We start from the raw sequence: 51,834 nt of genomic DNA, 5'->3' as shown, positions 1-51,834 counted from the left end.
TAAATAATACAAAAAATCCTCACAAACATGAGGATTTTCTTATTTCAAATTGTTTAATGCTGTAATCAGATAGTGACCATCACGGATGCCTTTACCAACACACTTAGCATTTTCAACCAAATCTTGATAGTTAGTGTCTGAAAGATTGTCGATTGTCGCCTTCAAATCATGAAGTGACTCTACTGCAATCCCACAGCCGTTCTCAAGAACAAAGTGAGACAAGGCAGACTGTTTCCAAACCACAAGCGGAAAACCAGAGGCCAAGTATAGTGACGCCTTGTGAGAGTTGTTATAGCGTAGGTACTCACCAAATACACCACTACATGTCTCAGCGCTATCACCATCCCAGACAAGCCCAAAACCACCCTCAAGAGCTGATGGTAGCTCGTCAGGTAGGAATGACCCAAAGTAAGTCTCATTCGTAAGAGCTCTGCTCTCGTCGAAACCAACACCATAAAGGTTGTAAGCAGGTTCTTCAGGAATGGAGTAAAGATAACCAGCTTTTTCCTGAGCCAAATTACCAGCTACAATAATTGGCTGATTCTTAGTAAGCCCCGTCTTATCTTGGAAATTTGGAATCAAATAGTCGAAAATGCCAAGGCTAATAATCTTATCTGCATCAACCCCTTTATCCACCAAAACAGATTTCATAATTGGATTGTGGGCAATAATGCCATCAGCTACACCTAAAAGACCTGACTCCTGGATTTTCATTCGAACTCTCTGTTTTAACGGAGCAGCTTGACTATTCATAAAACGAAGGGCATCCAAATCATGGATGATAAACTGAATTTTCACACCTCTTTTTCTTGCTTTTTTAACAAGTAAAGTAGTGAAAAAACTATGATGAAGCATTGGAAATTGAATTAGAAGTTCATCCCCTTTATTCAAACGATTTAAAGACTGGCTGAATGATTTAGCCTTATGTATTTGAGCCTTTATTATACTCATATTGTACCAATTATCAACCGAAAGAACCAAGGACTGATACCCTTCTCTCTTTACAATTTCTTCAACATCATTCCGTGCCTTATTACCTGCATTTTTAACATTGTTATCGTGTAAAAATTCTTCTTTTAAATAGTATTTCATCTCTTATTTCTCATTTTTCAAAAGCTGATTTCTCAGGATAGCGCTCTTTCAAGATTTCCTTAAAACGAATGATATTCTCCTCTTTAAAGTCAACATCGTCATTCACACAAAGTAGATTTTTATGTTTATCTTTAAAGATACTCTCTAACCTATCAACTTGATTTACACCTATCGACTCTCCAAAATTCTTTGATACAGGATAAAACTGATTACTTTCAATTTGCCAATGCTGACAGATGTATTGATTAACATCCACTCCATAGTCTCTAATTTTATTTCGTGACGTTTTATCTAACGTTTCTGCTTCAATTTCCCATAAATGCGCCAAGGTACTCTTTTTCATAGGAACAGGTAAATGCTGGTTCACATAGCCTGTTGGCCCCCATGGCAAAAGTAGCAAGTTTTTAATAACTAAATGCCCATAGCGGTAGTTAAAAAATTTCCAGGGCGAAGACTTTAGGGCCTTCTTATTAGGAAAATGGCGATAGATTAACTCAACATTATTGTGATAAGTATTCGTAAAAGGTGACCAAGGAACCAAAGCATCATATACAGCTAAAAGCTTGGGTTGTCCATTCTTATAAAAACCTGAAGGCTGACTGTCTCTGATTAAGTACATATCATCATTGAAATACAAATAATTCTCCGACAATCCTTCAATCCGATGGAAGTTAAGCTCAATAGCAGCAGAATTATAGGTAGGCAGATACTCTTCTGGAATGAATTCCTTATGAGTAATCCATCTGAGTTTTGGATGTTCCAAATTCAACCAGTCTGGCTTTTGCCCATTGGTAATCAAATAGACATTATTTACCCAAGGAGCATGTTTTTCAATCATTCGAAACCAGTAATTTAAAATACCATAATCACGGTAACGCTGCTCTCCATCAATCTCTTCGCCCAAATCAGCAAAATGACCAGTCACAGCTTGTTTCTCACGGATAAACTCTGGATCACTACCATCGACCCAGGGAACAACGATATCAATCTTTTCTTGTGTCATTTAGTAAATTCTTTCTCAACGACTTCCAAGGCACGCTCAATGACCACGTGCATGTCGTAGTATTTATAATCTGCAAGACGTCCACAGAAGATAACCTTGTCATTTTTCTCAGCTTCTTCTTGATACTTAGCAAACATGGCATTGTTCTTTTCATCATTGATTGGGTAGTATGGCTCATCCCCACGTTTCCAGTCAGCTGGGTATTCGCGCGTGATGACAGTCTTTGGTTGGGTTCCATACTCGAAGTGCTTATGCTCAATGATACGAGTATAAGGAATCTTACGCTCTGTGTAGTTGACTACAGCATTACCTTGATGATTTTCCTCATCCAAGATTTCGTGTTCAAAACGCAGGCTGCGGTACTCCAACTCCCCATGCTTGTAGTCAAAGTACTGATCAATCATCCCTGTAAAGACCACTTTATCAGCTGATCTTTCTAGCTCTTCACGATTGGCAAAGAAGTCAACTCCAAGTTCTACTTCTACATCACCAAGCATGTTTTCAATGATGACGTTGTAACCACCGATTGGAATTCCTTGGTAACGGTCATTAAAGTAGTTATTATCAAAAGTCAAACGAACCGGAAGACGTTTGATGATAAATGGCGGAAGGTCTGTTGCAGAACGTCCCCATTGTTTTTCTGTATATCCCTTGATCAACTTTTCGTAGATATCTGGACCAATCAACTTGATAGCTTGTTCTTCCAAGTTTTTAGGCTCAACATCTTTCATATCCGCCGTTTGCTCAGCAATCTTGTCCTTGACTTCTTGAGGAGTCTTAGTGCCCCACATGGCATAGAAGGTATTCATGTTGAAGGGAAGATTGTAGAGGTTCCCCTTGTAGTTAGCCACCGGTGAGTTGATATAGTTGTTGAATTCAGCGAACTGGTTGACATAGTCCCAGACTTTTTTGTTGGACGTATGGAAAATGTGGGCACCGTACTTGTGGACGTTGATGCCTTCAATCTCCTCGCAGTAGATATTTCCACCGATGTGATCTCTCTTGTCAATCACTTTTACTTTTTTACCACGTTTTGTTGCTTCGTGTGCGAAAATGGCTCCAGACAAACCAGCACCAACAATTAGATAATCGTACATCAAAAACTCCTTTTTATAACTTAACTATTCGATTGATATAAGGGATTTTCATTAATATCATAGTTATTAGAAAACTAATCATTAATGTGAATACAGGGAAAAATAAGTATACACCTACTATGTTAAATCCTATCAACTTTTGCCATATTTTCATAATATAGGTATGTATAATAAATACCCCCATCGTTTGGACTGATAACAAGTAGATCATTCTATATTTAGAAGCATCAATAGTTAGCGTCAATAAAGTAAGAAATAGTCCTAAACTAATTACTTTCACCAAAAGATTGTCATAAAAATATTCAGCAAAAAGATTATGATAAGTATTTTTTGCTATGAAAAATAATATTATCGGTGAAATCAATAACAAAAGTATGCTAACAATTTTCATCCATCCCTTAAAGATTGATTTTAAATTATCTATATCGAATTGTGCTACAAAGCCACCTAAAATATAGTAAAAGAACCAAGTCCATAATCTAAACGTCTGTATAACATAAATTTGCACTGGCATTTGAAGCAAAAAATTTATCAATTCAAAAATCAAACCAATAATTGTTAATACAGATAGAAAGTATAAATAACTTCTTTTTGAATGTAAATACTTCTTCAATATCGGCAAACATAAATAAACTAGTATTAATGAGCCGAAAAACCAAAATTGGAAGAAATAACCCTTTTGTAGCAAAGAAGCCAAAATTTTTTTAATTGGATTAATTGTGAAGTCTCTTTTAAGTAACCAGATGATAACAGTCCATGACGACACTGTTATTAGAACCCATTTTATTTTATGTAGTATATAGGGATATGTTATCTTGCTTTTGCCCAATAATAAATAACCATTCACCATAAAAAACAAGGGAATTGAATAAGTACCTAGATAATATAAATAAGATGAGTAATTCCATTGCCCTGTTTCCTTAAACCCTGGCATCGTAGTGTGAAGCAAAACAACTCCGATACAAGCAATTATTTTAATCAAGTCTAAGTTTATATTCCGTATTTTCTTCATTTCTAATTTTTCCCTATTATTTGTTTTAATTCTTTTACATCTACCACTTTCAGAACTAGAATAGCAAGCAGGTAAATGATCCCACCAAGCACCGCATATACGAGTACATTTAGGGTAGGGGTGAAATGTAGGAACGGTCTTACAAGTTGCAAGAGGCCATACATCAGAGCAGATGCGAACATAATTTTTGTCATCGCACCGATAATTGGAACTTCCTTGAGGTAATGACGGGTATAGTACAATTGAATCAGCCATACCAAAGATTCTGTTAAGACGGATACAATGGCTGCACCGATAAAACCAAAACGAGGCAAGAAGAGCAGGTTCAACCCGACACTGACGATAGCAGGAATGGTGGTGGATAGCATAAATTCTTTGTTCTTATCATGCGGGATAAGAATTTGAATCCCCATAATATTGGTCCATCCGATAAAGAACATACGGAAGATCATGATAGCGATGGCATAGCGAGCATCTTGGAAATCTTTTCCCAAGAAAAATTGAACAAAGTCATCGTTAACAATCAGCATGCCTGCAATGATTGGGAAAATCACCAAATTATAAACCAAAAAGGACATTTGGTGCATCTTATTGACAGCCTTGTGGTCTCCCGACGACAAGAGGCTCGATACACGGGGCAACATAACGCTTCCCAGTGAGGTAACTAAGGTCAACAAAATATTTACGAGTTTTAAGGCTTGGTCGTAAATCCCTACATCCTTTGTAGAAGCAAGTGCCCCCAGCATGGTCCGATCCAAGGTGACATAGAGGGAAATGGCAATCTGCGGTAAAAAGAGCAGAATGACTGGCTTCAAATGCACCCGTGCATAGGCCATATCAAAACGGGCTTTCCCAATAAATTCACGGGCAGGTAGCCACATACTAAGCTGACCTAAGAGCTCAAAGATGGTGAGCAAGAATACATAGAGATAAAGATCATTGGCAGATTTGACAAACAAGAAGATGGAGATGACTCCAACCAGTTTGACCGTGATATTTCGAACAGTAATTTTACGAAAATCTTCCAATCCCTGAAAAAGCCAGGAGATGTCCAGTCCTTTTGAAACTAAACTGAGCCCCAAAATATAGGCCACAGGATTTTGCATTGAAGGAAGCGACAAGCACAGCAAGACATAGAGCAGGATGGAAACAAAGGTCGCACCTAACTGGAGGGTATAAATCCCCCAAAAATTCTTTCGGATCTCTTGCAGGTGCCCTGAAATCTCCTTAGTACCATAATTTGCTACCCCTAAAGTCGCTAAAAGGATAAAGTAGGTAACAATGGAGTTGAAATAGCCGTAAGTTCCTAAATCTTCAGAGCTAAATACCCGAGTGACATATGGGGTAGTGATAATCGGTAGGATAATCACCAGTAGCTGGTAGGAAAGATTATAGGCGTAATTTTTAAGAACCTTCATAAGTACAATAACTTGTTTTAGCCTTCCTTTAGATTTAACGAATGCTCTTCTTTATTCAATGTTCGTATCCTCATTCAGAATAAACAGGCGACTGATAAACAAGATTAATGGAGAATAACGAAGAACTAACATCTGAGGATCAAACATGCCATGGATAATCATAATCCCTAAGCAAGCCAGTACGATATCTTTTTGAATGGACACAAAATAACGCATCACTTTTGTCAATGCAAACAACATAAATACACTGACAATCAAGCCATCAATAACCAATAATTGAACAAAAGAGCTATCAATATAATTGTAATTACTAGTGAAATTTCCAAATATATCAAGAGTTGTAAAGGAAATTGGTTGCCCTAACCAAGATACACCAAAATTTTGAAAACCATTGACACTGAGACGCAAGCGATTATGCGTAAATTGATCGACTAAGTGAAATAAATTCCCAGATGAATAAAAACAAAAATACAAGATAATCACTAAAGCTAAAATAAAACCGTACTGCACAAGTGTCTTTGTCCAGAAATTTCCAATGATAAACTCTTTTTTAAAAATTTTAACACTCAACAAAGCATAGGTTAGTATCAAGATACTTAAGTAAAATGGACTAGATGTCGAAGTTTGTTGGTACATATAAATCGTAGCCAAGAGTAAAGCCATCAATTCAATGTATGTAATTTTTTTACCTCGAAACATTAGATAACTACACAAGGCAAAAAACATTCTCTGGGAAGCAAATGAAACGTAGTTAAATCCCAAACTAAAGCGATAACCACCATCTGCATTCATAAACATATTGGCAATAATACCTTTTTGACTGGCATAAATTGTCAAACAAAGTACCAAGAATGTCGCTAAAGAAAAAGTTCCTAATAATTTTCTAAAATCAATATCTCTAGCAGAGAAAACAAGGAGTAGCACATTTATATCCAACATCCCATCGCGATTTTTTGCAACTATAAACATCGCAAGAAAAAATACCGTTACTGTTAATAATTGTTTCCAATGGAATCTAAAGTAATTTAGAGTATTCGACAAGTTCAGTAACTCTTTTATCAATAATGCGAAAATCGTAAGATAAAGTAATGATCGATAAAGCGATAAAAAGCCATCTAACCGAATAAAATAAGTGGTTGTGACTAATGAAGCGACAACAACCCATACAAACAAGGTACATAAATAAATTTTTTCTGAGATAAAACGATTGTTCGTCACAATAGTCATCCAAACCTTTCAATCATGATTATAAAATCTTATTACTAGTATCCATAAAAACCTCTCACAACTAAATAGCGAATATCCCTATTTTATCAAGGTTTGTAGTTTTTTTAAAAAAATTACTGTCAGATACATTCTGAAATGTAATAACCGTCTAACGAGAGGGTGAAGCGGAGAAGTCGCTTTTTTTAGCAATGCAATCATCTCTTGATTTCTACACAGCACCTCAACATAGTGTCGTTTTTTAGAAAGAGACATCTTTTGATTTGATATGTTCTGTATATTACTCATCAAAATACGAGCCTTTATTTGATCAATAAATTGATCATCATGGATGTCCCAGCCTGTCATCAACTGATCAACTTTTTCTAGTTCTTCCAATTGATAGCTCATCCGATAGGGATTATACTGCCCCATCGCAGAATCTGTTCTACCCGAGACATAAACATAATAACAAGTTTTTGAAAATGAAATTGTATGAACACATTCAAATACATTTAGATTGAATCGAACATCTTCTCCTAATTCATACTGCTCAAACATTATTCGATGCTCTTCCAAGAACTCTCTACGATAAATTTTATTCCAAACAGTATACATCATGTCTGATAAAAATAATTCCGTAAAGAGAGCAATGAACTGATTCCTATCTTTTTTCCTTCAATAGGAAGAATTTTTGCTGATCTAGTCGTTTCTGATAGGTTCTTTTCAAGAGAGTTATAGTAACTAAATACCAATAAATCTAATCCAGAATCCAACTGATTTTCCATATCAGAAAACAAGTTTCCTACTAGATAATCATCCGCGTCTACAAAACAAATAAATTCACCTTGAGCTTTTGCTAAACCAAAGTTTCGAGCTGAACCGACACCATGGTTTTCAATATGATAGGCCGAGATATTTGAGTACTCACTAGCATAAGTATCGCAAATACTGCCACTACTATCAGTAGATCCATTGTCTATCAATAAAATTTCTAAATCAGTATATTCTTGGACAAGTATACTATTGATGCAACGATGAAGATAGTTCTCTACATTGTACACCGGTATAATGACTGAGTACTTCAACATAATCCCCTAAATCTCTTACTTCATTCCTTGTATAGTAAAAGCCATCTTCAACAAGTTCAAACGGTATAACAAATATTTCATCCTATTTGGTAGGTATTTTATTTCACTATACATTATTTTATTTTTTCTTAATTCCTGATTGACATCATTTCTTATTTCAGCATATTGACGATCTAGCTTAGCTTTATACAAGCTAGCTAAAATATGAGTCAATCCATTTACATAATACAGTTGTGAGATATGCAACTCTTCTTGATTTAATTGCGAACGTACAAAATCAGAATAAAACATTTCTTTATAAAACCCAAACATATCTCTAAACTTTTTTTCATTCCAAGACTGTGTAATAGAATCTGGATTGTCGATTAAGTAGTGATAGTATTTTTGATTAGTTGCATAGACCTTCTTAGCCGCAAGAAACAGTTTGTAATTAGTGCCAAGATCCTCATAGTATTTCCCAATTGGAAACTGAATGTTATGATCAGTGAATAATGATTTTCGATAGATTTTATCATTAGCAAACCCAGTAATATAACTATGCTTCAGCATTTGCACAAAAGCATCTTTACCTTCAAATACTTGAGTCACTACTGGATCCGAAACGATAACATCCTCTTCACCCTTCACAAACTCACGATTAAAAGAAATAATATCAAACTCTTGAGATTCTAGCGCTTCTACTAACGCTATAAAGGTATCTGGTTCAATCCAATCATCTGAATCAGGAAAATAAACATATTCTCCTTTGGCATGAGAAATACCTGTGTTCCGTGCTTCAGAAAGTCCACCATTTTCTTTATGAATAACTGAGATAAAGTCATAAGCCTTAACATAGTCATCACAGATTTGAGGAGAATGATCAGTACTCCCGTCATCAACAAGTAGAATCTCATAGTCCTTCCATTCTTGGGCAAGAACACTTTCAATGCAACGTTTTAAATATCTTTCAACATTATATACTGGAATGACGACAGTTAATAGTGGTTTCATAGATTATTTACCTAAATTTTTATTCTACTCTAATTCTTCTCCTCTCTGATCTAACTGACTTACAACATTCAATGATATATGGTAAATCTTTAAACCAGCTCGGATATAATCCTTTTTTCAGCGAATTTGATTATTTAATATTTCTTATACAAGTCCGAAAAATTCCGAATATAACTTTGTAATGAGAAGAGTTCTTTTTGGCGTTTAACAGATGCCTTTCCAAATTGTTCTCTCTTCTCAGTGTTCTCAGCCAATTCTTGAATAGCCTTGGATAATTCAGAAGGTTGATTTGGTGTGGCAAGAAGGCCGTTTTCGCCTTCCTTAACCATTTCACAGACACCACCATGACGGTAACCGACTACAGGTTTACCACAAGCCATCGCTTCTAGTACGACTGTTGGTAGTGGATCTGGATTGGTACTTGGCAAGACAAAGATATCAAACATATTATAGAGTTCTGTTGTCTTGCTATAATAGTCAATTCGCTTGATTTGTCCAGATACTAGTGAGTCTGATATAGCCTTCTCCAACTCCTCCACGCGCCACTCTTCACCTTCAAATGCACTTCCTGCCAAAAAGGCTACTGCTTTTGGATTAGACTTTAAGATTGGAGTCACAGCTTCTAAAAAGTCGCCTTGCCCTTTCCAGGCATTCACTCGACCAACCATTCCGATCACCAAAGCATCCTGGGCGATACCAAACTGATCACGGACCGCACTAGCATCCATCACCTGATAAACAGCATTGTCAACACCATTATAGATGACTTGAACTTGGTCATCTTTTACAAAACGAGACTGCTTGACATGATTAGCAACAGCATTTGAAACTGTCACAATCGTATCCGCATAGCGCCCCATCAAAAAGTTGATGAAATCAGAGATTGCTTTTGGTTTTACGATAATTTCATGTACATGCCAAATCAAAGGTAATTTCAACTTCCGTTTAAGATAAATCCCCTCAAGTACCGCAGTCGTATTATTGTGAATAAGAGTAATGCCATTCTCCTTAGCATACTGAGCAATTTGTTTGGAGTAACGGTTATAGGAGCCAAAGTACTCAAGAATCCCTTTTGGATTAAAATATTTACGGCGCAAGATTGGGTAATCAATAACTTTAACCTTTGCACCGACCTCTTCTAAAGCACCCACTAAGACACCGTCGTTGGGTAAAATAACGTGTGCTTCAAATTCGTCTTTATTCAAACCTTTAATAAGCTCCAACAAAACCTTATCAGCACCATACATTTCAGCACCAGCGTGGAGATATAAAATTTTCTGCATTTCTATCCTTTAAATACTTTTTCGTAATCTGTAACAATTTTTTCCCAAGTAAAGGCTTCAGAGATACGTTTACTTGATTTTTGATTGAGATCTTCTATAGCTTGTTCATCCAATTGCTCAGCTTGATCAATGACACTTGCTAATTGTTCTTTCTTCCAATAGAGAGCACCATCTTCTCCAACTTCGCGGTTAAAGCCAACATCCAACAAGAGATTGAGCTTAGTAGACTCAAGAGCCTCAAGAAGGGATGGATTGGTACCACCTACTTCATGACCATGGAAGTAAGCAAAGGCATTCTCACGAATGTATTTGAGCAATTCTTGATCATAGACAGTCCCGACAAATTTAACTCGAGGGTCCTTGTCAAAACCTGTTTCCTGTCGCAACTTGTCGTAAAATTTATTTTCTTCAACATTGGTAATGAGAACAAAGTCCTTGTCAGAGTTAGATGCCATAAAGCCACGAATCATAGCCTCATAGTTATTTTCAGGCACAAAACGTCCTACAACAAGATAATAATTGTTTTCAATGACACCCTTTTCAAAATACCATGTGCGTACCTTATCATCAACTTTAGTCAATCGAGATTTAGTAGTATCTGTTCCATAGGCAATGTAGGTTGTTTGAGGACGATACTTGGCATAATCCTTCTGAATATATGATTCAATGTTTTTACTATCACAAATCAGAAGGTCTGCATGCTTAACCATAAGTTGTTCTGAAATCTTCCAATATTTACGGACAGGAAGACTCCATTTAGCACGAAGCCATTCATGACCGTCCGGGTTAACCATAAGGGTACCACCGATATCCCTGATTTTCTTTTTAATACTTGAGATAAATGGACCAATTCGGCAGGCCAAAACATAAAAGATTGGTGCTTGGTCTTTATTTTCCTTGGCAATTTCAATGGCCTTATTGAGAGCTGCGATGTCATAAGCGATGGCACGTGCAGGCCCGATATTTGGGACGTCGATATTGTAGCATTTAGCACCGTTATGTTCGAAAGTGTCTGCTGTAATACCTGATTTAGCAGAGTTTTCACGCATACAAGCTACATAATACTGAATATCTTTATCTTGTTGGAACTCTGTTAACTTCTCAACAAAGGTTTCAAATCCCCCATATTTTGCTGGAATTCCCTTAGAACCAACGATATAAACTGTTTTTGTCATTTAATCACCATCAAAAGAAATGGAGAAAGCTATCACTTTGCTCCATCCTTCTTTACTACTACTTTAATTGTCTTTAATAAGATTCTTATATCACGCCAGATTGTCCAATCGTCCATATAAGCAACATCTAGTTTGACAACTTCATCAAAATCAGTAATTTCACTACGACCACTTACTTGCCAAAGACCAGTGATTCCTGGTCTAAAGCTTAACCGACGTTTTTGTTCTGGCGTATACGATTCGTATTCGTCCAATGTTGGAGGGCGTGTTCCAACTAAACTCATATCACCTTTTAGAACATTCCAAAATTGTGGAAGTTCATCAAGACTCGTTTTACGAATAAAATGTCCAATCTTGGTAATCCGTGGATCATTATCCATCTTAAACATACCACCAGACATCTTATTTTGAGACATCAAATTCTTCTTAATTTCTTCGGCATCTACACGCATCGAACGGAATTTATAAAACTTGAAGATACGTCCATTTTCACCTACGCGATCTTGAACAAAAATTGCTGGTCCACCATCCCTACGGATAAGAGGGTAAAGAAAGATTCCGACTAAACCACATAGGAGCAAACCAAATAAGGCCCCACAGATATCAAGAAAACGTTTAGCTACGATATCACCGTAACTATAAAACTGCGTTGAAAATGTAACAACATTAAAAGGACCCAACTGTTGGATACGTTTTTTACCTTGACTCATAAATTCAAGGGAATTTAAATTAATGGATACTGGAATTCCCATAAGCTCAAAAGGCGAGGCATAGTCCCAAATTTTGTACTGTTCACTAGGTAGATTAATTAGCACTTGATCAACAACCGAGTGTGTAGCATATTCAACAAGATTTTCAGGTTTCACACTCTTAATAAAAGGACTTGTAAAATAAGGATTATCCAAAACACAGACCGCAGTAATCCTACCATCCATATTGTCTTTCATACGAATCAAAACATCTTCCAGACGTGCTTGATCAGAAATTAAGAGGATATTTTTATTTCCTTTACGGCGCGTATAAATGGATGAGCGGAAGTACCTTAGAAGAGTATTTGTCAGATATAACAAAGTACATGTGATTAGAGTGACGTATAGAAGACCTCGTCGTGAAATCGAAAAATCACCATCTGCAAAAAATGATAGGAAGGTTACAACTAGAGCAAATATAAAACCATACTTAACAGTTGCAATAAGCTCATCTAAATAGCCCCTATATTTAAGATTTTCATAATAACTACTGATATAGTATGTGACAACATGGACCACGCCTAGAATGACCATACTTCCTTTGGTTATCTCAGTGTAAGGTAATTTACTAGCTAACCAGGCTGCAAACACAACCACAACTAACTGTACAACTCCAATTTCAATGCGACGAATTTCTTGTTTTTCTTTCACTCTTAACTCCTCTTTAAATATTAATGCATAAGGAGCCGCATTATCACCATTAACGCTATCCTTTTCTACGACGATGTGCTCTTGAATGACTTTCTTTTTGTTTTCCTTTTTTTCCGTACTCACCATATGATCCATACGAACCGTACGAACCGTATGACCCATATTTATCAACTGTCATATCAACTTTATTAAGAACGACACCTAAAAATTGAGAACTACTTTGTTCCAATTGTTCAACAGCTTTGGCTACAAAGCGACGTTTAATTTTTCCAGCTGCTGTAACTAAGATACTTGCGTCAGCCTGATGGGCAATAATAGCGGCATCAATTACCAAACCAATTGGTGGCGTATCGATGATGACGTAATCATAACGACTGCGAGCAACATCCATCAAATGTCTAAAATTATCATTTTGCAAAAGACTTGTTGGATTAGGTGGAACAGGGCCAGATGCAATGACATCCAAACCGGAAATATTAGTTTGACAAATTGTTTCATTTAAATCAGCATTTCCTGAAAGAAAATTTGAAAGACCTTTATACGGCGCATTTGATTTAAAGGTCCCTGACAAAACAGAGTTACGAGTATCTGCATCAATGAAAAGTGTTCGAAGCCCAACACTAGCAAATGAAATCGCTAAGTTAACAGATGTCGTTGATTTTCCTTCACCAGCTTCAACAGAGCTAATAGAAATCACTTTCATCTGAGCACCAGAAAATTGAATATTTGTGCGAATGGCATTGTAATATTCTTCTGTTTGTTTGGCAAACTGTACTTTAGATTTTACTAACTTTAATAGAGGCATTTCTTCTCCTTAAATTTTATCTGTATCAGGGACAATTCCAAGAAGTGTCATTCCAAGAGTCTCTTCAATATCCTCTGGACGGCGAATGCGATCATCTAAGATTTCACGACCTAATACACCAACCACTGCAAGGAATACCCCAAACACTGCTCCAATAAGTACATTACGTTTAATGTTTGGTGAAGATGGTGATTCCGGTAATTTAGCGTCTTCAAGTGTTGTAACATCTTCAACTTTTGTCACGTTCTTGATTTTTTCTGAAGCAACTTCACGTACCTTATTAGCAAGGAGTTGAGCGTCTTGACCTGTTTTAGCACTTACAGAAATCGAAATAAGACGTGTATCAGTAGGGATATTAACCGAAATCTTTTTAGCAAGCTCAGCTTCAGTCATCTTCAATTTTTCATCCTTGATAACTTCAGATAAGACATCATTAGATGTAATAATTTCTTTATAGTCTTTTGTCAAAAATGTACCAGCCTGCAAATCTTGAGCTGAAATATTTTTACTGTCATTGGTTTGATTAGCCACATATATGCGTGTAGATGACGTATATGTAGGCTGAATTAGGAAGTAAGTTCCCAAGAAAGCAAAGACAGCTACATAAAAGGCCGTGAAAAGGATGAACACCTTTTTACTCCAAAGTTTATGTAATAGTGCAAGCACATCGATTTCAACACGTTTCGTGTTTTCCTGAGTCATAGTTTCTCCTATATGTATTGATTTTCAAGTAGTGTTTGGGGGTTATCGATAAAGAGATTACGTGCGCGTCTAGTCCCATATGTTTTTTTAATAATAGCATATGCATCCTTCATAAATGGTGGTCTTGGACCAAGATTATGCATATCACTAGCAACAATATGAACTAAATTATTTTCCAAGAAAAAGCGTACACGTTTCTTTCTCACTTTTTCTTTATCGCCAAATAGCTTTGTTTTTAAGACATGAGAGCTATTAACTTGTGTGTAGCAACCCATATTGATAATTTCACGAACTCGATCAGCGTTTTCTTCGAGGGCGTCATAGCGTTCAATGTGAGCAACAATCGGTGTTACCCCTGCTCGTATAACATTACTCAGCCCGTCATGAATTTCCTTCCAAGATGTTCTGGCACTAAACTCAATCAAAGCAAATTGCGTGTTGTGCATACGCGGAATAAGATTCTTTTCAAGTTTCTCCACAATGTCTGAGGTGTAATAAAGTTCACCACCATAATAAATAGTTAAGTCTGGATAAAGTGCTTCTGCTTTTTCTTTAACTTTTGAAAAATTTGCAAAGATTTTATCCTCTGGGGTTTCAAACATCCCCTTACGACGGTGGGAGGTAGAAACAATCGTACGCACACCCTGAGCGTAACTTTCTCCAATGAGTTCCAAACTTTCCTCTAAAGTTTTAGGACCATCATCGACATCAAAAACAATATGTGAGTGAACATCAATCACTTATTTTTCCTCCATCATATTTTTGATAGCTTGAGCAGCACTTTCCACACTAGAATCATCTAGCTTCATCATGTAGAGACTAGAATTTGGCATAGCATATGAAGTCAATTGTCCTGTTGAGCCTGTACCTGTCACTGCTTGAGATGTAACTGTAAATTTAGTTCCTGAATCCAGTTGTGTATTAGCCAAGGCATTAATGGTATCCAAAGACATGTTAGTTTGAACAGAATCTTGAAGATTGTTAACAATTGACGTAAAGTTTGATACTGAATGAAGTGAAGCTATTTTGTTAACAATCGCTGAAATAACTTTTTCTTGATTTTTACCACGATCATTATCACCACCATCCAAGCTATAACGCTCACGAACAAAACCAAGTGCTTGTTCTGAGTTCATTTGAATATCTCCAACTGGGAAATCAAACTTCCCATGAAGACTTTTGAAGGCTTGATCATTATGAACGGTCACACCACCAAGTTGGTCAATCAATTTAAGGAATGACGTGAAATTTATACGTGCATAATAATCAATATTAATACCATAAAGATTTTCCAAAGTTTGCTCTGATGTTTCAACACCATAGATACCTGCGTGAGTTAGCTTATCATACTGGTTCGCTCCACCACCAGGAATCTTAACATATGCGTCACGAGGTGTTGTTGTCAAAAGAATCTTATGCGTATTCATATTAATAGTCATAATGATATTAACGTCTGAACGTGATACTGTCGAAATCGAACCATAGGTATCAATACCACTAATATAAATATTGAAAACTTTTGAGTCCACCTGTTTCGCAGAACCGTTATTCTTCCTTTTAATTTTGTAGGTATAAATAGTTTTTAGATTTGAAGCGTAGTCACTATCAACTGATTCTAATAGGCTAGCATAAGAACCACTCAAGACCATTGCTTGAGAATTTCCAGACTTAAGATTGTCATAAGCTTCTTGATAGGAAGCGACATCATCGACTTTGACATCAACCTTTTTGTCATCCTTTAAAGCTGACATCAAAGTATCGATATTTTTCTTATCAATTTTAATCGGTGCCTGAACGCTAGTAATCCGACTCACATCTTTGATATCACTATCCTTCGGAACCACAATGCTCATTTCTACCTCTGAAAAAGCTGCAGTCTGATTCATACGATTAGTGATATCAATCAGTTGTTTAAATCCAAAAATACCAACCAAAGAAGATAGTGAAAAGATTACTAATACAACCGTTGTCACTAGTGGTGATTTTTTGGTTTTCTGAAAGAAGATACTAACCGCAAGAACCAGTAACAAACCAAAGGTAATAATTATGTTCAAAAACCTAAAAGATAGGAAGTTATAATTGAACATAGTGAATAATAAGACCGCTGCCAAAATAGCATACAGAATGGTCAATCCAAAGTTGACCATTACCCACGATCTATTGTTCGTCCATTTTTGCTTACGCTTCGTACGCGAACTCATATAAAATTCTCCTGAATATTAAAATTAGACATTTTCCATCATCATTATAACATTAGTATAACTTCATTTCAATTGTCATTATTTTTAAAAAAGAAGAAACCGTTTTTCATAAGCCTATCAAGTATCTATTTTTTATCACTATCTCTAATATTGTAAGTATTATATCACATTTTCAAGATATTTCATGAGATTATCAGTTATTTATCTAATCATTAAAGACAAATTCCTTAAAATACTTTTAGAGTATTCTTGTAGTTTGAAAACTTTTAACTTTTCTAGCTATCGAAATAATATAATCTTTCGGCTAATCAAAAAAGATAGCTACAGACATCCTTTTCATAATCTAGTCTGCAATAAGAGTTTCAAGACCTACTTTCATCATGTCAGTAAAGGTATTTTGACGTTCTTCAGCAGTTGTATCCTCATCTGGATTTACCAAACTATCAGAAATAGTCATAATAGCCAGAGCATCTACTTGGTGTTGGGCTGCAAGGTAGTAAAGTGCTGCTGCTTCCATTTCGACAGCCTTCACGCCCCATTTCCCAAGCTCAATATTTTTTTCAAAATAATTTGAGTAAAAAACATCAGAAGATAGAACATTACCAACATGTGTTGTCATACCAAAATTTTTGGCGATGTGATAAGCCTTATCCAAGAGATTGAAACTTGCAATTTGAGGAAAGTCGTATTGAGGCCAGTCATTACGAATAATGTTAGAGTTAGTTGCTGCTGCTTGTGCTAGAACTAACTCACGAACGTGAACATTCTTATTCAAAGAACCGGCAGTTCCTACGCGAATTAATTTTTTGACACCGTAGTCAACAATGAGCTCACGTGCATAGATAGAGATAGATGGCATCCCCATCCCAGTCCCCATTACTGAGATACGTTCACCCTTGTATGTTCCTGTGTAACCAAACATGTTACGTACTTCGTTGAAACACACAGCATCTTCAAGGAAATTTTCGGCAATAAATTTTGCACGTAAAGGATCCCCAGGAAGAAGAATCTTATCAGCAATATCTCCTTGTTTGGCAGAAATATGAATTGACATAATTAATCTATAAAGGGCGACAGAGACGAAGTAAAAATAGGAAACTGACGAAGCATTGCAAATGCTATCCATTCTATCTTTTTCACTGTTCTCCGCCCGTATTCAGTTCAGTGAATACAGTTAACCCATCCTTTCTATTATTTATTAAGGTAAAAGAGCAACTAGAAAGTGACTGAAAATTAGGAAGGCTGACATAGCTCTACGCATCTAAGAAGGTTAGCTATTTTCTAAACTCTCCACTCGTTTTCAAATATGAATACCTGCTGCACCATCCTTAAGTTATATTTTTTTAAAGTTTTCTACTATTATATAAATAGTATATGAGCTACTTAAATGTTTAGATCTGGATTAGTGAATCTAGAAAAGCAAATAACTTTTTGTTCATTTCAGAATAATCGTTTTTACGTAATTGATCTGGCGTTTGAACAAAAGGTAACTGTTTATTTTGCTGGCACAAGTGCTCTTCACCATCAGCAGCTATCAGTAAATCAATCGCTTCAAGGTCAAACTCTAAATGTGCTTGGAAGGCATAATGTTTAGGGCTAAAGCGAACTATTTGGCGTGGACAGCCCTGACTGGTCGCAAGAACAACTGCCTTGTCGGTCAAACCAGGCATATCTCCATGCCAGTGACCCGTGTTTAAAGTAGAACCAAAATCTTTAATGTGCTCATCAGCTAATCCTTCCTCTGTTAAGGTCAAAGGGAAAACGCCAATCTCGCGTTCTGGACTATGTTCATATTTCCCACCATAAGCTCCAGCTAACAGTTGAGCCCCTAAGCATACCCCGACAATATAGATATCAGCATCAATAGCTTTTTGAATTAATGTAATTTCAGCCTTTGGATCATAGTATGGAAAGACTTGACGATCTTCATCAGGTGACTGAGGTCCGCCCATTACTATAAGGAAATCAATATCATCAACAGTTTCTGGAAGTTTCTCTTTCTCATAAACCTTTGTTGACGAAATATGGTGTCCACGCTTTTGAGCCCATTTCAAATAAGCTCCTGGAACCTCAAATTTTTCGTGTAAAATAAAATGAATATTCATAATCTTTTCTTCCATTTATTGTTTATTATCCTTGATAGGATACTCGCTAGTATAAGAGGGAATACGATAACACCTCCAGTACCTGTAAAACCAACAACTAAGGCTATTCCTGTTAGAGGGGCATCAAGCGTTGTTCCTAAAAATACGGTTGCCCCTAGTAACATTCCTAAACTAAGACTATGAGAAAATCCAAAATTTCCAAGAAGTACCGTTATCAGATAACCCGTACCTACACCTAAAGCAAACGATGGCGTCAGAGTTCCACCATAAGCACCACTCCTTAAAAGTAGACAGACCAATAGACATTTGATGATGAGAATGACAGGAAGATATGCTGAAGAGTTCCCAGAAAAAATCCATTGAGCTAGAACCTGTCCATTTCCCATAAAGATAGGAAGGTTAGCTGATAGTCCACCAAGAATTAGAAAGGCAAAGGGCAACGTCCAAAGAATTTCTTTACCTGTAATACGATGGCTACTGGCCTTCTTTGCAAAATATCCAAATATTATGGCAAATGGTGTTACAAATAACGCTAAGATGATTGCCTGTATGAAACTGGAAGAATCAATAGTCACTGTATCGACTATATATAAGGCGTGTCCACCAACAATTGGTTTAGCACAATAAGCAGATACATAAGTAGTCGCAAAAATAATGATAATATTCTTTAGTGTCCAAGAGACTCCTAATGTTTCCAAAACAAATAAAGCGCTAGCAAAAGGCACTTGGTAAACAGAGGCTAGCCCTGCACCAGCACCACAAGCAATTAATAATTGTCTATCGGAAATGTCTAAATGCAATCCTTTAGAAAGACTACCACCAAAGAGAGCACCCAATTCTCGAGGTGCTCCTTCTTTGCCTATTGAGGCCCCAGCAGCAACGATTGCCACCTGGATTAATGCATGTAGAGACTGACCTAGAAAATTTGGACTCCTTTTACCAACGAGTTTTTTAGCTTTGCTAATAGAAAGTAAGGTGACACGCCGTTGAAGAAAATACCAAAATAAACTAGATAAGACCCCAACAACAAGTAAGACTGAGAGCCTTCGAAAAGCACTCACTGATTGAAACTGTAACAAGAGGTTCCCTTTATCTTTACCAAACGCAAGAACTTGTATAAATTCTAGAAGATAGTGGCAAAAAATTCCAACAACCCCTGAAGCAACGCCAGTCCCAATAACAGCTAAACTCAGCTTAAGGAATTTTAGTAACAACCTTAAACGTCTCCTTACCTGAGAAATCATTTCTTAGAGTTCCGCCAAAATAGCTTTAAGCAATCCTTTGAAGTCCCCCTTGATACGTTCAGTCACTTCTACAACTTCTTCGTGGTTGAGTTCTTCTTGGAAACCAGCAGCATGGTTAGTGATACATGAAATTCCTAGAACTTTCAAGCCTGAGTGAGCTGCCACAATAACTTCAGGAACAGTGGACATACCAACTGCATCTGCCCCCAATGTCTTATAGGCACGAATCTCTGCAGGTGTTTCATAAGTCGGACCAGTTACACCGATATAGACACCTTCATCAAGCTTGATACCAAGTTTCTTAGCCACTTCATGGGCAGTAGCACGGTATTCTGGTGTGTAGGCTTTAGACATATCAGGGAAACGTGGGCCAAAGTCATCCAAGTTTTCACCGATCAATGGGTTTTGACCAGTCATATTGATATGGTCAGTAATAGTCATCAAAGTACCAGGACCGAAGCCAATACCACCAGCAGCATTCGTTACAATAACACCTTCACAACCAAGAGCTTTCATAACACGTACAGGGAAAGTTACCACTTCAAGAGGATTTCCTTCATAAAAATGGAAACGTCCTTGAAGAGCCAATACCTTACGTCCAGACAAAGTACCATATACAAGTTTACCTGCATGACCGACTACTGTTGATTGTCCCCAGTTTGGAATATCTGCGTAATCGATTACAATAGCATCTTGGACCTCTTCAGCCAATTCTCCAAGTCCAGAACCCAAAATCAAACCAAACTCAGGTTTTTCAATTCCTTTGCTTTCCAAAAAGGCTTGCGTAACTCTAATTTTTTCAAGTAGTGACATCTAAATCTCCTTTAGTTCCTTATTTTTTTAAATAATGACCAATGTTTGAAAAAGTTCTTGCATTTCGAATCGTAATATAAGGATAAAATGATGACTTTAATAGATTTTTATGATAAGCCGTTTGATTGTAGCTTGTCTTATCATATTTCCCCCAGTAAATTCCTAATTCCCCAAAATGAAGAGTCTCATCTGCCAAATCAAAAGAATTTATTACTCTCTTTAATTGATCCTTGTCTAATTGTACTGTATAAAAGAGGACATCTTTTCTGTACAAATCATTTTCCCACCATTTTGGTAGAGATTTACACTCATTTTGGTATTCCTCTAGTGTGAAAAGGGAAAAGACGGTAATAAATGAGTAAGACTTATTCAAAAATTCTTCTATTACTAAAAGTAATTCTTCTTTCATCATGGGTGAATCAAAGAAAAAATTTCCACTATTAATATAGGAGGAAACATTCTTAAAACCAAGTTTATCAAGGTCATGTCGGAATTTTTCCATGACTACCTTATTACGACCGCCGACATTTATCCCACGAACCAGAAGTGCATAACGTTTCATTTTAGACAAGTTTATCCAAGAAACTTTCACCAATCATGGCTTTCTCAACACCGAAGTTATCCGCAATTGTTGCTGAGATGTCGGCGAAGTGTCCAACTGGAATCAAGCCACTACCTTTGAAGGCTGGACTGTAAGCCAAAAATGGGATGTATTCACGCGTATGGTCTGTACCAGCATAAGTTGGGTCATTACCATGGTCTGCAGTAATCATCAAGAGATCATCTTCTTTCATAGCAGCGATAATTTCAGGCAAGCGCTCATCAAATTCATGCAAGCAATCGCGATAGCCATGTGGATTACGACGGTGTCCGTAAAGGGCATCAAAGTCTACTAAGTTTGTGAAAGAGAAACCATGTTTAAACTCTTCTGATGTCATAGCCTTAATCAAATTGTCTACACCGTGGCTATTTGATTTGTTGTGGCCCATATCGTGGTTGATACCTTCACCATTGAAGATGTCACTAATCTTACCAACTGAGTAAGTATCGATACCAGCCTCATTCAATTTGTCCAAAACAGTTGGAGCAAATGGTGAAACAGCCAAGTCACGACGGTTAGATGTACGAGTAAAGTTTCCAGGCTCACCAACGTAAGGACGAGCAATGATACGACCAAGAAGAGCTGGACGTTCCAAAGTGATAGAACGAGCAAATTCACAAATACGATACAATTCTTCAACAGGAATAATATCTTCGTGAGCTGCGATTTGAAGAACCGGATCAGCTGATGTATAAATAATCAATTCGCCTGTTTCCATTTGGCGTGGTCCAAAATCATCGATAACTGCTGTACCAGAATAAGGTTTGTTGGCCTCGCGGATGACCTTGCGTCCTGAAAATTCTTCGATTTGAGTAAGAATTTCCTCTGGGAAGCCATTCCAGAAAGTATCGAAAGGCTCTGTAATATTAAGTCCCATGATTTCCCAGTGACCTGTCATGGTATCTTTTCCAAGAGAGACTTCTTCTAACTTAGTTGCGTAACCAGTTGGATTGCTCTCAGCTGGAACAGTTTTCAAGGCTTGTTCGCGAGGAATATTTCCAAGACCAAGTTTAGCCATGTTTGGCACATTCAAACCAACAGTTTTAGAAATATGTCCAAGGGTATCTGAAGCTCCATCAGGAACACCAGCATTGACAAAGTTATTGGCATCTGGAGCTGCACCAATACCTACTGAGTCAAGAACGATTAAATGCATTCGATTAAATTTGGACATAACAACACCACAAAGAGCTAAAATCTTTCGAAATTACCTCTTTCCTTTCTACATAATAATCTAGTAATAACATAACTATTAAGTTACTTTATTCATTTACAATTTAAAAGAAAATTAAACAGGACTAATCCTTAGCATCAACAATCTTAACACCGTCTTTTCCAGCAACGATAACCTTGTTAACCATTCCATTGAATAAACCATGATCAACAACACCAGTCATAGCTTTTAGTTCGTCACCTAAAGCAACTGGATTATTAATTTTGCCGAGATCCAAATCAATAATGAAATTCTTCATATCTGTAACAAAGCGATCACCTTGTTCAGTTACTCGGAATGATGGCTTATAACCCTTAGATTCAAAGACGCGATATAATCGATCAGCACCGTATTGAACAACTTCGACTGGTAATTTAAAAGCACCAAGTTGTTCAACCATCTTAGACTCATCAACTACCCAGATGTACTCTTTAGTAGGTGTAGCAACGATTTTTTCCATCAAGAGGGCACCACCGCCACCTTTAATACCGTTGAGTTGAGGATCTACTTCGTCGGCGCCATCAACGGTAACATCAATACTATCAATATCATCCACTGATTTCAAAGGAATACCTAGACCTTCAGCTTGCTTCGTTGTTTGACTAGATGTCGTTACACCTACTACACTGAGACCTTCCTCCTTTATTCGACGACCAATCTCCTCTACAAAGAAATAAGCTGTTGAACCAGTACCTAGTCCAACAACCATGCCATCTCCAACAAAACTGGCAGCGCTTACGCCAGCGAGCTTTTTCAATTCTTCCATGCACATCTCCTTGCATCTTTCTATACATTTAGTTAGATTCATTATAACATGAGTCTTCTTTAAATTGCAACGATAAGTATGAAAAGGCTATCAAAAACTTTAAAACAATAAAACTAGACCCTAAAATTAGAATCTAGTTTGGACGGAGAAATAATATAATAGCACCACTTAGTCTTCTTTACGACATTTGAAGAATTCTACGAAAGCTGAAAAAAATCATTGCGCTGTTGTAAAATGAAGTGCAACAGGGCAATTTCTTTAGTCTAAAAAATAGTTATTTTAATTTTATATGTTGCTCTTATTGAAATTAAAATTATATTGCAATTAATGCGTTTGGTATTGAAGTTTTTATTAATTATATTTTTCAAATAATTTTGTTAGAAGATCAAAAAAAGCCCCAAAGGGCCAAAATCTTTACAATATTTGGGTATGCTCTGATAGTTGCTTCATTGATTTGAAACAATACCTAGTGACAATCCAAGTTCAGATATCTGAATTCATTGACTCAAGATTTTTTGAACCAATGCTTTTAAATCTGGAACCACTTCTTTCATAAACCATGGATTTTTCGCTTGCCAGATATTATTTCGTGGTGACGGATGCACTAAAGGAAAATAGTCTGGAAGATAATCTTTGTAATGCTTAACTGTATCTGTTAACTTAGCTGATGACTTTTGATGCAAATAGTAACGCTGAGCATAGTTTCCTACTAGTATGGTTAATTGAATATTTGGAGCTAAATCTAAAACTCTCTCATGCCATTTATCTGCAAAACCTTTGCGAGGCGGTAAATCTCCCGATTTTCCGTGACCCGGGAAATAAAAATCCATTGGTACAATGGCAAACATACCCGATTCATAAAAATCTTCTCTCGAAACACCCATCCAATCCCGTAGATTATCCCCACTAGGATCATTCCAATAAAGCCCAGACTCTTGAGCACGGATACCAGGAGCTTGTCCGACGATATTAATCCGTGCCGTTTTTGGAATACTAAACAAGGGTTTGATACCTTGTTCAGTATAAGTTTTATTTTGTTCATCATCCATAATTGCTTGTGTCAATTCTTCAAGTGTTTCCATATTTTCCTCCAAAAAAAGAGACAAAATGTCTCTTCTTTTTTATTTGATCAACTCATAGATAGCTTCTGCATAAATAGCAGCTGCACGGTACAAGTCCTCAACTTCAGTAAACTCATTTGCTTGATGCATGGTATTGACATACCCTGGGAACATAGCACCATAAGCAACACCACGTTTAAGCAGACGCCCAAAGGTTCCGCCACCAATGATTTGTTCATGACCTTTAAGGCCTGTCTGTTTCTCATAAACAGAAAGAAGTGTCTGTACCATAGGATCACTAACTGGTACATAGTGCGGTACGTGACCATGTTCTGAGAGACTGACTGCCTTAGGCTCTTCAAGTTTTTCAAGACAAGTCTTAATATCATCCGTATCAACCCCTTGAGGGTAGCGGAAATTCAAAGCAATTGTATTATCTTCAGATTCCTTGTTGAAGGTAAAGACACCGGCATTCATAGTTAACTCACCCATTTTAGAATCTGTATAGGCAAGACCTGTCTTTTCAGCAAAGAAATCTTGATGAAGTGTTTCAGCAACTAAATTCAAATAAGTCTTAGCATTAGCCTGAAAATCAAATTGGCTAAAGAAGAGTGCTAAGTATGTTGCCCCATTGATACCATTTTGAGGCATCATACCATGAGCTGATTTCCCATGAATAGTCACATGGAAAGCACCTGCTTCTTCAGTCACTTGACCAGTTACTTCTTGATCAGCAACAAAGTCATTAAGTTTAGACTCAAGTTCCTGTAAAGTGATAGGTGCCGTAAACTCTGCACTTGCAGATTCAGGAACCATATTTTCACGCATGCCACCATTAAAGCTTACGAGGCTAAAGTCACCATCGTTTTGTCCTTCAAAATGAAGATAGGCAGTAATATTTCCTTTTTCCCCATTGATAATTGGAAATTCTGCATCAGGAGAAAAACCAAAATCAGGATCTTTCAATCTATTATGAGCGAAATAATAATCCATATCACCCCAACCAGATTCTTCATCTGTACCAACAATAAAGCGAACGCGCTTAGATACTGGAAGCTCAAGCTCTTTGATAATTTTCAAGGCATAATAACAAGCCATTGTGGGCCCTTTATCATCTGATGAACCACGAGCATAAAGCTTTCCTTCTTTGATGACTGGCTCATAAGGATCAGTGTCCCATCCGCTACCCGCTGGAACCACATCCAAGTGTGCAAAGATACCCAATACCTCATCTCCTTGACCAAATTCAAAGTCACCAGCGTAATTATCAATATTACGAGTTTTATAACCATCACGTTCAGCTAAAGCAAGAAAATGTTCCAAAGCTTTTACTGGTCCAGGACCAAATGGGTGCTTTTCATCAACCTTACTGTCATCACGTTCTGAATTAATACGCAAAAGACCAAAAAGGTCCTCCATCAAAGCTTCTTTACGTTTATCAACTTCGGCGCGAAAATCAATTGTCATAATTTACTCCTTACTGTCTTTAGTTAGCACTATTTTACCATTTTTAGTAAGAGTTTTCATCTCTTTGAATATACCAAATTAAAAAGGCAAATAGTTTTCTAAGATCACAAGACACCTACCTCTTTCAAAATAATTCATAGTCTAGCATTATTTCAAGAATTTCTAAAAACTTTAGAATATTCTCTTAATTCATGCTATAATAGGACTATCAAAACTAAGGAGATGCATTATGCCATTTGTAAAAATTGATCTCTTTGAAGGTCGTTCAGAAGAACAAAAGATTGAACTTGCTCGCGAAGTTACTGAGGTTGTATCACGTGTTGCAAAAGCCCCTAAGGAAGCTATCCATGTTTTCATTAACGATATGCCAGAAGGGACTTACTACCCACACGGTGAAATGAAAAAGAAAAACTAAATCAAAAAGCAGTCACAGATGTGACTGCTTTTTGATATAAAATCTGGAGTCTAACTTCAGTTCACAACTTAAATAATAGTTGGTAATTCGTCATCGTCGTCAAAATTCTCAACGACTCCTTCACCAGGCAAAGGTTTTTGTAGTTTTCCCAAGATAAAACGTGAGATTGGACCAACCACTAGAAAATTAAGTGGTAAAGCCATGATAACATTTGTCAACCAAGCACGACCATAGGATAATAGCGTCACCAAATGACTGTTGTAAACTAATCCATAGAATGACATAAAGGTTACCATGAATAGCGCCATGGTTCCAGAAATCACTAAAATCTTTGCCCATCGTTTATCATGGGCTTTTACTTTATGTAAAATCGCAAATGCTATTGTCTTGGCTAGTGGTCCCACCAAAAGCATATCCAGTAAGAAAGCAACTACAAATCCAGGAAGATAACCTTGGAAAAAGTGACCCCAAACAAAGGGAACTACTCCAGTCCAATCAAGGATGAGAAGATTCCATAGACCATCATTCCACACATCAAAAACGTACAAAGCAAAGCTTCTTTAAAATTACGAGGCATTAAAATTCTCCATTTCTAAAAGTTCTCTTTTAGCATATCAAAAATATTTTCTCCTCGTAAGTTAAATTTCTCTCATGAAAACATATTATTTTAGGATAGTTTCCATTTCTGTATATCTCGGTTTCATACCTAAACGTTCGTAAAAACGTAGAGCACCCGCATTATCATTCCATACGTGAAGTGTCAGATTATAACACCCTAACTCCTTAGCATAGTCCAAGGCAAATTGGTAAAGCTTTTCTCCTAATTTTTGACCTCGAGCCTCCTTATCAACGCATAAATCATCAATAAAAAGAGTCTTAACAGCCTTTAGTGGACCATTATTATCAGATACTTCTTTAATCATTAAGAACAGATGACCCAAGATACGCCCATCTTTCGCCTCATAAACAAAAATAGGTTTATTTGGATCATTAATCACTGCTTCTAACTCTACATCTGTAAATTTACTGCCTTCTGACTTAAAAACATCAGGACGTGCTTGATGATGAACTAGAAGAATCTGCCCCAATAACTCCTGTAATCTTGGGATATCTTCTGCTCTTGCTAAACGAATCATAATTACCTCCATAAAAAAAGATGGGTAAAACCCATCTTAATTCTTATTTACCAAGTTTTGCTTTAGCTGCATCTGCAAGAGCTGTGAAAGCTGCTGCATCGTTAACTGCCAAATCAGCAAGCATTTTACGGTTAACTTCGATTTCAGCCAATTTCAAACCGTGCATCAATTGTGAGTATGACAAACCGTTCAAACGAGCTGCCGCATTGATACGTGTAATCCAAAGTTTACGGAAATCACGTTTCTTTTGACGACGGTCACGGTATGCATAGTAGTAAGAATTCATTACTTGTTCTTTTGCAGTACGGAACAAGATGTGTTTTGCACCATAGTAACCTTTAGCAAGTTTCAATACACGTTTACGACGTTTGCGTGATACAACGCCACCTTTAACACGAGCCATTTATATATTCCTCCGAATTAGTTCTAGTTTAGTTAATTTGTAATGCTTGTAGCGGATTAACGCATTTGTGAAAGCATTGATTTGATACGTTTAAAGTCACCTGAATGTACCATTGACGCTTTACGAAGGTGACGACGTTGTTTTTTAGTTTTACCGTGGAAACGGTGAGATGTGAAGGCACGGAAGCGTTTCAATCCACCTGAACCTGTACGTTTGAAACGTTTAGCTGATGCGCGGTGTGTTTTTTGTTTTGGCATTTTAAAATTCTCCTCTTAAAATAGTGTTAGTTTGACAATTATTTTTTGTCAGGAATTGGTGCAAGTTGCATGAACATTTGACGTCCATCCATCTTCGCTCTTTGCTCAATAATCGCAATATCTTGCGTTTTTTCAGCAAATTCCGCCAATACCTTAGCTCCGATTTCTTTATGAGTAATCATACGACCTTTGAATCGGATAGAAACTTTAACCTTGTTTCCTTTTTCAAGGAATTTACGGCCGTTACGAAGTTTTGTTTCAAAGTCACCTTTATCGATGACTGGGCTCAAACGAACTTCCTTAACGGTAACAACGCTTTGTTTCTTACGTTGTTCTTTTTGTTTCTTTTGATACTCAAATTTGAACTTACCATAGTCCATAATCTTAGCAACAGGTGGCGTAGCTTGTGGTTGGATAAGAACCAAGTCAACATTTGCATCATCTGCAATAGCTTGTGCTTCTGACAATGGTTTAATTCCCAATTGTTCACCATCAAGACCAACAAGACGAACTTCACGAACGCGAATTTCATCATTAATGAATAGATCTTTCTTAGCTATGATCTTCACCTCTTTATTTTTTTAGAGAAAAACAAAGCGGACTTGATATACAAGCCCGCACACATAATATCCCTTTAAGGATTTGACATGTTGGGCCAGACAACCTAAGTCGCAAGGCGAGAAGTTCTCACTTCTGCTTTTCTCATTGTTAATAGTATAACAAGTGAGTCATCCTTTGTCAATAATTTTTTTTGCTTTTTCTTGAATAAATTCCACAACACCCTCAATTGACACTCCTGTAGTGTCAAAAGTAATGGCATCTTCCGCTGGTTTAAGAGGTGATACCTTACGATGACTATCTTTATAGTCACGTTCAGCAATTTCTTTTTTAAAGTCTCAAGGTCAGTAGAAATTCCTTTTTCGATATTTTCCTTATAACGGCGTTCCGCACGTTCATCAACTGAAGCAATCAAGAAGATTTTGAGTTCTGCATCAGGCAAAACCACAGTCCCAATATCACGACCATCCATGATAATAGCACCATCTTGAGCAATACGTTGTTGTTGTGCAACCAGTTCTTGGCGCACTTCAGGAATGGCTGCTACCCAAGAAACATTATTTGTGACTTGGGTATCACGAATGGGGTGTGTAATATCAACATCACCAACATAAACCTGCTGACTACCATCTGCTGCTTTTCCGAATGAAATCGGATGTTGAGATAGTTGCTCCAAAATTTCTGGTACATTTTCCTCAGTCAAACCATTCTGCAAGGCCAAATAAGTTGCAGATCGGTACATAGCACCTGTATCAAGATAAGTATAGCCAAGATTTTTTGCAATAATCTTGGCTACTGTACTTTTTCCACTTGACGCAGGACCATCAATAGCAATTCTAATATCTTTCATGATGTTCCTTTGCTTTTAAAATTATTGAACATTAACGACATCACCTGGGTTAGCATACCAGTAACCACTTGTCATGTGATCAGGGTTAAGACGTTCCAACTCATCTACAGAGATACCTGCACGTGCAGCGATTGAACCGGCACCTTCACCAGATTGAACAACGATTGATGAACCGTCGGTTGCTGCTGCAGCACTTGATGGTGTTGTTTCAGCTGACCCAGTTGCATAGTCTTTTTCAACATGTTTAGAAGAGCTTGATACTTTCGTTGATGAAGATTTCTCTTTAGTAGATTTCTCACTATCTTCACCCTTACCTGAATCTTTTTCGCTTGATGAAGATTTAACAACTTTGCTAGTTGAAGTTGAAGAGAAACCTGAAGATTCCTTAGACGCTGCAGTTTTGCTTCCTCCAACATTTGATGTGTAGAAAACAAAGAACAAAATACATACAACAATAATAAAGAATAAGCCAAGCAAGACTGTCAAGAATGACGAATTGATGAAGCCACCTTTTTCTTGCTTCTCATCTGAAGGAGTGTCCTCCTCTTCTTCAAAATCCTCAAACTCATCTTCGTCATCTAGAAAATCAGCATCAACTACTTCTTCCAACTCTTCTTCAGAAACCTTATCTTCCCATGGTTTTTTACTCATGATTTTCTCCTTGTAAAAACAATAAATCTATTTTAAAATAATACTATGAAAGTATCATTAATTCCAGAAAAATGTATCGCTTGTGGTTTGTGCCAAACCTACTCTCCTGTCTTTGATTATGATGACGAAGGAATCGTTAGGTTTAAAGATAGCGACCAACTTATTAGAACGATTGAAAATAGTCCCGAAACTTTGACAGCTGTCAAATCTTGTCCTACCAAAGCCCTTATTTGCGAAGTTTAATCTTGAGGGCTTTTTTTGATTCCTCATAAAAGGCAAAATAATCAAAATTAGTCATATAATCCATTAGTTCTACCTCACCTTTGAAATCAGGATGAAGTGCTAAAGCATCTAAGAAATATTTCTTAGGCCACTTTCTCATATAAAACTGACGTTTCTTTCCATTTTTAAAAATGAGACACAAGCCGGTTTTGATAACTTCCACTTTTTCAATATCACTAATCTGCACCTTACGCGGTTTAAAAATATTGAAAGAAACAATACGCAGTATTCCATAATCTTCAATAATAAAGTAACGATGGAACCCTAGACCAAATAAAGCAACAAAAATAGTGAAAAGCATCAAAATATGTGAGGGCACCGAGTACAACTCGAACAGAAGGGCGGCTGCAATAAAGATTGGCGTGATGGCTAAAGACCAATAAATGATAAGCCAAGACAATTCAGGTTGCCAATGGTAACGATACTTGCCGAAAATTTTAATCATCTCAGCACCTCCATTACATCTAATTCTACCATAAAATCAGTTTTTAGCAAGCGCAATTAGGGATTACTGACAATTCCAAGAATAACATCTACAGCTTTTTCCATTGTTTGTAAAGAAACGTACTCATAACGACCATGCATATTTTCACCACCTGCAAAAAGGTTTGGTGTCGGAATTCCCATGAAAGATATCTTTGAACCATCAGTTCCACCACGAATTGGCTCAATGACTGGAACAATTCCTAGGTCCTCCATAACCTCCTTAGCCAACTCAACAGGCATCATATCTTTTTCAATGACTTGACGCATGTTATAATATTGATCTTTGATCACCAAATCAACTCGCGTTTGACCGTAGGCTTGATTCATTTTATCGGCAATTTCTTGGAAAGTTGCTTTTCGATTTTCAAAAGACTCTGTCTCAAAATCACGAATGATATATGATGAATTTGCTTCTTCAACAGTACCTGTCATTGTTTGAAGATGGTTGAAACCTTGATAACCATCCGTCAACTCTGGACGATCTTCTGCGGGCAACTGATTATGAAAATCAATTGCCAATTGCAAAGCATTGACCATCTGACCTTTTGCTGTTCCAGGGTGGACATTACGGCCATGAAAAGTCAGCTCAGCACCCGCGGCAGAGAAGGTTTCATACTGTAATTCACCCAATGGACCACCGTCAACAGTGTAGGCAAAATCGACATCAAAATCATCAACATCAAATTTATCTGCGCCAATTCCAATTTCTTCATCAGGACCAAAGCCTACACGAATCTCACAATGCTTGATTTCAGGATGTGCCTTCAAATGAGCTAATGCTGTCATAATCTCAGCAATACCAGATTTATCATCAGCTCCAAGAAGAGTGGTGCCATCTGTCGTAATAAGTGTATGACCGATGTAATTCTGGAGATTTGGAAAATCAGTTGGATTTAGGTTGTAACCTGAGGTCCCCAGAGGAATAATGCCTCCATCATAGGATTCAATAACTTGGGGTGATACTCCTTCTGCATTAAAATCTGCAGTATCCATATGAGAGATGAAACCAATCTTACGTGTTAATTGGTCATCGTTAGCCGGCAGGGTTGCCACTAGGTAACCATTACTTTCCAAATAATGGACGTTACTTAAACCAAGCTCTTCCAATTCTGGTTTTAGAATATTCAAAGCAAAATCTACCTGGCTTTGTGTTGTTGGCGTTCTTGTCGCATTTTCATCACTACGTGTATTTATTTTGACATAGCGTAGAAAACGTTCTAAGAGTAAATCGTAGGCCATAAGTACTCCTTTTATTGTATTTACTATTTATCTCAATTATAGCATAAAAACCCATCATATTGATGGGTTGACCGTATGACTGAAACTTTAGTTTCTTTTTCGTAATAAGCCTTAGTCCCCATCACAATTGCATTTGCTAAAGACAATATCACTAAAAAAGCTAGAAACTTATCAAAAGTTTCTAGCTTTTCAGTAGTATTGAAATATTAATCGACATCAACGAAACCAAAACGTGATAGAGGATACAATCTGAAAGAGATAACACCTTTAATTTGGTCCTTTTCAATAAGACCAAACTTACGACTATCATCTGTATTACGACGGTTATCGTTCAACACAAGGTATTGACCTTTTTCAATCTTAGTTTGTTTATTATCTGTCAATGTTGCAATGGAAAAATCATCAGTAAAGAAATTCCCAGGTGACACTGTCGCCAAATAAGCTGATTTATCTTTGCTAATATAGGTTTCGTCAACTGACTTATCATTGATATAAAGGAAATCATCCATAGCTGTCACGCTCTTGCCCTCATCAGCAATAACACGGCCGATATATTCCTTACCATTAACCGTATACAAGATAAAGTCCTTATTATGCGGTTCAACATTTTTATTGAAAGTAACATAATCACCTGCATGAATATAGTCATTTGCCTGACCTTCGGTTACACGGTGTGTTGATAACACAAAAGCTCTTAACAATAAAATCACTACAATGGCAAGAACTGCTATGATAATATTTCGAATTAAATCTCTCTTAACCATATTTACTCCTTATGGGTTCTAATAAAATCATAACATAAATAGACAAATAAAAAAAGAGGAGGTTGAGTAAGATTCGCACTCCCCTCCTTCTATTTAAACAACCAATTAAAACATTTTAAAGCTTAGTAATCTTCAAGAAACGTTTGCATATTGACATCGTCTGGCACCAAGGCAAGGTATTTTTCTGCTGTTACACGCGCCTGGTCTCTGTAACCAAATTCTCTTAGAATATATGCATAATCCTGTAAGAATTCAGGATTATCAGCCAAATCTTTAGACAAATCTTGATAAATTTGAAAAGCTTCTTCATCATCATCAAGTGCTTGATAGGCTCTGGCGATATTCCAACGAGCCAAAACAGAATCTACCTCGTAATCAGCTAAAGCTACCAGGTCCTCGTAACGTTCTTCTTCCAAATAGAGAGTACTTAAACGTAAGACAATCTCATCCTGGTCCTCAGCCAATGGCAAGGCTTGCTTCAAATAAGATTCAGCAGATTGAGTATCATGCAACTCGTAGGATAACTGTGACGCTAACAAAAGTAATTGAACATCAAAGGCATTTTTTGAAATCCCTTGTTGTGCCATACGTAAGGCTTCTTCGGTTTTATGTTCTGCATGTAACGACAAAGCGTAAACATACTCATAACCTTCGAAATCTGCAGACATGGTTTCTATCTGCTTAAAGTAAAAATTAGCTTTTTGATACTCTTCTTGATCATAGAGCAAAGTGGCTAATTCAAAAGCAGTGGTATCATCGTACTCAATTTCAATAGCTTTTTCCAAAAATTCACGAGCAGCTTCAAACTTTCCAAGACTGGCATAAGCCTTACCAATGCGTTCATAAGTAGAAACCCCAGTCATTGCCAGAAGGTCACGATTATCCAATTTAGCATAGTATTGAATAGCTTGTTCAAAATTTCCAAGTTCAAATTCCATCTCAGCCAAACCAAAAATAATCAATGAATCATCTGATAATTGACTTGCCTCTAACAACTTGTCACGTGCTACATCCGTCAAGCCCTCTATTTGGTAGAGGTCTGCCTTTACAATCAACGCAGACAAATAGTCCTCAGACTCCTCAGGAATAGCGTCTAAATAGAGAAACGCTTCTTCAATATTGCCATCTTCGGCTGCAATTTGTGCTAGATTGACATTAACCTCTGGAAAATCAAAACGAACTTTTTCGTAAATTTCCTGTGCCTGTGGTAAGAAACCAATAGACTCTAAGTATTGGCCCAACTCAACAAGAACCTCTGCAGGGTCTTCTCGTAAAGCTTTTTTAAAATATTTGTCAGCGTGGTCTAAATCTTGGTTTCCGATAGAGGCAACCATTTTTTCACTATTTAACATCGTCTTTTTGTCCTTCAATTTCAATGTCATCTTGGTAAAGATTACTTACAGAACGGTACCAATCAAAAATCTCTCTAACAACAACCTTGACAGAGGCATAGATTGGAATCCCTAATAGGACACCCCACACACCGTACAGAGAGCCTGCTGTCAAGAGAATAAACATAATGGTGATAGGGTGAATGCTTAGTTTATTTCCCAAAACAAGTGGAGAAACAAAACGTCCTTCAATAGTTTGCTCGATAACAAAAATGATGAGGACCTTGATTAGCATAGCAGGACCTTGAACCAATCCCATAATAACAACGGGTACCATAGCTAGAAAGCTTCCAAGATAGGGAATCATATTTAGAAATCCTGCTAAAATACCAAAAGTCATTCCATAACGAAGCCCAACAATCTTGAACATGATACAGAACATAATTGCCACGACAATCGCTACTGTCACTTGACCTTGAACATAACCTTCAAGCTGATTATTGATATCTGAAAGCATACGGACAGTCGTTTTACGAAAACGTGTCGGTAAAGCTGAGACAAAGCTATGTTTCATCTTTTGACTATCTCTTAAGAGATAAAAAAGAATGAATGGTGTCAAAATGATAGCAACTGTTACTCTTGCTACTGTGCTAGCAAAGGTCCCAATCCAAGTCAGAGCTGAAGTAGAAAAGTGCTCGGCATAATTGACCATTCTCGCTGAAAAATCACTGAGCACAGCCTCTAAATCTCCATGAAAATTGGAAAGAATAGGAAGTTTCAACCAACGTTCCGTTTCACTGTTTGCCCGAGCAATGTATGATGGTGCATTTCTAATCAAAATCAAAATTTGATCTTGTAAGTTAGGAATAGCCGTCGAAATTCCCCAAACTAGGAGTAAGGCAAGAATAGCATAGATAAGCAAGATAGACATGGTCCGATTTAAACCAGTTTTTTCGACTAATAGCACCAAAGGTTTTATCAGATAATAAAGGAGCATGGAAATAACCAGCGGCAACATAATAATGGTCAGAAATTGAATAACTGGTGAAAAAATTGGACTAATTTTGGTAAAAATCAAGACCGTCAAACCAATCAAGAGTAAGATTAGAAAGGCCATTACCACCTGATTATTCAAAATCCACATAAAAAACCATGTTTCTGAAAATTTTTCTGTCTTTTTACGGCTCATAGTTTCTCCTTATTTATCATAAAAAGTTACAGTTTTATCTACCAAGTTCTGGTTAGAATCATAAACAAATTTTGCAGAGAAGAAAGGTCTATCTTCAAGAATCCACTTAAAAATCTCATAGTCACCTTCCCAGGTTGGCTTCGTTAAAACCTGATCATATGGCACCCATTCAAGTGTCCCTTCGCGAGATTCCTCATCTGAGATGAGTTCTCCTTCAAAATCAGTCACCTTAAAGACATAGGTATACCAATCGTGGCCCGGAGTAAATTCAGGGAAGGTAATCATACCTTTGAAGTCCATCTCAGTTACTGTAAAATTGGTTTCCTCGAAAATTTCACGACGAGCACATTCATCTGGTGTCTCTCCAGCTTCTAGTTTTCCCCCGACAGAAATCCACTTTCCTTCATGAACATCATTAGGCTTTTTATTACGATGTAGGAGCAAAAGCTCCTTTCCATTGTCAATATAACAAATGGTAGCTAACTTTGTCATAATGCATCTCTTTTCCAATGTTTTTTAAATATTATACCAAATATAGTCTTTGATTTGGACTTTGAGCAGACGATTTTCAGATAAAGCTGAAATCTCTGCTCCTGAATCTCTTGACAAGCAAAAAGAGAACCAGAACGGCTCTCCTTTAATTGCATTAATACTTCAAATAACGGCGCATTGCCATACGTGACCCAATCGAACCGATAATGATACCGACTGCGAAAAGGGTTCCGATAACCGCATAGACAAACCAGTCTGCGTCATACATAGAAATACCACCTTTAACGAAATCAGGGTTCAAAGATGAGTATACCATATGATACAAAAGGTAAATGAGGCCAGAAGGAATGATAGCACCAAGTGCTCCAATCCAAGCACCTTCCATCAAGTAGGGACGACGAATGTATGAATTCTTAGCACCTACCAAACGCATGATTTGAATTTCAGTCGCACGTGACATAATGGTAATACGGATGGTATTTGAAATCAATAGGACAGCCACAATAGTTAAGAGAGCTGTGGCAATGATTCCCCAAAATTGAACACGTTTCATAGTAGACATCAGAATTTCGGTATCGGAACCACCAAAGTTAGCGTTATCAACACCCTGAATGGCTTTTGCTTCCTTGGCAACACGACTGACATCATCTGGTGATTTCGTTTGGACGATGTAAACATCTGAAAGAGGGTTGGCATCTCCAGTAGCTGTCTCGAAACTTGAACCCATTGTTTCAATGAGTTGTTTCTTTTGTTCTTCTTTGCTAGAGAAGGTAACCTTATCTACACCTTTGATTTTGGTCAAAGCATCATAAATCTTATGGTAGTCTTTATTAGCAACAATCTGTCCAGAAAGTTCCTTGACTGTTTCTGAAGCATCTGCTGAATCAGGCTGCAAGTACACATTGACCTGAATATTTTTTTCAATATCTGAAGCCAATTTTTGCGTGTTAAGAATAACAGAACCAAATACACCTAAAAGCGAAAGAACAATCATTACCGAAAATACTGCGGTAAGTGTCGACAATAGATTACGTTTGAGATTCTTAATCGATTCTCCTAAATGGCGGAAAAAGCGTCTAATCATGGTAACCGTACTCTCCTTCCTCTTCATCACGAACAATACGTCCTTCCTCAATCGCTAAAACACGATGACGAAGGTTATTAACGATAGTTGAGTTATGGGTTGCCATTATAATGGTAGTCCCTTGCAAGTTGATACGTTCAAGTACCTGCATAATTTCCCAAGAAATCTCTGGGTCCAAGTTTCCTGTTGGTTCATCTGCGATCAAAACTTTAGGATTATTAACAATGGCACGCGCAATAGCGACACGTTGTTGCTCACCACCAGACAATTGATTTGGGAATGAACGCATCTTGTGTTTAAGACCAACCAACTCGAGTACTTCTGCCACTCGTTTCTTGATATGACGAGGTTTCTCACCAATAACTTCCATGGCATAAGCAACATTTTCAAAAGCTGTTTTCTTGGGAAGAAGTTTATAATCCTGGAAAACAACCCCAATAGAACGTCGCAAGAGTGGTACATCTTTCTTACGAAGACGGGTTAAATCAAACTCCCCAACCTTCATAGAACCACTCGTTAATTTTTCTTCTTGGTAGAACAAGCGAATTAAACTTGATTTACCAGCACCAGAAGGGCCGACTAAGTAAACAAACTCCCCTGAGTTGACAGATAAATCAATATGTCTTAGAGCTGTTGTTGACTTATCATACTTCTTAGTAACATCTTTTAATTCAATAAGAGCCATAATGTCAGTATTCAACTATTAAAGTAGCTGAACGCCTTCCTTTCATTAAGATAAAGTATCTAAATACTTAAAAATAGTATATCGTTACTATTCTTCCATACGCCACTTGAGGTAGGCATCGATGAAGCCTTCAATATCTCCATCCATTACCTTATCAACCTGGGCAACTTCGTAGCCTGTACGGTGATCTTTAACCATGGTATATGGCGTGAAAACGTATGAGCGAATTTGACTTCCCCAAGTGATTTCTTTCTTATCACCTTTCAAAGCATTCACTTCTTCTGCTTTCTTTTCTTGCTCCATTTGATAGAGCTTAGCTTGTAGCATCTTCATCGCACGGTCGCGGTTTCCGTATTGTGTACGGTCGACCGTTGAAGCTACAACAATACCTGTTGGAATGTGGGTCAAACGCACACCTGTAGACACTTTGTTGACGTTCTGACCACCAGCACCACCTGAGCGGAATGTATCCATCTTGATATCATCATCACGAATCTCAACTTCAATGGTATCATCCAATTCAGGCATGACTTCCACTGATGTAAAAGAGGTATGGCGACGTTTGGCAGAGTCAAATGGTGAAATACGAACCAAACGGTGGACACCCATTTCTGACTTAAGGAAACCATAAGCATTAGGTCCTTCAAAAGCAAGGGTTACAGATTTGATTCCAGCCTCATCACCCGCCTGATAATCCAAAGTCTCAACTTTGAAACCTTTGGCATTTCCATAACGCTGGTACATCCGGAGTAACATATCTGCCCAGTCTTGAGCCTCTGTCCCACCAGATCCTGGATGAATTTCAAGAATGGCATTACTATGGTCATATGGCTCAGACAGGAGCAGCGTCATCTCGTAACTTGTCATAATCTTATCAAGCTTTTCGAGAGTTTCTTCGAGTTCCTCTTGAATGCTATCATCTTCTTCCAACATTTCCAAATAAAGCTCTGTCTCGTCAGAGAGTTCTTGCATATTGTTGAAAGTTTCGTACTTCATTTTGAGCTCATTTAAATCTTGTGAAGTCTTTTGAGCTGCAATATTATCATTCCAAAAATCTGGCTCAGTCATTCGGTTTTCAAGGAGCGCAATGTCCTCTTCCAAACGATCTAAGTCAAAGAGACCTCCCGAAGCTCACGAGCTTCTCTTGATTTTCAGAGATTTTTTGGCGAATTTCTGCCACTTCCATGGATAGGTTTCCTCCATTTTATAGTATTATGCTTAATTCTAGCATAAATCACTTAAATTTGCCATTTTGCACACACAAGCTCCCACTCTGCTTGGGCGTCTTCATCTTTAAGTGAAAGATTGCTCATATAGTCTAACATGGCCTCATCAGGCTTCTTAACAATCTCACCGAGAGCCCAAATAGCAGTTGCCGTGTGAATGGGATTATTATTCTTATCGATAATCTCCATCAGTTTAACAATAGCATTGCGATCATGTAGGTTGGCCAAGGCAATAATAGCATTACGCTGAAGAATATTCTTCCCGCGCCATGAACCGGCAATCATCCCAAATTTCTCCTTGAAGGATTTGTTGGTCAGCTCAAGAAAAGGAAGTAATTCAGGCATGGCAAGCTCAGGATCAATGTCTGAAGCCAAGGGATTGTCGATACCTCTGTTATATGGACAGGAAATCTGACAAATGTCGCAACCATAGATAACAGTCTTGATCTTCTTTCGAAACTCCATATCCATCATACCTTTATCCTGTGTTTGGAAGGATAGGCAACGACGAGCATTCATCGTACCATCACCAATGAGACAAGATGTCGGACAAGCATCCAGACAACGACGGCAATCCCCACAACCATAGTCAACTTCTTGATCTGGTTCAATCTCTAGATTAGTGATAAGCTCGCCAAGATACATGTAGGACCCGTATTCTTTCGAGATAACTAGTCCATTTTTCCCTATGAAACCAATACCAGCTCGCTTGGCCACTGCTGTATCGACCAGGGCTCCAGTGTCCACCATACCTTTATATTCGAAGTTTTCCGTCAGTTTTTCAATGCCTTCTGCCAGACGCTTCAATTTATCCTGCAAGACATAGTGATAATCTAGACCCCATGAATTTGGAGTGATTTTGCCACGCTTATATTCTGTTTTTGGGGGTTGTTGTGGCAGCTTATGCGGATAGGCAACTGCAATGGAAATGATGGTTTTAGCTGATTCCAAGGTCAACTTAGGATAAATACGCTCTTCAATATTTTTATGTTCAAAACCTGTCGTTCGCCCTTCTTCGACTCCAAGTCGAAGGGATTTCTCCAGATAGGCAAAATCATCGGCGGTTGTAAAACCAATTTTTGAAATGCCAATCTCCTTGGCCATCTTTTGTATTTCTAACTTGATATCCATATTCTTATCATAATGAAATTATAGCCCTAGGGCAAGTATTTTCCACCATCTTCATTTACAGACAAGACTTAACCTTTTTGTTACAATGTTCCTATGACAAGACTTGCAGTAATGAGTGATTTACATATTGATTTGAATCACTTTGAAACATATGAAATCGATACTCTAATAAAGTGCCTAAAAGATCAAGAGGTTAGCCACCTCCATATCGCTGGTGATATCTCCAATCATTTTTTTATTGACACGAAACCTTTTCTACGAAAACTGTCTAAGGCGGTCAAGGTCACCTATAATTTAGGCAATCATGATATGCTTGATTTAGAAGACAAACTTATTGATAATCTTGATTTTCAGGTGATTGATTTAGGTAGCAAGACCTTATTGGCTTTTCATGGATGGTATGATTATTCCTATTCTGATGAAAAATTGGATAAGATTCTTAAACGTAAGAAACAACTTTGGTTCGACCGAAGACTTAAGCGTTTAGGTACTGATCCGGAAATCTGTCAAAGGAGTCTCAAGAAGCTCGATAATATCTTAAGTGAATTAAACACTCGTAACCTTATAGTTGCCATGCATTTTGTTCCTCACAGTCGCTTTACCATGACACATGAACGTTTTGCATCGTTTAATGCCTACTTAGGCTCGGAAGAATTCCACCAGATTTTCGTCAAGCATGGCGTTAAAGATGTTATTTTTGGTCATGCCCACCGCAGTTATGGGACGGTAACTATTGACGGTGTAACCTATCACTCACGACCTCTTGGATATCGACGAGAATGGGATTTAACCATCGACTTTGTTTCCAATCACCCTGAACTCAATCCTACTGGAACGTGGAACCTCTCCAAACGTTATAATCTGGTCAAGAAACGACCAGAGTTTTTAGAGTATGAAAAAAAGGAACTGGCAAATGAGTTCCTTTCATCAATGACACTATTTGATTTGTAGAACGACTCTTTAGGAGTCGTTTTTTAGTCGGTGAAAAATCCCTGCTTTTGAAGGTCCTTCAAAGTATTCGCACGATTGGCAACGGATTTATCCATTGTCGTTGCAATCTGAGTCGTAAATTCATCAACCCTATTATTGAGATCGCGAAGGTCATAATACTCATGGACTTCAGCATCGTAATCTTTTAGCTCCTCCAAGGGATTTTCTAAATCCTGATAATAATTTTCCATATGGATGACGTGACGTGGCAAACGAGGTTTAAGCTGTGGTTCCTGATCTGGCCAACCAACTGCTAAGCCCACTGCTGGATAGACATACTTTGGAAGTTTGAGAAGCTCTGAAAGTTTGGCATTATCATTTAAAATACTCCCCAAATAAACTGTTCCCATACCTAAACTCTCAGCAGCTACTACCACATTTTGAGCAGCAATCATTGCATCCGAGAAGGCTGAGATAAAGCGTTCGGGACTACCTTGCACCAAGGCTTCAGCACCTTTTGCCTCTGCAATCAAAGTATTACGTCTTTGGTCCACAACAAATACAAATAGGTGCCCAGCATTTGGAATATAAGGCTGATTGGCAATTTCAGCAATTTCTTCCTTCAATTTTTGATCAGTAATACTGATAATCGAATAGGATTGTCTAAAATTACTCGTTGATGTATGGCGAGCAACATCAACAAGAAGGTTAACCTCTTCTTGTGTCAAAGTCACAGGTTTAAACTGACGAATACTGCGGTGATTGAGTTGTGTTTTAATGGTTTCATTCATAGCCTTCTCCTTAACTTATGATTAGTTCCTTTCAATTATAAACAAGACCCCTCCTGAATTCAAGATGTGATAAGAAAAAGCCAGAGACCATTATCTCTGACTTTATGTCTTAAATAGCGTCTTTATCCTTACCAAGGGCACGTTGAATAGCTTTGACTAATTCAACCGAAACCACAATCAAGAATGAACCTACAATAACAGCAAGCCATTGTGTCAGACTAAGGTGTGATACATGGAAGAGATTATTAAACCCAGGAACTACGATAGTTGCCATCAAAAGAACAAAGGCTACTGGAATTGCCCAGTTGAAAGTCTTGTTTCTAAAGAGACCAACTTTAAAGACTGATTGATAAACAGATTTAACGTTAAAGGCATGGAGCAACTGGATTAATCCAAGGGTAGCAAAGGCCATTGTAAGGGCATCCGCATGAATTTCTGCTTGCGTATGATGCTCTGGAAAGGCAAGACCCCAACCATATACTGCCAGAACAAGGATAGTTTGGAAAACACCTTGATACATAATCGCTCCGAAGACACCACCATCAAAGAAGTTTGATTGGCGACCACGAGGTTTGTGAGTCATAATACCTGGTTCAGCTGGTTCAACCCCAAGAGCGATGGCTGGAAGGGTATCAGTTACTAAGTTAATCCAGAGAAGATGCACCGGTTGAAGCACATCCCATCCAAATAATGTAGCAAAGAAGATAATAAAGACTTCGGCCATGTTGGCTGACAAAAGGTATTGGATTGATTTTTGAATATTTGAGAAGACCTTACGTCCTTCTTCTACTGCAACGATGATTGTCGCAAAATTATCATCGGCAAGAACCATATCTGAAGCTCCCTTAGAAACCTCTGTACCTGTAATTCCCATACCGATACCGATATCAGCTGTCTTAAGTGAAGGCGCATCATTAACTCCGTCACCTGTCATAGCAACAACCTTGCCATCATTTTGCCACGCCTTAACAATACGAACCTTGTGTTCAGGAGACACACGCGCATAAACAGAGTACTGTTTAAAGACTTTTTGGAACTCTTCATCAGAAAGCTCATTAAGCTCAGCTCCAGTAAAGACATGATCTTCCGTATCATTTGGATCAATGATACCGAGACGCTTAGCGATTGCTTCCGCTGTATCTTGGTGGTCACCTGTAATCATAATTGGACGGATTCCCGCTTCTTTAGCGACACGAACAGCTTTTGCTGCTTCAGGACGTTCTGGGTCAATCATCCCTACCAAACCAGAGAAAATCAAATCAGATTCAACAACTTCAGATTCCAAAGTAGGAATTTCACTCGTTGTCTTATAAGCCATCATCAAGACACGGAGAGCTTGTTTGGCCAAGTCTTTATTAGTTGCAAGGATAGCTTTCTTGTCTTCATCCGTGATAGAACGAACCTCACCATTGATTTCAATTTGAGTCACACGTTTGAGCAATTGGTCAGGTGCACCTTTAACAGCTACAAAGTATGTGCCATCCGCTTCTTTATGAATAGTAGACATGAGCTTACGGTCAGAGTCAAATGGCAATTCTGCCACACGAGGCTCTGATTTCAAAACTTCGCGAACATCAAAATTGTGATCCAAACCAAACTGTACAAGGGCTGTTTCTGTTGGGTCCCCGATTAATTTACCATCTGGATCCACCTTCGTATCATTAGCAAAGTTCATAATACGAAGGGTCGTATTGTCAGCACTAAGTTCTGTATCAGCGTTTTGCAATTGACCGTTTGTATAGACTTTTTCAACAGTCATCTGGTTCATGGTTAAGGTACCAGTCTTATCAGATGCGATAATTTCTGTTGAACCAAGGGTTTCAACGGCTGGCAATTTACGAACAATTGAATTGCGTTTGGCAAGAGTCGTTGTTCCAAGTGACAGGAGAATCGTTACAATGGCAGGCAAACCTTCAGGAATGGCTGCAACGGCAAGCGCAACGGCAACCATCAAGCCTTCAAGAGGCTGTTCACCACGAATGAAGACACTAACCAAGAATGTCACCAAGGCAATAGCGACAATCAGATAAGTCAAGGTCTTAGACAATTGCTCCAAGCTTTGTTTCAATGGTGTTTGTGATTCGTCCGCATTAGCCAGCATATCTGCAATCTTACCAACCTCAGTATACATACCAGTATTGGTTACAACTCCAGTACCACGACCATAAGTAACGTTAGAGTTTTGGTAACCCATATTCACACGGTCACCAATACCTGCATCAGCTGCAACCGTTTCAGTAATATCCTTTTCAACTGGAACGGATTCACCTGTAAGGGCTGCTTCTTCAATCTTAAGTGAGGCAGCTTCGAGCAAGCGCATATCCGCAGGAACAACATCACCTGCTTCAAGCAAGACGATGTCTCCAGGAACCAATTCGCGTGAATCAATTTCAACCACATTGCCATCACGGCGAACACGAGCCATCGGACTAGACATGTTTTTGAGAGCTTCAATAGCCGCTTCTGCTTGTCCCTCTTGATAAACACCAAAGGCAGCATTCAAAACAACAACGGCTAAAATAATGCAGGCATCCGTCAAACCATGAATACCTTCTGTAATAACAGAAAGGGCGGCAGCGACAAGCAAGATGATGATCATCAAATCTTTAAACTGATCAATGAATTTTGACAAGAGGCTGCGTTTTTCACCTTCATCCAACTCGTTATAGCCATAGGCATCTAAACGTTCCTTGGCTTGTGCAGTGGACAAACCATCAACAGAAGTGTCCAAGTTTTTTAGGACTTCTTCCTCTCCTTGTGTGTAAAACAAGGCTTTATTTTGTTCTTTAGACAAAATAATCTCCTCCTTCTCTATAGGGAAAAATGGCTAACAAGACTCTTTTCATATAAAAAAATCATACAAAAAGAGACTTGTTTAATTAAAAAAAAGTCTCGCTGTTTAAGAATATGCCGGAAATATAAAATTTCGTAATGACGACATAATCGCAACTGTTAATCAAATCTCATGATTACAGTCACCTGCTACTCCCTTATTTGTACTAAACATTTTATCATAAATTATTCGTTATTCAAGCAAAATGATTCTATTTTTTCAAAAATTAAAACCAAGAAACTTCTAATTCATAATCAGCAAAAACATCTTCTGTTTCTGGATGTTTCAATTGATAATGAATATCAACTGTCTGTCCATTTGGGTCATGGGCAAATAAACTAGTGTCTGTCAGAAAATGCTGAGTACCAAGCGGTGTCGGAATGTGGACCAAGGCAGGTACTTTAGCAGAAAAACGCATGATGGATTTAGGGTTAGAAAAGCGTGTCATCACTAGCTCATCCTGATTCAACTTAATAACCACTTTTTCTTTCTCGGAATTATGATGAACAAGATAGGTATAATCCCCTTTTTCCATAACCTCACAAGTGTGGATTTCTTCGATAATTTCCGTTTGATCGCCTACTTTAATTTTGTTTTTGATTTTAATTTCCATTAATTACTCCTTTTGTTACTATACCTATTTTGACAACTCTAATGCGATACTGACAGCAATCTCCAAACAAGTCATTAAATCTGTTCCAAGTAAACCACTTGGGTTTGTTTGATAAAGCCGATTTTTTCATACAAACGTTTTGCTCCAATATTGTCATCTTCCACTGCAATTTGGAAGGACTTGTCATTTTCTGCAATGAATTGATTTACGACTGATTTAGCCAGATAACTACCATAGCCTTGGCCACGATAGGCTTCTGCTACGGCAAGTCCATAGAGATAGTTGCTATTTCCAGATAAATCGACCGTACAAACTCCAATCACTTGACCTTCTTTGAGTAGGATGTAAAGTAGGCCATCAGAGTCCTTCAGTGCCTCTGTAATGTATCTCCGACTTACTTCAAGTGTTTCCTCTGCATCAGAAAAGGCTTGGTGGTGAAGTTGAGTAATTTCTTCAAGATAAGAGGGTTCTGCTAAGAGCACCTTAACATCTGAACGGGACTCCAAAACATATGGTGTCCTATCTCTCCCTAGCCAGGTTTCCGTCTCTTCATTCTCAATCAAACCCCAATGTCTTGCCAAATCAGGATGACCATCTAGAAAAACACGCTCCGTCTGAAAGGTCACTGAGCGAATAGGGTAAGATGCCGTTTCTTCTTTGAAACTCTTAACCAAGGCACGTGCAATGCCCTTACGACGACGATTGGGATGAACTAGGATACTTAGTTCAACATCCTCATCATCCGCATAGACCGTTAATAAGCCAAGCAACTTTCCCTCTTGATAATAGAGGAAAAAGGCCGGCATATTGGGGTCAAAATTAAGCATATTGGAGAGATAAGGTTCTCGAAAGGTTTGATCATGGGCTTGGCAGCTAGCAATCAATGCTTTTGCTTCCTTACGTTCTTGCTCCGTCAATTGGTTGGTTGCTCGAATCACTATATCTCTCCTTTATTTGTCTGACCTTATTTTACCAATTAAAAAGCATTTGGGCAATTCTTACCTAATCTACTTCTTTAAAGAGACAATAATACTTTTATCAGGAAGAACTATGACAAAGCACCTAAATTTTAGTAAAATAGAAGGGAAACTTACTAAACGAAACAGGTACTTATTATGTCTATTAAACTTATTGCTGTTGATATTGATGGAACGCTTCTAAATAGCCAACGTCAAGTTACACCGGAAGTCTTTCAAGCGATTCAAGATGCTAAAGCCGCTGGTGTAAAGGTTGTTATTGCGACTGGTCGCCCTATTCCAGGAGTACTTCCACTTCTTGAAGAGCTTAACCTCAACCAAGACGGAGACTATGTTATCACTTTTAATGGTGGTCTTGTCCAAGAGACTTCTACTGGTAATGAATTGATTCGTGAGACACTCTCATACGAAGACTACCTTGATATTGAGGTTTTGGCTAACAAACTTGGTGTTCATTCACATGCTATTACTAAAGATGGTATCTACACAAGTAATCGAAATATTGGACGTTACACCGTTCATGAGTCTACACTTGTTCATATGCCAATTTACTATCGTACACCTGAAGAGGTAGCTGACAAGGAATTCGTTAAGGCCATGTATATCGATGAACCTAAAATTCTTGATGCAGCCATTGCCAAACTTCCACAGGAATTTTATGACCGCTTTACCATTGTAAAATCAACACCATTTTATCTAGAAATTCTCAAGAAAACAGCCAACAAAGGTATCGCTGTAACCCATCTTGCTGAAAAACTCGGTCTTTCGAAAGAAGAAACAATGGCTATCGGTGATGAAGAAAATGACCGTGCTATGCTTGAAGTCGTTGGCTCTCCTGTTGTTATGAAAAATGGAAATCCAAAAATCAAGAAAATCGCCAAACACATCACAAAATCAAATGATGAATCTGGTGTCGCTTACGCTATTAGAAAGTGGGTGCTAGACTAATATGTATACCTATAAAACTGGTCTCAGTACTTCCGAGCATGACCGCTTTGTGATTGATAGTCCTCAAACCAACTTATTACAAAGTAGCTCATGGGCAAAAATCAAGGATAGTTGGGGCAATGACCGCCTAGGTTTCTATCAAGATGGTAATCTCGTTGCTGTCGCTAGTGTCCTTATTCAGCCACTTCCTCTTGGCTTTTCTATGATTTATATTCCTCGTGGGCCTATTATGGACTATCAAAATAAAGAGTTGCTCGCCTTTGTTATGGCTTCACTAAAAAAATATGCCAAAACAAAGCGTGCCCTCTTTGTGAAATTTGACCCAAGTCTCTTCGTGACTAAAAGCTTGATTTCACAAGAAGCTGAAATCCGTAAAGAGACTATGGCAATTGCCAAATACATCCAAGCTCTTGGCGTTGAATGGACAGGCCTCACTGAAGATATGGCTGAAAATATCCAACCTCGCTTCCAGGCTAATATCCATAAGGAAGATTTCACTGAAGAACAACTCTCTAAAAGTACCAAGCAGGCTGTTCGTACTGCTCGAAACAAGGGGATTTCAGTCCAATTTGGTGGTACTGAACTTCTTGAACAATTCGCATCTTTGATGAAGAAGACAGAGGCCCGTAAGAACATCCACCTTCGTGGCATTGACTATTATGAAAAGTTGTTGACGACTTACCCAGAGTCGTCATACATTACACTCTCGACACTAGACTTGCCAGCTCGTCTCAAAGATCTTAATAAACAACTGGAAAAGAACATCGCTGATGCAGCCAAGTTCACTGAAAAAACTAAACCAGGAAAAATCGAGAACAATAAGCAAGAGCACAAAAGACTTAAAGAAGAGATTGACTTTCTTCAAGAAAAGGTTGATGCTGGAAATAAGACTGTCCCACTTTCAGGTACATTAGTTCTTGAATTTGGCAAGACGTCTGAGAATATCTATGCAGGAATGGATGAAGACTACCGCCGTTATCAACCGGCTATTCTGACCTGGTATGAAACAACTAATCACGCCTTTGACCGTGGTTCCGAATGGCAAAATATGGGGGGAATTGAAAATTCACTTGATGGTGGTTTGTATAATTTCAAGTCTAAATTTAACCCACGTATTGAACAATTCATTGGGGAATTCAACCTTCCAGTTAGCCCTCTTTACGGACTAGCCAATTTTGCCTATAAAGTCCGTAAGAAATTACGTAGCAAACATTAATGGATAGTATTTAAAATGAGACTTCCTTTTGGAAGCCTCATTTTTTATCTTTTATTAGTCTTTATCAGGAATAACCTTAAAGAGATAATAAGTGATGAAGATCGTCAGGCAAAAGAGTCCGATTTTCACCCATAGGATGGGGGCGAAAAAGATTGATATTCCCATTAAAACATAGATTTGGATAATGATTCTTTTCTTTCGTTCTTTGGCAATCGATTTTGTTTCTCGAAAATCGGCGACATAAGTTTGGTAAAGTTTGGTATTATATAACCATTTCTCAAAACGTTTGGAACTTCTAGCAAAACAAGCAATGGCTAAAAGTAGAAAAGGTGTTGTGGGCAAGATAGGAAGAGGAATTCCAAGAATGCCCAAACCAAGCGATACCATCCCTAGCGAGAGATAAATTATTTTCATATATACTGTCCTTTTAAAAAGCCGCACTAAACGTATTAGTGCAGCTCTTCTGCTATTATTTTAAATATCTGTTAGTGGGGTCGCCGTGTCTGGTGAGGTATCAAAAACCTTAAAGTCAGTTCCAACACCAAAGTCAGCTCGAGCCAACTGATTTTCCATGGTCATGTGGGCCAACTCCTTGATATTATTTTCTTTGGAAAGGTGACCCAAGTAGATCTTTTTAGTTTTATTACCAATGCTACGAATCATAGCATCCGCTCCATCTTCATTACACAAGTGACCTTGATCAGAGAGGATACGTTGCTTAGTTGACCAAGGATAAGAACCTGCCCTAAGGATTTCAATATCATGATTGGACTCAATCAGATAACCATCAGCATTCTCAATAATACCTGCCATGCGATCAGACACATAACCCGTATCCGTCAACATGACAAAACTCTTCCCATCTTTCATAAAACGGTAAAATTGTGGATCAATGGCATCATGACTAACTCCGAAAGATTCAATGTCGATATCACCAAAAGTTAGAAGCTTATCGCGAGAAAAAACATGTTTCTGACTATTATCAACCTTACCCAGCATATTCTTACTATCCATAATTTGCCAGGTTTTCTCATTCGCGTAGATATCCATACCGTATTTACGAGCTAAAACACCTACACCATGGATATGATCCTTGTGCTCATGCGTTACTAAGATGGCATCAAGATCACTTGGATCACGATCAATCTCTGCTAGCAAACTTGTAATCTTTTTTCCTGATAAACCAGCATCCACTAGAATCTTCTTTTCTGGAGTTTCCAAATAAAAGGAATTCCCGGTTGACCCTGAAGCCAAAATACTGTATTTAAACCCTAAATCTGAGGTCATTTCTACTACATCTCCCATTCATCAACCATCATGGCATCCTTGTCATATGGAAGCACAATTGTAAAAGTTGAACCCTTACCATACTCACTCTTAGCCCAAATAAAGCCCTTATGTTGTTTAACAATTTCTTTTGCAATGGACAAGCCAAGTCCTGTTCCACCTTGAGCACGACTTCTGGCCTTATCAACGCGGTAAAAACGGTCGAAAATCAACGGCAAATCCTTCTTAGGAATACCCAAACCTTGGTCAGAAATAGAAACAATCAACTGTGAATCAGTCGTCTTCATAGACACTGTAATCTTACCACCATCAGGCGAATACTTGATGGCATTATTAAGTATATTATCTACGACCCGAGTCATCTTATCAGTATCAATTTCCACCCAAATAGAGTTTACTGAGTAATCTCTAATGATTTCATAAAACTTACCTGGATTAGTTTCTTGACTCTTAATTTGATCAAACCGATTCAAGATATAGGTCATAAAGGCTGTAAAGTTTGTCATTTCGACATCAAGCTGTGTGCTTTTATTGTCAATTCGAGACAATGCCAAGAGGTCAGAAATCATACGCATCATGCGGTTGGTTTCATCTAAAGAAACTTTAATAAAGTTTGGAGCAATTTCTTCGTGGAGAGCACCATCATCAAGCGCTTCAAGATAGGATTTCACTGAAGTCAAAGGTGTCCGCAATTCGTGACTAACATTTGATACGAAGAGACGACGTTCACGCTCCTCTTTTTCCTGTTCAGTGGCATCATGAAGAACGGCTACCAGACCTGAAATAAAACCAGATTCCTTACGAATTAGTGCAAAATTAACACGTAGCGTCACAAATTCATCATTAGCATCTCGACGCGACAGATGGATTTCGGGGGTCTTAGACAACAATTCACTATAGGTGTAGGGATTCTCACCATCTAATAAATCCAAAATAGACATCTGAGTCGCACTTTCGCGATCTAAATTCAACAAGCGTTGAGCAGTGCTATTAATCATGGTAATCTGACCACGGCGATTGGTCGCAATAACCCCGTCACTCATGTACGAAAGGACAGATGATAAGCGGTTTTTTTCCTGGGCTAGATTTTCATGTGTCAAACGAAAGACGTCCGACAAATCATTCAAGCGATCCGCTAGCTCTAAAAGCTCTGAATCTCCCTTTATGCGTAATTTTTCATTATAATTACCTGCCATAAGGGACTTGACTCTCTTAGTCAACTTTCGGATATTTTTAGCTTGTCGATAATCACGATAAGCTAAAAAAATAAAATAGAAAGCAACAAATAGGAGCGTAAAGAGTAAGGCTAGTTCAAAGCTTGTAATATTTAAGCCAATACTAGTCATAATTCTTCATGTAATAACCGACACCACGACGCGTCAAGATATATTCAGGACGGCTAGGTGTATCTTCAATCTTTTCACGCAGACGACGAATAGTTACGTCCACAGTACGAACATCCCCAAAATAGTCATAACCCCAAACGGTTTCAAGCAAATGTTCACGCGTCATAACTTGTCCCATATGTGTTGCCAAATGGAAGAGCAACTCAAATTCACGGTGGGTCAACTCAACTTCGTTTCCACGTTTTTTAGCGACAAAGGCATCCGGAACAATAATCAACTCACCAATTGAAATTTCCTGCTTGCCAGAGTTAGAGCTCTCTTCTACTGCAGTTTCAATAGTTTCTGTACGACGCAAGTGGGCTTTAATACGTGCCAACAATTCACGGTTAGAAAATGGCTTAGTCACATAGTCGTCTGCCCCAATTTCTAATCCGATAACCTTATCAAACTCACTATCTTTAGCTGAAAGCATAATAATCGGTGTGTGGCTCGTTTTACGGATTTCCTTGGCTACTTCCAAGCCATCCAGTTCAGGCAACATCAAGTCCAGGATAACCAAGTCTGGTTTTTCAGCTTCAAATTGTTCTAAAGCTTCTCGACCATCAAAGGCCGTAACCACTTCATAACCCTCCTTAGTAAGGTTAAACTTGATGATATCCGATATTGGTCTTTCATCATCAACAACTAGAATTTTTTTCATAATAAACACCTCATCGGTTTTCTTAAGTCATTCAATTTAGTAAAGCCAAAAACTTTACGTATCAAAGGTATTATACCAAAAAATAGGTCAAGGACCAAGTTTCTACTATAGATATTAAGCTGATATACAAGCTTTCTTTGTTTTTTGAGATAGCTTTGCTATGTGTAATCGGTAAAAAGACGAACACTATGATTGAATTTTCAAACATTTTTGACATTTTGCTATATCTATAGTAAAATACACTCTTGTTGTTACATATATTAATGTAAAAT

The 51,834-nt window shown here is 37.9% G+C and carries 54 protein-coding genes, 1 pseudogene and 1 other annotated feature; of the genes and pseudogenes, 5 read left to right on the top strand and 50 right to left on the bottom strand.

Annotation, left to right across the window (positions count from 1 at the left end; translation table 11 throughout):
* Positions 1-39: 39 nt before the first annotated feature.
* The 25 genes from HMPREF9425_RS04470 to pepV all read right to left on the bottom strand — a co-directional run bounded on the left by HMPREF9425_RS04470 (position 40) and on the right by pepV (position 25,742).
* Complete coding sequence (locus HMPREF9425_RS04470; RefSeq protein ID WP_003097116.1) at positions 40-1,092, bottom strand: glycosyltransferase; 1,053 nt, start codon at positions 1,090-1,092, stop codon at positions 40-42.
* Positions 1,093-1,102: 10 nt separating this feature from the next.
* Positions 1,103-2,095: a stealth family protein gene (locus HMPREF9425_RS04465; protein WP_003097115.1), complete on the bottom strand. Its 993-nt coding sequence runs from the start codon at positions 2,093-2,095 to the stop codon at positions 1,103-1,105.
* Positions 2,092-3,192 (bottom strand): UDP-galactopyranose mutase, encoded by a 1,101-nt coding sequence (glf, locus tag HMPREF9425_RS04460; RefSeq protein WP_003097113.1) that lies wholly within the window; start codon positions 3,190-3,192, stop codon positions 2,092-2,094. Before glf ends, HMPREF9425_RS04465 begins: the two co-directional genes overlap by 4 nt.
* A 13-nt stretch (positions 3,193-3,205) precedes the next feature.
* Positions 3,206-4,204 carry an acyltransferase gene (locus HMPREF9425_RS04455; protein WP_003097110.1) on the bottom strand — a complete coding sequence of 333 codons (999 nt, stop codon included), beginning with the start codon at positions 4,202-4,204 and terminating at the stop codon, positions 3,206-3,208.
* A 2-nt stretch (positions 4,205-4,206) separates the two neighbouring features.
* A complete protein-coding gene (locus HMPREF9425_RS04450; protein WP_003097109.1) occupies positions 4,207-5,622 on the bottom strand; it encodes a flippase in 1,416 nt (471 codons plus the stop codon).
* Between the two features lie 51 nt (positions 5,623-5,673).
* Positions 5,674-6,840, bottom strand: coding sequence for a hypothetical protein (locus tag HMPREF9425_RS04445; protein WP_037621684.1), 1,167 nt, complete (start codon positions 6,838-6,840; stop codon positions 5,674-5,676).
* A gap of 87 nt (positions 6,841-6,927) precedes the next feature.
* A complete protein-coding gene (locus HMPREF9425_RS10275; RefSeq protein WP_003097105.1) occupies positions 6,928-7,446 on the bottom strand; it encodes a hypothetical protein in 519 nt (172 codons plus the stop codon).
* Positions 7,443-7,916 carry a glycosyltransferase family 2 protein gene (locus tag HMPREF9425_RS10270; protein ID WP_003097102.1) on the bottom strand — a complete coding sequence of 158 codons (474 nt, stop codon included), beginning with the start codon at positions 7,914-7,916 and terminating at the stop codon, positions 7,443-7,445. Before HMPREF9425_RS10270 ends, HMPREF9425_RS10275 begins: the two co-directional genes overlap by 4 nt.
* A gap of 15 nt (positions 7,917-7,931) precedes the next feature.
* A complete protein-coding gene (locus tag HMPREF9425_RS04435; protein WP_003097099.1) occupies positions 7,932-8,906 on the bottom strand; it encodes a glycosyltransferase in 975 nt (324 codons plus the stop codon).
* Between the two features lie 134 nt (positions 8,907-9,040).
* Complete coding sequence (locus tag HMPREF9425_RS04430; protein WP_003097098.1) at positions 9,041-10,189, bottom strand: glycosyltransferase family 4 protein; 1,149 nt, start codon at positions 10,187-10,189, stop codon at positions 9,041-9,043.
* A gap of 2 nt (positions 10,190-10,191) precedes the next feature.
* The gene (gene cps2T, locus HMPREF9425_RS04425) at positions 10,192-11,364 is read right to left on the bottom strand and encodes a beta 1-4 rhamnosyltransferase Cps2T (RefSeq protein ID WP_003097096.1); all 1,173 of its coding nucleotides are present in this window, start codon (positions 11,362-11,364) and stop codon (positions 10,192-10,194) included.
* A gap of 32 nt (positions 11,365-11,396) precedes the next feature.
* A complete protein-coding gene (locus HMPREF9425_RS04420; RefSeq protein ID WP_037621455.1) occupies positions 11,397-12,764 on the bottom strand; it encodes a sugar transferase in 1,368 nt (455 codons plus the stop codon).
* A 55-nt stretch (positions 12,765-12,819) separates the two neighbouring features.
* Complete coding sequence (locus HMPREF9425_RS04415) at positions 12,820-13,569, bottom strand: tyrosine-protein kinase (protein WP_003097090.1); 750 nt, start codon at positions 13,567-13,569, stop codon at positions 12,820-12,822.
* A 9-nt stretch (positions 13,570-13,578) separates the two neighbouring features.
* A complete protein-coding gene (locus HMPREF9425_RS04410; protein ID WP_003092954.1) occupies positions 13,579-14,271 on the bottom strand; it encodes a capsular polysaccharide biosynthesis protein in 693 nt (230 codons plus the stop codon).
* An 8-nt stretch (positions 14,272-14,279) separates the two neighbouring features.
* Positions 14,280-15,011: a capsular polysaccharide biosynthesis protein Cps4B gene (gene cps4B / locus HMPREF9425_RS04405; RefSeq protein ID WP_003092817.1), complete on the bottom strand. Its 732-nt coding sequence runs from the start codon at positions 15,009-15,011 to the stop codon at positions 14,280-14,282.
* Complete coding sequence (gene cpsA, locus HMPREF9425_RS04400) at positions 15,012-16,472, bottom strand: LCP family glycopolymer transferase CpsA (protein ID WP_003097087.1); 1,461 nt, start codon at positions 16,470-16,472, stop codon at positions 15,012-15,014.
* 343 nt (positions 16,473-16,815) lie between these two features.
* Complete coding sequence (gene deoD / locus HMPREF9425_RS04395) at positions 16,816-17,526, bottom strand: purine-nucleoside phosphorylase (protein ID WP_003093061.1); 711 nt, start codon at positions 17,524-17,526, stop codon at positions 16,816-16,818.
* A 337-nt stretch (positions 17,527-17,863) separates the two neighbouring features.
* Entirely contained in the window at positions 17,864-18,577 is a 714-nt protein-coding gene (locus HMPREF9425_RS04390) for a type 1 glutamine amidotransferase (protein ID WP_003092952.1), read from the bottom strand.
* Positions 18,574-19,821, bottom strand: a complete 1,248-nt coding sequence (locus tag HMPREF9425_RS04385; RefSeq protein WP_003097083.1) for a chloride channel protein — start codon at positions 19,819-19,821, stop codon at positions 18,574-18,576. The genes HMPREF9425_RS04390 and HMPREF9425_RS04385 overlap by 4 nt, the downstream gene beginning before the upstream one ends.
* A gap of 3 nt (positions 19,822-19,824) precedes the next feature.
* On the bottom strand, positions 19,825-20,634 hold the full coding sequence (locus tag HMPREF9425_RS04380) for a purine-nucleoside phosphorylase (RefSeq protein ID WP_003092568.1): 810 nt from the start codon (positions 20,632-20,634) through the stop codon (positions 19,825-19,827).
* A gap of 19 nt (positions 20,635-20,653) precedes the next feature.
* Positions 20,654-21,196 (bottom strand): DUF1697 domain-containing protein, encoded by a 543-nt coding sequence (locus HMPREF9425_RS04375; RefSeq protein ID WP_003092444.1) that lies wholly within the window; start codon positions 21,194-21,196, stop codon positions 20,654-20,656.
* Position 21,197: 1 nt separating this feature from the next.
* Positions 21,198-22,409 (bottom strand): phosphopentomutase, encoded by a 1,212-nt coding sequence (locus HMPREF9425_RS04370; RefSeq protein ID WP_003092904.1) that lies wholly within the window; start codon positions 22,407-22,409, stop codon positions 21,198-21,200.
* 124 nt (positions 22,410-22,533) lie between these two features.
* Entirely contained in the window at positions 22,534-23,214 is a 681-nt protein-coding gene (rpiA, locus tag HMPREF9425_RS04365; RefSeq protein WP_037621453.1) for a ribose-5-phosphate isomerase RpiA, read from the bottom strand.
* A 497-nt stretch (positions 23,215-23,711) separates the two neighbouring features.
* Positions 23,712-24,296, bottom strand: coding sequence for a uracil-DNA glycosylase family protein (locus HMPREF9425_RS04360; protein WP_003092921.1), 585 nt, complete (start codon positions 24,294-24,296; stop codon positions 23,712-23,714).
* A gap of 39 nt (positions 24,297-24,335) precedes the next feature.
* Positions 24,336-25,742, bottom strand: coding sequence for a dipeptidase PepV (pepV, locus tag HMPREF9425_RS04355; protein ID WP_003097077.1), 1,407 nt, complete (start codon positions 25,740-25,742; stop codon positions 24,336-24,338).
* 229 nt (positions 25,743-25,971) lie between these two features.
* On the opposite strand from pepV, the gene HMPREF9425_RS04350 reads away from it, so the two are divergent.
* Complete coding sequence (locus HMPREF9425_RS04350) at positions 25,972-26,157, top strand: 4-oxalocrotonate tautomerase (protein WP_002950885.1); 186 nt, start codon at positions 25,972-25,974, stop codon at positions 26,155-26,157.
* A gap of 68 nt (positions 26,158-26,225) precedes the next feature.
* Here the strand turns inward: HMPREF9425_RS04350 and HMPREF9425_RS10595 are convergent, their stop codons facing one another.
* From HMPREF9425_RS10595 to HMPREF9425_RS04315, 7 genes and pseudogenes are all read right to left on the bottom strand, one after another.
* Positions 26,226-26,441: a DUF2798 domain-containing protein gene (locus HMPREF9425_RS10595; protein WP_081448749.1), complete on the bottom strand. Its 216-nt coding sequence runs from the start codon at positions 26,439-26,441 to the stop codon at positions 26,226-26,228.
* 378 nt (positions 26,442-26,819) lie between these two features.
* Positions 26,820-27,293 (bottom strand): GNAT family N-acetyltransferase, encoded by a 474-nt coding sequence (locus HMPREF9425_RS04340; protein WP_037621450.1) that lies wholly within the window; start codon positions 27,291-27,293, stop codon positions 26,820-26,822.
* A 43-nt stretch (positions 27,294-27,336) separates the two neighbouring features.
* Positions 27,337-27,696, bottom strand: a complete 360-nt coding sequence (gene rplT / locus HMPREF9425_RS04335) for a 50S ribosomal protein L20 (protein ID WP_002885090.1) — start codon at positions 27,694-27,696, stop codon at positions 27,337-27,339.
* Positions 27,697-27,752: 56 nt separating this feature from the next.
* Positions 27,753-27,953 carry a 50S ribosomal protein L35 gene (gene rpmI / locus HMPREF9425_RS04330; protein ID WP_002885093.1) on the bottom strand — a complete coding sequence of 67 codons (201 nt, stop codon included), beginning with the start codon at positions 27,951-27,953 and terminating at the stop codon, positions 27,753-27,755.
* A 38-nt stretch (positions 27,954-27,991) separates the two neighbouring features.
* On the bottom strand, positions 27,992-28,522 hold the full coding sequence (gene infC / locus HMPREF9425_RS04325; RefSeq protein WP_002885108.1) for a translation initiation factor IF-3: 531 nt from the start codon (positions 28,520-28,522) through the stop codon (positions 27,992-27,994).
* 13 nt (positions 28,523-28,535) lie between these two features.
* Positions 28,536-28,658, bottom strand: a sequence feature (ribosomal protein L20 leader region).
* 23 nt (positions 28,659-28,681) lie between these two features.
* A pseudogene (gene cmk, locus HMPREF9425_RS04320) lies at positions 28,682-29,361 on the bottom strand ((d)CMP kinase).
* A gap of 21 nt (positions 29,362-29,382) precedes the next feature.
* Positions 29,383-30,012: an SAG1386/EF1546 family surface-associated protein gene (locus tag HMPREF9425_RS04315; protein ID WP_003092648.1), complete on the bottom strand. Its 630-nt coding sequence runs from the start codon at positions 30,010-30,012 to the stop codon at positions 29,383-29,385.
* Positions 30,013-30,057: 45 nt separating this feature from the next.
* Between HMPREF9425_RS04315 and HMPREF9425_RS09375 the strand changes: the two genes are divergently transcribed.
* Positions 30,058-30,255 (top strand): ferredoxin, encoded by a 198-nt coding sequence (locus HMPREF9425_RS09375; protein ID WP_003093080.1) that lies wholly within the window; start codon positions 30,058-30,060, stop codon positions 30,253-30,255.
* On the opposite strand, the gene HMPREF9425_RS04310 is transcribed toward HMPREF9425_RS09375, so the two are convergent.
* From HMPREF9425_RS04310 to queG, 10 genes are all read right to left on the bottom strand, one after another.
* Complete coding sequence (locus tag HMPREF9425_RS04310) at positions 30,239-30,739, bottom strand: EbsA family protein (protein WP_003092896.1); 501 nt, start codon at positions 30,737-30,739, stop codon at positions 30,239-30,241. The genes HMPREF9425_RS09375 and HMPREF9425_RS04310 overlap by 17 nt on opposite strands.
* 56 nt (positions 30,740-30,795) lie before the next feature.
* Entirely contained in the window at positions 30,796-32,019 is a 1,224-nt protein-coding gene (gene pepT, locus HMPREF9425_RS04305) for a peptidase T (protein WP_003093077.1), read from the bottom strand.
* 206 nt (positions 32,020-32,225) lie between these two features.
* The gene (gene lepB / locus HMPREF9425_RS04300) at positions 32,226-32,783 is read right to left on the bottom strand and encodes a signal peptidase I (RefSeq protein WP_003097070.1); all 558 of its coding nucleotides are present in this window, start codon (positions 32,781-32,783) and stop codon (positions 32,226-32,228) included.
* A gap of 122 nt (positions 32,784-32,905) precedes the next feature.
* Positions 32,906-34,135, bottom strand: coding sequence for a tetratricopeptide repeat protein (locus HMPREF9425_RS04295; RefSeq protein ID WP_037621448.1), 1,230 nt, complete (start codon positions 34,133-34,135; stop codon positions 32,906-32,908).
* Positions 34,125-35,303 carry an AI-2E family transporter gene (locus tag HMPREF9425_RS04290; protein ID WP_003097067.1) on the bottom strand — a complete coding sequence of 393 codons (1,179 nt, stop codon included), beginning with the start codon at positions 35,301-35,303 and terminating at the stop codon, positions 34,125-34,127. Before HMPREF9425_RS04290 ends, HMPREF9425_RS04295 begins: the two co-directional genes overlap by 11 nt.
* Positions 35,304-35,312: 9 nt before the next feature.
* Complete coding sequence (locus HMPREF9425_RS04285; protein ID WP_003097065.1) at positions 35,313-35,795, bottom strand: NUDIX hydrolase; 483 nt, start codon at positions 35,793-35,795, stop codon at positions 35,313-35,315.
* Between the two features lie 154 nt (positions 35,796-35,949).
* Positions 35,950-36,879 (bottom strand): permease-like cell division protein FtsX, encoded by a 930-nt coding sequence (gene ftsX / locus HMPREF9425_RS04280; protein ID WP_003097062.1) that lies wholly within the window; start codon positions 36,877-36,879, stop codon positions 35,950-35,952.
* On the bottom strand, positions 36,872-37,564 hold the full coding sequence (ftsE, locus tag HMPREF9425_RS04275) for a cell division ATP-binding protein FtsE (protein ID WP_003092794.1): 693 nt from the start codon (positions 37,562-37,564) through the stop codon (positions 36,872-36,874). Before ftsE ends, ftsX begins: the two co-directional genes overlap by 8 nt.
* A gap of 87 nt (positions 37,565-37,651) precedes the next feature.
* Positions 37,652-38,750 (bottom strand): peptide chain release factor 2 gene (prfB, locus tag HMPREF9425_RS04270; protein ID WP_152901338.1). Its coding sequence is split into 2 segments (ribosomal slippage): positions 37,652-38,677 and positions 38,679-38,750, totalling 1,098 coding nucleotides; the frame shifts between segments, so codons are not numbered across the junction.
* 52 nt (positions 38,751-38,802) lie between these two features.
* Entirely contained in the window at positions 38,803-39,921 is a 1,119-nt protein-coding gene (gene queG / locus HMPREF9425_RS04265; RefSeq protein ID WP_003092460.1) for a tRNA epoxyqueuosine(34) reductase QueG, read from the bottom strand.
* A gap of 93 nt (positions 39,922-40,014) precedes the next feature.
* Here queG and HMPREF9425_RS04260 point away from each other — a divergent pair, with 93 nt between their 5' ends.
* Positions 40,015-40,872, top strand: coding sequence for a metallophosphoesterase (locus tag HMPREF9425_RS04260; protein WP_003097057.1), 858 nt, complete (start codon positions 40,015-40,017; stop codon positions 40,870-40,872).
* 23 nt (positions 40,873-40,895) lie between these two features.
* Here HMPREF9425_RS04260 and HMPREF9425_RS04255 read toward each other — a convergent pair whose 3' ends face one another.
* From HMPREF9425_RS04255 to HMPREF9425_RS04240, 4 genes are all read right to left on the bottom strand, one after another.
* Positions 40,896-41,642, bottom strand: coding sequence for an NADPH-dependent oxidoreductase (locus HMPREF9425_RS04255; RefSeq protein WP_003097054.1), 747 nt, complete (start codon positions 41,640-41,642; stop codon positions 40,896-40,898).
* A 109-nt stretch (positions 41,643-41,751) separates the two neighbouring features.
* A complete protein-coding gene (locus HMPREF9425_RS04250) occupies positions 41,752-44,436 on the bottom strand; it encodes a cation-translocating P-type ATPase (protein ID WP_003097052.1) in 2,685 nt (894 codons plus the stop codon).
* Between the two features lie 265 nt (positions 44,437-44,701).
* Positions 44,702-45,088 (bottom strand): YwiB family protein, encoded by a 387-nt coding sequence (locus HMPREF9425_RS04245; RefSeq protein ID WP_002884910.1) that lies wholly within the window; start codon positions 45,086-45,088, stop codon positions 44,702-44,704.
* A 74-nt stretch (positions 45,089-45,162) separates the two neighbouring features.
* Entirely contained in the window at positions 45,163-46,026 is an 864-nt protein-coding gene (locus HMPREF9425_RS04240) for a GNAT family N-acetyltransferase (protein ID WP_003097048.1), read from the bottom strand.
* A 177-nt stretch (positions 46,027-46,203) separates the two neighbouring features.
* On the opposite strand from HMPREF9425_RS04240, the gene yidA reads away from it, so the two are divergent.
* Both yidA and HMPREF9425_RS04230 read left to right on the top strand, forming a co-directional pair.
* Positions 46,204-47,013, top strand: a complete 810-nt coding sequence (yidA, locus tag HMPREF9425_RS04235) for a sugar-phosphatase (RefSeq protein WP_003097045.1) — start codon at positions 46,204-46,206, stop codon at positions 47,011-47,013.
* Between the two features lies 1 nt (position 47,014).
* Positions 47,015-48,229, top strand: a complete 1,215-nt coding sequence (locus tag HMPREF9425_RS04230; protein ID WP_003097042.1) for an aminoacyltransferase — start codon at positions 47,015-47,017, stop codon at positions 48,227-48,229.
* A 54-nt stretch (positions 48,230-48,283) separates the two neighbouring features.
* Here the strand turns inward: HMPREF9425_RS04230 and HMPREF9425_RS04225 are convergent, their stop codons facing one another.
* Genes HMPREF9425_RS04225 through yycF form a run of 4 tightly spaced genes read right to left on the bottom strand, consistent with a single transcriptional unit; the run spans position 48,284 to position 51,562 of the window.
* Complete coding sequence (locus HMPREF9425_RS04225) at positions 48,284-48,643, bottom strand: YbaN family protein (protein ID WP_003097039.1); 360 nt, start codon at positions 48,641-48,643, stop codon at positions 48,284-48,286.
* Positions 48,644-48,703: 60 nt separating this feature from the next.
* On the bottom strand, positions 48,704-49,516 hold the full coding sequence (locus tag HMPREF9425_RS04220; protein ID WP_037621682.1) for an MBL fold metallo-hydrolase: 813 nt from the start codon (positions 49,514-49,516) through the stop codon (positions 48,704-48,706).
* A gap of 5 nt (positions 49,517-49,521) precedes the next feature.
* Positions 49,522-50,862 (bottom strand): cell wall metabolism sensor histidine kinase VicK, encoded by a 1,341-nt coding sequence (gene vicK / locus HMPREF9425_RS04215; protein WP_003097035.1) that lies wholly within the window; start codon positions 50,860-50,862, stop codon positions 49,522-49,524.
* Complete coding sequence (yycF, locus tag HMPREF9425_RS04210; RefSeq protein ID WP_003093060.1) at positions 50,855-51,562, bottom strand: response regulator YycF; 708 nt, start codon at positions 51,560-51,562, stop codon at positions 50,855-50,857. The genes vicK and yycF overlap by 8 nt, the downstream gene beginning before the upstream one ends.
* Between the last annotated feature and the right edge of the window lie 272 nt (positions 51,563-51,834).

This window comes from Streptococcus vestibularis ATCC 49124, from assembly GCF_000188295.1.
Classification (GTDB): domain Bacteria; phylum Bacillota; class Bacilli; order Lactobacillales; family Streptococcaceae; genus Streptococcus; species Streptococcus vestibularis.
The sequence above is the reverse complement of the archived record's forward strand: the minus strand, read 5'-3'. Positions and strand labels throughout refer to the sequence as shown.

Coding starts and splice junctions, on each gene's coding strand:
- HMPREF9425_RS04255 (WP_003097054.1), bottom strand. CDS start 41,642: ATGAATGAAACCATTAAAACACAACTCAATCACCGCAGTATTCGTCAG.
- HMPREF9425_RS10595 (WP_081448749.1), bottom strand. CDS start 26,441: ATGTCATTCTATGGATTAGTTTACAACAGTCATTTGGTGACGCTATTA.
- ftsE (WP_003092794.1), bottom strand. CDS start 37,564: ATGGCTCTTATTGAATTAAAAGATGTTACTAAGAAGTATGATAAGTCA.
- rpmI (WP_002885093.1), bottom strand. CDS start 27,953: ATGCCAAAACAAAAAACACACCGCGCATCAGCTAAACGTTTCAAACGT.
- HMPREF9425_RS04415 (WP_003097090.1), bottom strand. CDS start 13,569: ATGCCTCTATTAAAGTTAGTAAAATCTAAAGTACAGTTTGCCAAACAA.
- HMPREF9425_RS04315 (WP_003092648.1), bottom strand. CDS start 30,012: ATGAGTAAAAAACCATGGGAAGATAAGGTTTCTGAAGAAGAGTTGGAA.
- HMPREF9425_RS04290 (WP_003097067.1), bottom strand. CDS start 35,303: ATGAGCCGTAAAAAGACAGAAAAATTTTCAGAAACATGGTTTTTTATG.
- HMPREF9425_RS04410 (WP_003092954.1), bottom strand. CDS start 14,271: ATGACTCAGGAAAACACGAAACGTGTTGAAATCGATGTGCTTGCACTA.
- vicK (WP_003097035.1), bottom strand. CDS start 50,862: ATGACTAGTATTGGCTTAAATATTACAAGCTTTGAACTAGCCTTACTC.
- HMPREF9425_RS10270 (WP_003097102.1), bottom strand. CDS start 7,916: ATGTTGAAGTACTCAGTCATTATACCGGTGTACAATGTAGAGAACTAT.
- yidA (WP_003097045.1), top strand. CDS start 46,204: ATGTCTATTAAACTTATTGCTGTTGATATTGATGGAACGCTTCTAAAT.
- HMPREF9425_RS04435 (WP_003097099.1), bottom strand. CDS start 8,906: ATGAAACCACTATTAACTGTCGTCATTCCAGTATATAATGTTGAAAGA.
- deoD (WP_003093061.1), bottom strand. CDS start 17,526: ATGTCAATTCATATTTCTGCCAAACAAGGAGATATTGCTGATAAGATT.
- HMPREF9425_RS04370 (WP_003092904.1), bottom strand. CDS start 22,409: ATGTCCAAATTTAATCGAATGCATTTAATCGTTCTTGACTCAGTAGGT.
- queG (WP_003092460.1), bottom strand. CDS start 39,921: ATGGATATCAAGTTAGAAATACAAAAGATGGCCAAGGAGATTGGCATT.
- ftsX (WP_003097062.1), bottom strand. CDS start 36,879: ATGATTAGACGCTTTTTCCGCCATTTAGGAGAATCGATTAAGAATCTC.
- HMPREF9425_RS04470 (WP_003097116.1), bottom strand. CDS start 1,092: ATGAAATACTATTTAAAAGAAGAATTTTTACACGATAACAATGTTAAA.
- HMPREF9425_RS04340 (WP_037621450.1), bottom strand. CDS start 27,293: ATGATTCGTTTAGCAAGAGCAGAAGATATCCCAAGATTACAGGAGTTA.
- glf (WP_003097113.1), bottom strand. CDS start 3,192: ATGTACGATTATCTAATTGTTGGTGCTGGTTTGTCTGGAGCCATTTTC.
- HMPREF9425_RS04260 (WP_003097057.1), top strand. CDS start 40,015: ATGACAAGACTTGCAGTAATGAGTGATTTACATATTGATTTGAATCAC.
- lepB (WP_003097070.1), bottom strand. CDS start 32,783: ATGGTTAAGAGAGATTTAATTCGAAATATTATCATAGCAGTTCTTGCC.
- rplT (WP_002885090.1), bottom strand. CDS start 27,696: ATGGCTCGTGTTAAAGGTGGCGTTGTATCACGCAAACGTCGTAAACGT.
- yycF (WP_003093060.1), bottom strand. CDS start 51,562: ATGAAAAAAATTCTAGTTGTTGATGATGAAAGACCAATATCGGATATC.
- pepV (WP_003097077.1), bottom strand. CDS start 25,742: ATGACAATTGATTTTCGCGCCGAAGTTGATAAACGTAAAGAAGCTTTG.
- HMPREF9425_RS04455 (WP_003097110.1), bottom strand. CDS start 4,204: ATGAAGAAAATACGGAATATAAACTTAGACTTGATTAAAATAATTGCT.
- HMPREF9425_RS10275 (WP_003097105.1), bottom strand. CDS start 7,446: ATGATGTATACTGTTTGGAATAAAATTTATCGTAGAGAGTTCTTGGAA.
- HMPREF9425_RS04390 (WP_003092952.1), bottom strand. CDS start 18,577: ATGAATATTCATTTTATTTTACACGAAAAATTTGAGGTTCCAGGAGCT.
- rpiA (WP_037621453.1), bottom strand. CDS start 23,214: ATGGAAGAATTGAAAAAGCTCGCTGGCGTAAGCGCTGCCAGTTTTGTT.
- pepT (WP_003093077.1), bottom strand. CDS start 32,019: ATGGCCTACGATTTACTCTTAGAACGTTTTCTACGCTATGTCAAAATA.
- HMPREF9425_RS04450 (WP_003097109.1), bottom strand. CDS start 5,622: ATGAAGGTTCTTAAAAATTACGCCTATAATCTTTCCTACCAGCTACTG.
- HMPREF9425_RS04230 (WP_003097042.1), top strand. CDS start 47,015: ATGTATACCTATAAAACTGGTCTCAGTACTTCCGAGCATGACCGCTTT.
- HMPREF9425_RS04220 (WP_037621682.1), bottom strand. CDS start 49,516: ATGACCTCAGATTTAGGGTTTAAATACAGTATTTTGGCTTCAGGGTCA.
- HMPREF9425_RS04350 (WP_002950885.1), top strand. CDS start 25,972: ATGCCATTTGTAAAAATTGATCTCTTTGAAGGTCGTTCAGAAGAACAA.
- HMPREF9425_RS04360 (WP_003092921.1), bottom strand. CDS start 24,296: ATGGAAACACTTGAAGAATTGACACAAGCAATTATGGATGATGAACAA.
- HMPREF9425_RS04375 (WP_003092444.1), bottom strand. CDS start 21,196: ATGAAACGTTATGCACTTCTGGTTCGTGGGATAAATGTCGGCGGTCGT.
- HMPREF9425_RS04225 (WP_003097039.1), bottom strand. CDS start 48,643: ATGAAAATAATTTATCTCTCGCTAGGGATGGTATCGCTTGGTTTGGGC.
- HMPREF9425_RS04430 (WP_003097098.1), bottom strand. CDS start 10,189: ATGCAGAAAATTTTATATCTCCACGCTGGTGCTGAAATGTATGGTGCT.
- HMPREF9425_RS04295 (WP_037621448.1), bottom strand. CDS start 34,135: ATGTTAAATAGTGAAAAAATGGTTGCCTCTATCGGAAACCAAGATTTA.
- HMPREF9425_RS09375 (WP_003093080.1), top strand. CDS start 30,058: ATGAAAGTATCATTAATTCCAGAAAAATGTATCGCTTGTGGTTTGTGC.
- HMPREF9425_RS04285 (WP_003097065.1), bottom strand. CDS start 35,795: ATGACAAAGTTAGCTACCATTTGTTATATTGACAATGGAAAGGAGCTT.
- HMPREF9425_RS04310 (WP_003092896.1), bottom strand. CDS start 30,739: ATGATTAAAATTTTCGGCAAGTATCGTTACCATTGGCAACCTGAATTG.
- cps2T (WP_003097096.1), bottom strand. CDS start 11,364: ATGACAAAAACAGTTTATATCGTTGGTTCTAAGGGAATTCCAGCAAAA.
- HMPREF9425_RS04465 (WP_003097115.1), bottom strand. CDS start 2,095: ATGACACAAGAAAAGATTGATATCGTTGTTCCCTGGGTCGATGGTAGT.
- HMPREF9425_RS04245 (WP_002884910.1), bottom strand. CDS start 45,088: ATGGAAATTAAAATCAAAAACAAAATTAAAGTAGGCGATCAAACGGAA.
- HMPREF9425_RS04380 (WP_003092568.1), bottom strand. CDS start 20,634: ATGTCACTACTTGAAAAAATTAGAGTTACGCAAGCCTTTTTGGAAAGC.
- cpsA (WP_003097087.1), bottom strand. CDS start 16,472: ATGAGTTCGCGTACGAAGCGTAAGCAAAAATGGACGAACAATAGATCG.
- HMPREF9425_RS04385 (WP_003097083.1), bottom strand. CDS start 19,821: ATGATTTCTCAGGTAAGGAGACGTTTAAGGTTGTTACTAAAATTCCTT.